The organism is Pseudomonadota bacterium (assembly GCA_013285445.1).
Lineage (GTDB): Bacteria > Pseudomonadota > Gammaproteobacteria > Xanthomonadales > Wenzhouxiangellaceae > Wenzhouxiangella.
Genome location: CP053448.1, coordinates 3,279,358 through 3,337,028, shown reverse-complemented (window position 1 = coordinate 3,337,028; position 57,671 = coordinate 3,279,358). Strand labels below are relative to the sequence as shown.

General features: G+C 64.3%; 47 protein-coding genes, 1 tRNA gene and 1 pseudogene (2 of these 49 only partly in view). 34 read left to right on the top strand and 15 right to left on the bottom strand.

The window, feature by feature from the left end; all coding sequences use genetic code 11:
- Together HND55_14785 and HND55_14780 are read left to right on the top strand one after the other, a co-directional pair.
- A protein-coding gene (locus HND55_14785) for a tetratricopeptide repeat protein (protein QKK03813.1) crosses the window boundary here: on the top strand, positions 1-348 show its 3' portion. 2,451 nt of this gene lie to the left of the window's left edge; the window shows 348 of its 2,799 coding nt (coding positions 2,452-2,799); its start codon lies off the left edge, out of view; its stop codon occupies positions 346-348.
- The gene (locus HND55_14780) at positions 345-2,213 is read left to right on the top strand and encodes a CRTAC1 family protein (protein QKK03812.1); all 1,869 of its coding nucleotides are present in this window, start codon (positions 345-347) and stop codon (positions 2,211-2,213) included. The genes HND55_14785 and HND55_14780 overlap by 4 nt, the downstream gene beginning before the upstream one ends.
- Positions 2,214-2,287: 74 nt before the next feature.
- On the opposite strand, the gene neuC is transcribed toward HND55_14780, so the two are convergent.
- Both neuC and HND55_14770 read right to left on the bottom strand, forming a co-directional pair.
- Positions 2,288-3,493, bottom strand: coding sequence for a UDP-N-acetylglucosamine 2-epimerase (hydrolyzing) (gene neuC / locus HND55_14775; GenBank protein ID QKK03811.1), 1,206 nt, complete (start codon positions 3,491-3,493; stop codon positions 2,288-2,290).
- Positions 3,494-3,721: 228 nt separating this feature from the next.
- A complete protein-coding gene (locus tag HND55_14770; GenBank protein QKK03810.1) occupies positions 3,722-4,222 on the bottom strand; it encodes a hypothetical protein in 501 nt (166 codons plus the stop codon).
- 262 nt (positions 4,223-4,484) lie between these two features.
- On the opposite strand from HND55_14770, the gene HND55_14765 reads away from it, so the two are divergent.
- Both HND55_14765 and HND55_14760 read left to right on the top strand, forming a co-directional pair.
- The gene (locus HND55_14765) at positions 4,485-6,179 is read left to right on the top strand and encodes a CRTAC1 family protein (GenBank protein QKK03809.1); all 1,695 of its coding nucleotides are present in this window, start codon (positions 4,485-4,487) and stop codon (positions 6,177-6,179) included.
- Positions 6,176-7,804, top strand: coding sequence for a tetratricopeptide repeat protein (locus HND55_14760; GenBank protein ID QKK03808.1), 1,629 nt, complete (start codon positions 6,176-6,178; stop codon positions 7,802-7,804). Before HND55_14765 ends, HND55_14760 begins: the two co-directional genes overlap by 4 nt.
- 192 nt (positions 7,805-7,996) lie before the next feature.
- On the opposite strand, the gene HND55_14755 is transcribed toward HND55_14760, so the two are convergent.
- Complete coding sequence (locus HND55_14755) at positions 7,997-9,214, bottom strand: Nramp family divalent metal transporter (protein QKK04139.1); 1,218 nt, start codon at positions 9,212-9,214, stop codon at positions 7,997-7,999.
- Between the two features lie 159 nt (positions 9,215-9,373).
- Between HND55_14755 and HND55_14750 the strand changes: the two genes are divergently transcribed.
- The 5 genes from HND55_14750 (at position 9,374) to HND55_14730 (ending at position 19,168) form a co-directional block, all read left to right on the top strand.
- The gene (locus tag HND55_14750) at positions 9,374-11,551 is read left to right on the top strand and encodes a lipase (protein ID QKK03807.1); all 2,178 of its coding nucleotides are present in this window, start codon (positions 9,374-9,376) and stop codon (positions 11,549-11,551) included.
- A gap of 16 nt (positions 11,552-11,567) precedes the next feature.
- On the top strand, positions 11,568-13,457 hold the full coding sequence (locus tag HND55_14745) for a DUF1302 domain-containing protein (GenBank protein QKK03806.1): 1,890 nt from the start codon (positions 11,568-11,570) through the stop codon (positions 13,455-13,457).
- 13 nt (positions 13,458-13,470) lie between these two features.
- The gene (locus tag HND55_14740; protein QKK03805.1) at positions 13,471-15,582 is read left to right on the top strand and encodes a DUF1329 domain-containing protein; all 2,112 of its coding nucleotides are present in this window, start codon (positions 13,471-13,473) and stop codon (positions 15,580-15,582) included.
- A gap of 63 nt (positions 15,583-15,645) precedes the next feature.
- Positions 15,646-16,710, top strand: a complete 1,065-nt coding sequence (locus tag HND55_14735) for a hypothetical protein (GenBank protein ID QKK03804.1) — start codon at positions 15,646-15,648, stop codon at positions 16,708-16,710.
- Positions 16,703-19,168 (top strand): MMPL family transporter, encoded by a 2,466-nt coding sequence (locus HND55_14730; GenBank protein QKK03803.1) that lies wholly within the window; start codon positions 16,703-16,705, stop codon positions 19,166-19,168. Before HND55_14735 ends, HND55_14730 begins: the two co-directional genes overlap by 8 nt.
- Positions 19,169-19,249: 81 nt before the next feature.
- On the opposite strand, the gene HND55_14725 is transcribed toward HND55_14730, so the two are convergent.
- Genes HND55_14725 through HND55_14715 form a run of 3 tightly spaced genes read right to left on the bottom strand, consistent with a single transcriptional unit; the run spans position 19,250 to position 24,012 of the window.
- On the bottom strand, positions 19,250-20,113 hold the full coding sequence (locus HND55_14725; GenBank protein QKK03802.1) for a cobalamin-binding protein: 864 nt from the start codon (positions 20,111-20,113) through the stop codon (positions 19,250-19,252).
- The gene (locus HND55_14720; protein ID QKK03801.1) at positions 20,097-21,926 is read right to left on the bottom strand and encodes an SLC13 family permease; all 1,830 of its coding nucleotides are present in this window, start codon (positions 21,924-21,926) and stop codon (positions 20,097-20,099) included. The genes HND55_14725 and HND55_14720 overlap by 17 nt, the downstream gene beginning before the upstream one ends.
- Positions 21,927-21,963: 37 nt before the next feature.
- Positions 21,964-24,012, bottom strand: a complete 2,049-nt coding sequence (locus HND55_14715; GenBank protein ID QKK03800.1) for a thioredoxin domain-containing protein — start codon at positions 24,010-24,012, stop codon at positions 21,964-21,966.
- A 107-nt stretch (positions 24,013-24,119) separates the two neighbouring features.
- Between HND55_14715 and HND55_14710 the strand changes: the two genes are divergently transcribed.
- Genes HND55_14710 through HND55_14690 form a run of 5 tightly spaced genes read left to right on the top strand, consistent with a single transcriptional unit; the run spans position 24,120 to position 28,063 of the window.
- On the top strand, positions 24,120-24,980 hold the full coding sequence (locus HND55_14710) for a prolipoprotein diacylglyceryl transferase (protein ID QKK03799.1): 861 nt from the start codon (positions 24,120-24,122) through the stop codon (positions 24,978-24,980).
- The gene (locus HND55_14705) at positions 24,977-25,810 is read left to right on the top strand and encodes a thymidylate synthase (GenBank protein QKK03798.1); all 834 of its coding nucleotides are present in this window, start codon (positions 24,977-24,979) and stop codon (positions 25,808-25,810) included. The genes HND55_14710 and HND55_14705 overlap by 4 nt, the downstream gene beginning before the upstream one ends.
- Positions 25,810-26,322, top strand: coding sequence for a dihydrofolate reductase (locus tag HND55_14700; GenBank protein ID QKK03797.1), 513 nt, complete (start codon positions 25,810-25,812; stop codon positions 26,320-26,322). Before HND55_14705 ends, HND55_14700 begins: the two co-directional genes overlap by 1 nt.
- Positions 26,322-27,245: a cation transporter gene (locus tag HND55_14695; protein QKK04138.1), complete on the top strand. Its 924-nt coding sequence runs from the start codon at positions 26,322-26,324 to the stop codon at positions 27,243-27,245. The genes HND55_14700 and HND55_14695 overlap by 1 nt, the downstream gene beginning before the upstream one ends.
- A gap of 8 nt (positions 27,246-27,253) precedes the next feature.
- Positions 27,254-28,063 (top strand): symmetrical bis(5'-nucleosyl)-tetraphosphatase, encoded by an 810-nt coding sequence (locus HND55_14690; GenBank protein ID QKK04137.1) that lies wholly within the window; start codon positions 27,254-27,256, stop codon positions 28,061-28,063.
- Position 28,064: 1 nt separating this feature from the next.
- Here HND55_14690 and aroE read toward each other — a convergent pair whose 3' ends face one another.
- A complete protein-coding gene (gene aroE, locus HND55_14685; GenBank protein ID QKK03796.1) occupies positions 28,065-28,883 on the bottom strand; it encodes a shikimate dehydrogenase in 819 nt (272 codons plus the stop codon).
- Positions 28,884-29,154: 271 nt separating this feature from the next.
- Between aroE and HND55_14680 the strand changes: the two genes are divergently transcribed.
- Positions 29,155-30,072 (top strand): hypothetical protein, encoded by a 918-nt coding sequence (locus HND55_14680; GenBank protein QKK03795.1) that lies wholly within the window; start codon positions 29,155-29,157, stop codon positions 30,070-30,072.
- A gap of 123 nt (positions 30,073-30,195) precedes the next feature.
- On the opposite strand, the gene hemB is transcribed toward HND55_14680, so the two are convergent.
- Positions 30,196-31,215 carry a porphobilinogen synthase gene (gene hemB / locus HND55_14675; protein ID QKK03794.1) on the bottom strand — a complete coding sequence of 340 codons (1,020 nt, stop codon included), beginning with the start codon at positions 31,213-31,215 and terminating at the stop codon, positions 30,196-30,198.
- Between the two features lie 25 nt (positions 31,216-31,240).
- Positions 31,241-32,302, bottom strand: coding sequence for a tRNA dihydrouridine synthase DusB (gene dusB / locus HND55_14670; protein ID QKK03793.1), 1,062 nt, complete (start codon positions 32,300-32,302; stop codon positions 31,241-31,243).
- 75 nt (positions 32,303-32,377) lie between these two features.
- Between dusB and HND55_14665 the strand changes: the two genes are divergently transcribed.
- The gene (locus HND55_14665) at positions 32,378-32,785 is read left to right on the top strand and encodes a PilZ domain-containing protein (GenBank protein ID QKK03792.1); all 408 of its coding nucleotides are present in this window, start codon (positions 32,378-32,380) and stop codon (positions 32,783-32,785) included.
- Here HND55_14665 and HND55_14660 read toward each other — a convergent pair.
- The gene (locus HND55_14660; GenBank protein QKK04136.1) at positions 32,746-33,366 is read right to left on the bottom strand and encodes a YihA family ribosome biogenesis GTP-binding protein; all 621 of its coding nucleotides are present in this window, start codon (positions 33,364-33,366) and stop codon (positions 32,746-32,748) included. The genes HND55_14665 and HND55_14660 overlap by 40 nt on opposite strands.
- Before the next feature lie 78 nt (positions 33,367-33,444).
- Here HND55_14660 and HND55_14655 point away from each other — a divergent pair, with 78 nt between their 5' ends.
- The 3 genes from HND55_14655 to HND55_14645 all read left to right on the top strand — a co-directional run bounded on the left by HND55_14655 (position 33,445) and on the right by HND55_14645 (position 35,671).
- Positions 33,445-34,062, top strand: a complete 618-nt coding sequence (locus HND55_14655; protein ID QKK03791.1) for a cytochrome c4 — start codon at positions 33,445-33,447, stop codon at positions 34,060-34,062.
- A gap of 86 nt (positions 34,063-34,148) precedes the next feature.
- Positions 34,149-34,859, top strand: a complete 711-nt coding sequence (locus HND55_14650) for a thiol:disulfide interchange protein DsbA/DsbL (protein QKK03790.1) — start codon at positions 34,149-34,151, stop codon at positions 34,857-34,859.
- Positions 34,860-34,894: 35 nt separating this feature from the next.
- Positions 34,895-35,671, top strand: a complete 777-nt coding sequence (locus HND55_14645) for an EEP domain-containing protein (GenBank protein ID QKK04135.1) — start codon at positions 34,895-34,897, stop codon at positions 35,669-35,671.
- Here the strand turns inward: HND55_14645 and HND55_14640 are convergent.
- Entirely contained in the window at positions 35,624-36,469 is an 846-nt protein-coding gene (locus HND55_14640) for a sulfite exporter TauE/SafE family protein (GenBank protein ID QKK03789.1), read from the bottom strand. The two genes, HND55_14645 and HND55_14640, sit on opposite strands and share 48 nt — an antisense overlap.
- Between HND55_14640 and HND55_14635 the strand changes: the two genes are divergently transcribed.
- The 12 genes from HND55_14635 to HND55_14580 all read left to right on the top strand — a co-directional run bounded on the left by HND55_14635 (position 36,468) and on the right by HND55_14580 (position 51,265).
- Entirely contained in the window at positions 36,468-38,432 is a 1,965-nt protein-coding gene (locus HND55_14635) for a transglycosylase SLT domain-containing protein (GenBank protein QKK03788.1), read from the top strand. The two genes, HND55_14640 and HND55_14635, sit on opposite strands and share 2 nt — an antisense overlap.
- A gap of 39 nt (positions 38,433-38,471) precedes the next feature.
- Positions 38,472-39,428, top strand: a complete 957-nt coding sequence (locus HND55_14630) for a complex I NDUFA9 subunit family protein (GenBank protein ID QKK03787.1) — start codon at positions 38,472-38,474, stop codon at positions 39,426-39,428.
- A 31-nt stretch (positions 39,429-39,459) separates the two neighbouring features.
- Complete coding sequence (locus HND55_14625; protein ID QKK04134.1) at positions 39,460-40,680, top strand: multifunctional CCA addition/repair protein; 1,221 nt, start codon at positions 39,460-39,462, stop codon at positions 40,678-40,680.
- Between the two features lie 103 nt (positions 40,681-40,783).
- Positions 40,784-43,855 carry an efflux RND transporter permease subunit gene (locus tag HND55_14620; GenBank protein ID QKK03786.1) on the top strand — a complete coding sequence of 1,024 codons (3,072 nt, stop codon included), beginning with the start codon at positions 40,784-40,786 and terminating at the stop codon, positions 43,853-43,855.
- Positions 43,856-43,860: 5 nt separating this feature from the next.
- The gene (locus HND55_14615; protein ID QKK03785.1) at positions 43,861-44,892 is read left to right on the top strand and encodes an efflux RND transporter periplasmic adaptor subunit; all 1,032 of its coding nucleotides are present in this window, start codon (positions 43,861-43,863) and stop codon (positions 44,890-44,892) included.
- 344 nt (positions 44,893-45,236) lie between these two features.
- Positions 45,237-46,802 (top strand): type I restriction-modification system subunit M, encoded by a 1,566-nt coding sequence (locus HND55_14610; GenBank protein ID QKK04133.1) that lies wholly within the window; start codon positions 45,237-45,239, stop codon positions 46,800-46,802.
- Complete coding sequence (locus tag HND55_14605; protein ID QKK03784.1) at positions 46,795-48,117, top strand: restriction endonuclease subunit S; 1,323 nt, start codon at positions 46,795-46,797, stop codon at positions 48,115-48,117. The genes HND55_14610 and HND55_14605 overlap by 8 nt, the downstream gene beginning before the upstream one ends.
- A complete protein-coding gene (locus tag HND55_14600) occupies positions 48,086-48,844 on the top strand; it encodes a hypothetical protein (GenBank protein QKK04132.1) in 759 nt (252 codons plus the stop codon). Before HND55_14605 ends, HND55_14600 begins: the two co-directional genes overlap by 32 nt.
- Positions 48,841-49,674 (top strand): DUF3037 domain-containing protein, encoded by an 834-nt coding sequence (locus HND55_14595; protein ID QKK03783.1) that lies wholly within the window; start codon positions 48,841-48,843, stop codon positions 49,672-49,674. Before HND55_14600 ends, HND55_14595 begins: the two co-directional genes overlap by 4 nt.
- Positions 49,675-49,771: 97 nt before the next feature.
- Positions 49,772-50,575: a GIY-YIG nuclease family protein gene (locus tag HND55_14590; GenBank protein ID QKK04131.1), complete on the top strand. Its 804-nt coding sequence runs from the start codon at positions 49,772-49,774 to the stop codon at positions 50,573-50,575.
- A 93-nt stretch (positions 50,576-50,668) separates the two neighbouring features.
- Positions 50,669-50,950, top strand: coding sequence for a type II toxin-antitoxin system RelE/ParE family toxin (locus HND55_14585; GenBank protein QKK03782.1), 282 nt, complete (start codon positions 50,669-50,671; stop codon positions 50,948-50,950).
- An 18-nt stretch (positions 50,951-50,968) separates the two neighbouring features.
- A complete protein-coding gene (locus HND55_14580; protein QKK03781.1) occupies positions 50,969-51,265 on the top strand; it encodes a HigA family addiction module antidote protein in 297 nt (98 codons plus the stop codon).
- Positions 51,266-51,326: 61 nt separating this feature from the next.
- Here HND55_14580 and HND55_14575 read toward each other — a convergent pair whose 3' ends face one another.
- Complete coding sequence (locus HND55_14575; GenBank protein QKK03780.1) at positions 51,327-51,779, bottom strand: helix-turn-helix domain-containing protein; 453 nt, start codon at positions 51,777-51,779, stop codon at positions 51,327-51,329.
- A gap of 267 nt (positions 51,780-52,046) precedes the next feature.
- Here HND55_14575 and HND55_14570 point away from each other — a divergent pair, with 267 nt between their 5' ends.
- The 3 genes and pseudogenes from HND55_14570 to HND55_14560 all read left to right on the top strand — a co-directional run bounded on the left by HND55_14570 (position 52,047) and on the right by HND55_14560 (position 56,182).
- Entirely contained in the window at positions 52,047-52,613 is a 567-nt protein-coding gene (locus HND55_14570; protein ID QKK03779.1) for a transcriptional regulator, read from the top strand.
- Positions 52,610-53,036 (top strand): annotated as a pseudogene (locus HND55_14565) (hypothetical protein). The gene HND55_14570 and the pseudogene HND55_14565 overlap by 4 nt, the downstream one beginning before the upstream one ends.
- Before the next feature lie 17 nt (positions 53,037-53,053).
- Positions 53,054-56,182: a type I restriction endonuclease subunit R gene (locus tag HND55_14560; GenBank protein ID QKK03778.1), complete on the top strand. Its 3,129-nt coding sequence runs from the start codon at positions 53,054-53,056 to the stop codon at positions 56,180-56,182.
- Positions 56,183-56,197: 15 nt separating this feature from the next.
- On the opposite strand, the gene HND55_14555 is transcribed toward HND55_14560, so the two are convergent.
- The 3 genes from HND55_14555 to HND55_14545 form a co-directional block, all read right to left on the bottom strand.
- A tRNA-Met gene (locus HND55_14555) sits at positions 56,198-56,274 on the bottom strand.
- Between the two features lie 66 nt (positions 56,275-56,340).
- Positions 56,341-56,934, bottom strand: coding sequence for a cytochrome B (locus HND55_14550; GenBank protein QKK03777.1), 594 nt, complete (start codon positions 56,932-56,934; stop codon positions 56,341-56,343).
- Positions 56,931-57,671, bottom strand: partial view of a tetrathionate reductase family octaheme c-type cytochrome gene (locus HND55_14545; protein ID QKK04130.1) — the 3' portion only. It continues 870 nt past the right edge of the window; the window shows 741 of its 1,611 coding nt (coding positions 871-1,611); its start codon lies off the right edge, out of view; the stop codon is at positions 56,931-56,933. The genes HND55_14550 and HND55_14545 overlap by 4 nt, the downstream gene beginning before the upstream one ends.

The window sequence follows — 57,671 nt, the reverse complement described above, 5'->3', positions numbered from 1 at the left end:
GCGCGGACGGCCGCGCTACGCACGGCGCACGACTGGTTCGACCGCGCCCTGGTTCAGGATCCGGAAAACGTCACCGCCCACTACAACCTCTGGCAGGTCGAAATCGCGCTCGGCAACGCCGAAGACGCGGCCTGGCACTCGAGCGAGTACCAGCGCTACCGCGTCGACGACAACGCGCGCGACCGTGCCGTGGCCGCGGCCCGTCGCCGCGATCCGGCCGCTGATCATGCCGCCGAGCCGGTGGTCATCTACGACCTGCACCGCGAGGGCGCCGAGGCCTACGACCTGTCGGTCCCCGAAGTCATCGAGCGCATCTCAAGCCCCGTATCGATGGTCCGCAGACCATGAACGACGCCCGCAGAGACGGCGCCTTCGAGACCGAAGCGCTCGAGCAGGACGACGCCATTATCGGACGGGTCTTTCGCTGGTCGCTGGCGTTCATCGCCGTGGCGACGCTGGTCCTTGGTGCCTGGTTTGGGTTGGGCCAGTGGCTCGACAGCGCGAGCGAAGCGCCCGTGACCGAGGCCGAGATCGAACTCGACGCCCTGCTCGACTCACCCGACATGCCCGAGGCGCCGGCGGCGCGCTTCGTCGACATCACCGAGGCGGCCGGCATCGACTTCGTGCATTTTAACGGCGCCTACGGCGAGCGCATGCTGCCCGAGACCATGGGCGGCGGGGTGGCTTTCTTCGACTACAACCGTGACGATCATCCCGACCTGCTGTTCGTCAACGGCGACCGCTGGCCGTTCGCACCCGAGAACGACACGCCGCGGCCGAATGCACTCAGGCTCTACGAGAACGACGGGACGGGACGCTTTCGCGAGGTCACGGCGGATGTCGGCCTCGATGGCGTCCACTTCCAGGGCATGGGGGTGGCCGTGGCCGACTACGACGGCGACGGCCGGCCTGATATCTTCGCTACGGCGGTCGGGCCCAACCGCCTGTTTCGCAACACGTCCGACGGTTTCTTGGAAGTAACCGACACCGCCGGCGTCGCCGGGGAGGCCGGTCGCTGGAGCACCAGCGCGGGCTTCTTCGACTTCGACAACGACGGGGACCTGGACTTGTATGTTGTCAACTACGTGCAGTGGTCGCGCGAGATCGACATGGAGGTCGACTATCGACTGACCGGCATCGGCCGAGCCTACGGGCCGCCGATGAACTTCGCCGGCACGCGCGACGACCTCTACCGCAACGACGGCGACGGCACCTTCACCGAAGTCGGCGAACAGGCCGGCATCGACGTGCGCAATCCCGCCACCGGCGAGCCGGTCGGCAAGGGCCTGGCGCTGGCGCCCATCGACATCGACGGCGATGGCTGGATGGACCTCGTTATCGCCAACGACACCGTGCAGAATTTCGTCTTTCACAACCAGGGTGACGGGACCTTCGCGGAAGTCGGTACCGAGTGGGGCCTGGGCTTCGATCGCAACGGGCACGCCACCGGCGCGATGGGTATCGACGTGGCCCGATACCGTAACGACCATGCACTCGCCGTGGCCATCGGCAACTTCGCCAACGAGATGAGCTCGTTTTACGTGACCGACGGGCCGCTGCCGCAGTTCGTCGACCAGACCATCGGCGAAGGACTCGGGCCGGCCACGCGGATGTCGCTGACCTTTGGCGTGTGTTTCCTCGACTACGACCTTGACGGACGGCTCGATTACCTGCAGGCCAATGGCCACGTCGAGAACGAGATCAACCAGGTCCAGGCCAGCCAGTACTACCGCCAGCCGGCGCAGCTTTTCTGGAACTGCGGCGCGGCCTGTCCCCAAACCTACCAGACTGTAGCCACCGACCGCATCGGCGACCTGGCCGAACCGATTGTCGGCCGCGGCGCGGCCTACGCCGACATCGACGCCGACGGCGACCTCGACGTGGTGCTGACCCAGGTCGGTGGACCGCCGCTGCTGCTGCGAAATGAAATGGAAAACGACCACCACTGGCTGCGCCTGCGCCTGGAAGGCCGCCCGCCCAACACCGGCGCGATCGGCGCAAGCCTGGTCCTGGAGGCCGGTGGCGTGACCCAGCACCGCACCGTCATGCCGACCCGCAGCTACCTCTCGCAGGTCGAACTCCCGGTCACCTTCGGCCTCGGCGAGACCGACCGCATCGAACAGGTCACCATCAGCTGGCCCGACGGCAGTGAACAGGTGCTCGGGGGTTTGACGGTCGATCGCTCGCACGTGATCGCTTACCCGGAAGGCTGAAGTCCGTTTTCGCAAATGGGGCTGGAAAGGGGGCTTTCGGTCCTGCCGACACGGGATCTTCTTTCGGCGAGTGCCTATTCGTGGTCGAAGGCCGCAGTATCGCCGGCGACCAGGGGCAGGGCGCGGCGGATCTTCAGGGTTTCGTCGAGCGGGGTTTCGCGCAGGACGCGGGCGATGAGGGCCGCGGCCTTGCCGTCGCCGTAGGGGTTTCGCATGCCTTCGAGCGAGCGGCGGAAGTCCTCGGACCCGGCGCGCTCGATGCCCTCGAGGATGGCGGCGGGTTCGGCCGGGACATCGATGACGTTGGCGGCGCGCTCGCGGCCGCGCTGGCGGATGCCCACGTTGACGAAGGGCAGGGCCAGCGAGGGGGTTTCCATGATGCCGCTGGAGGAATTGCCGATGAGCATGCTCGCGTGGTGCAGCAGGCCCCAGTAGTCGAGCGTGCCCAGGTTGACGAAGCGCTTCGCGTCGTCGTGGCGTCGGCAGTAGTCGCGCGCCATGCCGATGATGGGCCGGTGGCCGGCGTCGGCGTTGGGAAAGCAGAACACCGTCGGCGCCGGAGCGTTCTCGAGCGCCTCGAACAGGGCGCGGGCCTCGCTGGCGGTGTCTTTCAGCCAGGTCGTCGGGTGCATGCCGACGATCCGCGGCCGCGGCCGCAGCGTGATACCCAGCCGTGATTCGAGCAGCGTGCGCGACGGCAGCTCGCTCCTGACGAGATGATCCAGCGACGGGGCGCCGGCGCGGTGCACGCGCCAGCCAGGCACACCCATGGCCATCACGCGCCGCCGCGCCTCGACGGTCGAGACGAAGTGCAGGTGGCTCATCTGGGTCAGCGCGTTGCGCACCGCGTCGTCGATGGCGCCCTCGCTGATCTCGCCGCCCTCGATATGCGCCATCGGGATGCGAAGGGCCAGCGCGGTGGCCGCGGGCGCAAGCATTTCATAGCGATCGGCAATAACCAGCAGCAGGTCGGGTCGCAGCCGGCCGAGCAGGTCGGCCAGGCCCAGGGTGGTCAGGCCGATGGTCTTGGCCATGGCCACGTCGGTGTCGGCGTCGAGCAGGCTCTCGATGCAGGCCTCCACGGCGAAGCCGTCGGCGCGGATGCGCTCGACGGTGTGGCCGAACTTCGGCGAGAGGTGAGCGGCGGTGGCAATGATGCGCAGGTCGACGTCATCGGCGGCCTCGAGCTCCCGGAGGATCCAGTAGAGGTGACCGTAGTCGGCGCGTGAGGAGCTGACCACCGCGATACGCCGCGGTTTGCCGTTCTTGCTGGTTTGCAATCGATAATCTCCGACCGGCTTTTATCCGGATGTCTGGCCTGTATTGGGCAGTATCCCAGATCGGCGTTCGGCAAGGTGGAGCGCCGGCGGTTCAGGGCGTGGAGTCAATGGGCAGAGCCGGCCTGGCTGGCCTGCTTGTCTCGCTTGCAGGCCCGGATGCAGTTGCCGTATGGAGGGGGCTGCTGCGAACGCCGCGCGATCGCAGCAGGAGCGGCGATCAATGAACCGCTATCGTTCCTGGAGATGGTGTCTCATGCACGAACTGTAGGCGCTCTCGGCCTGCACATAGTGACTGTGGGCACTCGCGCATGTCGCCGCGTCATCACCGCTACAGGCAGCCTGCATGGCCTGGATTGCCGCGATCAGCGCATTGGCTTCCTGAGCGCAGGGTTCGCTCAGCGGCCCGGCGCCGGACGTGGATGACTGCAACTGATCGCCCTTGCCCCGCCTGTTCGGGGCCGAGCCGTGAATCCACATCGGTTCGTCGGTCAGGCTGAGCAATGCGTCGAAATCCGGTGAGTGGAGCGGTTGGTTCTGCCGGTAGACGGCGGATCCGTCCGAGTAGGTGATCAGGATCTCGCCGGTGCCGGGATCCGATCTGAGAATCGAGTCCTGTGAAACGCCATAAATGATCCCGTTGTCAATGAAGACCGTGGTTGGCGGCGTACCGGCCTGGGTCGTGGTCACACAAGCCACCAAAAAGACGATCACCAAGACATATCGCATCATGCGTGGTCCTCCGTCGCGGATTAAAGTGTGTCGATCGGTTTGACTGCCGCACTGACTCCCCCTAGCGAGACCGCTATTTAAGCTTATGCGCCCCCAACGTCAATGGAGCGTGTCAAATTCTAGCGAGGGTGGTTTTTTTTTCAAGCCGGCTGCGCGGGCCCGGCCGCATGGCGCGTTGCACGGGTTTGCGGCCGGTGGCAGAATAGGGGCGTCAGCACGCCTTTATCGGGGTGTTCCCCGACTTTCAAACAGGCACTCCCGGATGTCAAACGGTACGGTTCGCGTTTTCGATGCCGCGTGCGGGCTCGGTATGCTGGGCCTGGCCTTGTCGGTCCCGGCGGCATGGTTCGAGGATGTGGCACCGGCGGCCGGGGTCGATTTCGAGTACCGCAACGGCATGCGCGGTGAATTCTACTTTCCCGAGATCATGGGTGGCGGTGCCGCGCTGCTCGACTACAACCGCGATGGTTTGCTCGATCTCTACCTGGTCCAGGCCGGGCCGATCGGACCGGACATCGCGCCGGGCGACCGGCCCGCGGGCGACCGGCTCTACCGCAACGTCTCGGCCCGCAACGACGACGGCGAGTGGGTGGTTCGCTTCGAGGACGTCACCGAGGCCGCCGGCATCGACGCGCGTGGCTACGGCATGGGGGTCGCCGTCGGCGACTACACCGGCAACGGCTACCCCGATCTCTACGTGCTCAACTTCGGCGACAACCAGCTTTGGCGCAACAACGGTGACGGGACGTTCACCAACACCACCGGGGCGGCCGGGGTCAACGATCCGCGCTGGAGTGTGAGTGCCTCCTTCGAGGATTTCGATGGCGATGGCCGGGCCGACCTGCTGGTCGTCAACTATGCCGACTATACCTTCGAGGCTCACCGCGAATGCCGCTCGGCAGGCACCGGACGCCTGGACTACTGTTCGCCCTCGGCGTATCCGCCGGCTTTGGATCGTTTGCTGCACAATCAGGGCGATGGCCGTTTCCGGGACATCACTGATGCGGCCGGCCTCGGCAAGGCTCGCGGCCACGGACTGGGTGTCGTGGCGTCGGATCTTGACGGCGACGGCAGGGTGGATCTGTATGTGGCCAACGACGGCAGCGCCAACTTTTTCTGGGTCAATCAGACAGCCATGCGGTTTGTCGACGAGGCCATGCTGGCCGGCAATGCGGTCAATGCCGACGGCGTGGCGGAGGCCGGCATGGGCGTTGATTCGGCCGACTACGATCACTCCGGCGGTGAGGATCTGTTCGTCACTCACCTGCGGCGTGAAACGAACACGCTCTACCGCAACGACGGTGACGGCTGGTTCAGTGATGTCAGCATCGCGACCGGTCTGGCTACGCCCAGCCTGCCGTTTACGGGCTTCGGCACCGGCTGGCTGGATATCGACCTGGATGGCTGGCTGGACCTGGTCGTGGCCAACGGCGCGGTCACCGAGGAGGAACATCTGGCCCGGGCCGGGGATCCGTTTCCCTACCACCAGGCCAATCAGCTGTTCATCAATGGCGGCGACGGCCGTTTCGAGGATGCAAGCCGGCGCGGTGGGCCGGCTTTTGCCGCATCGCGCGTCAGTCGGGGCGTGGCCATTGGTGATATCAACAATGACGGGCAGCCTGATCTGGTGGTCATCAACCTCAATGCGCCCGTGGAGATTTTGATCAACCGGGCCGGCAGCGGCCGGCACTGGCTGGGTCTGGACGCGCGCATCGACGGCAAGCCGGTCAGCGGCGTTCGTGCCTGGCTGGTCGGTGAGGATGGCCCGGGGGCGATGCGCCGCTCGCGTCGGGACGGTTCCTACGCATCGGCCAGGGATCCGCGAATCCTGTTCGGCCTCGGCGATCGGATGAAAGCGCAGACCGTGCAGGTCCGCTGGCCCGACGGCGAGATGGAAACTTTCGCCGATCTGGCGGTCGGACGCTATCATCGAATCGAACGGGGAACCGGGCAATGACGACGATTTTGAAATGGCTTTGTGTCTTCGCCACACTGCTGTTGTGCGCGCCAGGCCAGGCACAGACGGCGACCGCCGGGCTCGAGCCGGTACCGGAGCTGCCGCTGGAACAGGTCGCCGCGCCGGTCCGACGGGCGCTTAGCGAGGCACGAGACCGGCTTGACCATGCGCTGTCCGGGGACGTGGCCGATGCGGTGCTGGCCGAGGCGTTCGGGCATCTGGCCGACGTCAGCTTTGCCCATGACCTGACCGCGCAGGCGCGTGCCGCCTATCGCAACGCCATCGAGCTGCGTCCGGAACGACAGGAGTGGCACTATTTGCTCGGGCTGGTTGAAATCAGCGAGGGCCGGCTGGATGCCGGCATTGCCGCGCTGGATCAGGCGATCGATCTCTATCCGCGCGATTTTGCTGCCCTGATTCATCGCGCCCGGGCCAGGCTGCAGCGCGGGGACCTGGATGCCGCCGCCGCCGATTTCGAGCGTGCCCGGGGGCTGGTGCCCGAAGCGCCTGCGGTCCTTGGCGGGCTTGGGCGTGTGGCGCTGGAGCGGCAGCAATACCAGCGCGCGATCGAGCTGCTCGAACAGGCGCTCGAGCGCGCGCCGGCCGCGAGTCGCTTGCATCACTTCCTCGGTCGCGCCTATCGGGCTGTTGGCGATCGGGAGCGTGCCCGCGATCATCTGGAGCAGGCCGGTGAGGCGGCCGAGCCGTTTCCCGATCCGGTGCTCGATCAGGTCCGCCAGCTCTCGCGCAGCCCGCAGTTCTATCTCGAAGCCGGGCTGTCCCAGGCCGGGCTCGGACAGCTCGAGGGCGCCGAGCGAATGCTGGCGCGCGCGCGCGAGCTGGCACCGGATGATCCGGACGTTGTGCGCAATCATGGCGATGTGCTGGCGCGTCTCGGGCGCCTTGATCAGGCGCGTGCCGCGTTTTCCGAGCTGGTCGAGCTGGATCCGGAATCGCCGCAGGCACACTTCTATCTTGGTCAGGCCGAGGAGCTTGGCGGACGCCTCGATGCGGCGCTTGCCGCCTATCAGCGGGCCATCGAGGTGGGAGCGACCGACCCGGCGGTCGAGGAATCCATCGCCCATATCATGCTCCGAAAAGGCGACACGACCGGGGCCGGGGCGCGTTTCGCCCGGCTGGCCGAGACTGCCGAAGAGGTTGCCGATGCCGCTCGCTTCAGGTACTGGCAGGGCCTGGTCGAGCTGGCGGCCGGGCGCTGCGGCACAGCCGCGGGGTGGCTGGAACAGGCGCACACCCTGACCGATGGCTACAGCGAGGCTGTCGTCACTGCCCTGGCCCGCATGCACGCAAGCTGCCTGCCGCCCGAAACGGTCGATCTGGACCAGGCGCTGGAGTGGGCGCAGCTGGTCTATGACGCCCGGCCCGGACTGCGTTCTGCAGCCACGCTGGCCATGGTGCACGCCGCCCGGGGCGAATTCGATGATGCCATCGACTACCAGGCCCAGGCGATGTTCGAGGCCGTCAAGCGCGGCATCCTCACCGAGCGCCCGGAGCTGGAACAGAACATGGCGCGCTATCGTGAAGGGCGCCCGGCCCCGGTGCCGTTCGGTGAAGATCACCCGGTGTTTGTCGCCGGGCTCGGCGCTAGTGGGCCATCCGGCTAATTAGCCGCATGGCCCACTAGCCCGCATTATTCATGAATCGCCGCGATGATTGCGCAGGGGATTGTTCGCACAGCGGATTTTCCGACCGAGCGGAATACCAGGCTGTATTTCCGAGGGAGAAAAATCCGCTGTGCGGACAAGGCGCAAGCAAGGGCGCGAGTGAATTCATGAATAATGCGGGCTAGCGACTGATCAGACCAGGCGCCATCCGATCCACACCAGGCAGAACGCCACCAGAAACCACAGCCCGACCCAGGCGAGCAGACGCAGGCCGCGACCGGGCCGGTGTTCGGCCGGCACGTGAGTGCTGGTCAGCAGCCGCAGGTTGAGCCAGGCCAGTAGCGGCGCGGCCAGGAACGAGACGGTCGTGGCAAAGTCGATGAGCACGGTGAAGCGGTGGCCGAAGAAATGAATGATGATCAGTGCGCCCGCCGCGACCACAAGCAGCGCGACCGGGTAGCGGGCCCGATGAGCCGCGCCTCGCGACAATGACGGTTCGACGCCGCGGGCGGCATCGAACAGGGCGTTGAGTACGCGCGGATAGGCGTCGGTGACGGCCAGCGTGGTCGAGAACATCGTGGTCAGAGCGGCGACGGCAATCAGGGGACGGGACCATTCGCCCAGGGCGAGTGCATAGCTGTCGACCAGGCGTGCCGAGAAGGCCACAGCGGCATCCGGCAAGGACTCCCCACCGTAGAGCACCAGCGCGCCGAGCATCAGAAACAGGGCGGCCAGCACGGTGGCACCGATATAGCCGACGCGGAAATCGAATGCCGCATCGGCAACGCTGGCAGCCCGGCCGGTCTGCCGGCCGCGCTCGAGCGTCCACAGCGAGTGCCATGCGGCGACGTCCAGCGGTATCGGCATCCAGCCCATCAGCGCCAGCAGGAACGCGACGCCGCCGGCGGTCCAGACCTGCGGCCAGCCGCTGCGCGGGTCGAGCGCCTGCCAGTCCGGACCGCTGCCCAGGGCCAGGACAACGGCCAGCAGCGTTGACAGGGCCAGAACCGCCATGATCAGCTTCATGATCCGATCAAGGCCGCGGTAGCGGCCAAGCGCCAGCACCACGAAACAGCCGACGAGGACGGCCGCTGAAAGGGTCGTGATCGAACGATCCAGCCCGAACACAACGCCGGCCAGCCCGGCGGCCACCACCGTCACGCTGGCCTGGATGATCAGCATCGTTCCCAGCGTGATGATGGCGAAAAGCCCCAGCGCCCAGCGTCCCAGGCGCCGGTATCCGGCAATCAGGCTTTCGCCGGTGGCGGCAGCGTAGCGGGGCCCGAATTCGAGAAACGGGTACTTCAACAGGCAGGCGGCAAGCACCAGCACCAACAGCGTGGTACCGTAGTCGGCGCCGGCCCGCGTCGACTGCACCAGATGGGAAACACCGACCGCTGCGCCGGCCATGATCAGGCCGGGACCGAGGGCCGCGAGCGCGCGTTGTCGCGAGCCGCTTGCAAAAGTAAAGAACATGTTCATATCATACGAGCGAAGTCTGATCGGCTGTTCAACATACCGGACAGTATCGATAAACCATAAATCATCTCTGCTTTGGGGAGAAAACTAATGAAGTCATGCCGATTTCTGGCCCTAGCATTCGCGCTCCTGTGGCTGGTTGGTTGCGGCGGCAGTTCGAGCGTGGATCGCACCGTACCGCAAGGCCCGGCCGAGAATCCCGAGGGTGATCCGATCGATGGGGTCATTACCGCACGCTTCGACCCGAGCGGCGGCGACATTCCGTTTCCGAACAGCCTGTTGTTGTCCGGGACAACTGATCTCACGCTGAATATTCCGGTGGCGGACCCAACCGACTTTTCCGACCCGGCCGTCGCCATGAACGCACTCGACGGGTTCAGTACCGTCGCGCCCTGGACCTTCTCGTTCAGCGCGCCGGTTGATCCCTCGACGGTGGTCCCCGGCAGCAGCGTGCGCTTTTTCGAGGTGCAGTTCGTGACCGGCACCGCCGCGGTTCAGGCGGTCAACCGCGAACTGGTTCCAGGACAGGATTACGTCGCGGTCGTTGCATCGTCGAGCGACGAGGAGAGCACCATCGCGATCGTGCCGCTCCGGCCGCTGCAGGAGATGACCGGCTACATGGCTGTGGTGACCAACGGCATTCGCGACAACAGCGATAATCCGGCCACGCCGGCCCAGACCTATTTTCTGGCCAAGCGTCCCGCACCGCTGGTCGACGCCAACGGCAACAGCACTGATCCGCTGCTCGACGACGCCACCGCGCGGGCGCTGGAGCCGCTGCGGCAGCTGATCAACACCCATCTGGCCGCGGCCGGATCGCAGGGCATCGCTCGCGACGACATCGTGCTGTCGTTTACCGCGACCACACAGTCGGTAACGCCGGTGCTCAGCGTGGTGCGATCACTGCTCGATACCACCGACACCCAGATTGCCCAGGCCTGTGTTGCTCCGGGTGCCTGTCTGACCACCGCCGATGTGCTGCCGCCGGGCGCGTCCCCGGGGATTGCCGATCTCTATATCGGGGTGATCGAGCTGCCCTACTACCTCGGTGTGCCATCAGCAGACAACCCGACGGCACCGCTGAATCGATTCTGGCAGGCCGAGCCCGGCGCCTACGTCCCGCCGTTCGACGGGTTCGGGCTCGATCCGACCTCGACCCACGTGACGGTGGCCAACCCGATTCCGGTCGAGACCGATCGCCAGGTCGTACCGATGCTGATGACAGTCCCCAATGCGGCGTCCGGACACGTTCGTCCGGCAGCCGGCTGGCCGGTGGTGATCTTCCAGCACGGGATTACCGGTAACCGAAGCCAGATGCTGGCGCTGGCCGATACCATGGCCTCGATCGGCTTTGCCGTGGTCGCCATCGATTTGCCGCTGCACGGCATCACCCAGACCGACCCGCTCGATCCGGAGCAGCCGCTGGCGGCCTTCTATGTCGGCAACACGCCGTTTGCGCCGATCGCCAATGAGCGCACTTTCGACGTTGATTTTCAGGATAACGCCACCGGTGCACCGGGACCCGACGGCGCCATCGACGGGTCAGGCGCCTGGTTTATCAATCTGCAAAGCCTGCTGACGGCGCGAGACAACCTGCGCCAGGCACAGGTCGATCTGTCCACGCTGGCGCTCAACATACCGCGGATGGATATCGACGGCGATGGCGTTGCCGATCTGGATGGCTCCAATATCAACTTCGTCGGTATTTCGCTTGGCGCCATCACCGGCACTGCCTTCCTGGCGGTTGAGCCGACGGTCGGAAACGGCGTCCTGTCGGTGCCGGGCGGTGGCATCGCCAACCTGCTGGCAGGATCGGATACTTTCGGCCCGGTGATTCGCGCCGGGCTGCAGGGTGCTGGCATCGAGCCCGGCTCGCCGGAGTTCGCCCAGTTCCTGCTGGCCGCACAGACCGTGATCGACTCGGCCGACCCGATCAACTGGGGCGCGACCGCGGCCGCGACCAACAGCATTCTGCTGCAGCAGGTTGCCGGCGACGCGGTGGTTCCCAATGCCGTTCCGGGCGCGCCGCTGTCGGGCACCGAACCGCTGATCGCGGTCATGGGCCTGGATGCGATCACCGATACCGTTCAGGACCCGATGGGCATCCGCGGTGCGGTTCGCATGATCCAGGGCGATCATGGCTCGTTGCTGAGTCCGGCCGCTTCGCCGGCGGCCACGGCCGAAATGCAGGGTCAGGCTGCCAGCATGGTGGCTTCCGGAGGCGCCATGGTCGTCATTGGCGATCCGTCACTCATCCAGACCGACTGACAGGGAGAATTCGAACATGAAACGGCAAGCATTCAACACACGCCGGCGCGGTGCCAATATCCGACCGCATGCACTGGCCTGTGCCATCGGTCTGGCCCTAACCGCCCAGCAGGCGCAGGCGCTCGATCTGAGCACCGAAAACGTCGCAATCAGGCTCGACACGACGGTGAGTTATGGCGTTGGTTTCCGAGTCGAGGACCGTGATAACGACCTGGTCGCCAAATCGCACTTCAACCCGCTGATCGTGCAGCAGCCGCTGGAAGACCAGATTGCCGCGACCGGCCGGTTTTCGGCCAACTCCGATGACGGTAATCTGAACTTCGACCAGTGGGATACGATTTTCAATCAGGCCCGCATCACCTCCGAGCTCGATATCAACGCCGGGCGCTGGGGCGCTTTCGTGCGCGGCAACTATTTCTACGACTTCAAGCTCAACCAGATGGATGAGCTGTCCGAGGGCGCCAAGGACTATGTCGGCGAGCGCGCTCGACTGCTCGACGCCTATCTCTGGACCGACTTTGACGTCGGTGACCACACAGCATCGGTGCGACTCGGTCGCCAGGTGGTTAGCTGGGGCGAAAGCACGTTTATCGCCGGGGGGATCAACACGATCAACCCGGTCGATGTGACCGCGCTGCGAACCGCCGGCGCCGAGCTGCGGGATGCCTTTCTGCCGCTCAACATGCTGTGGAGCACCTTTGACATAACCCCCAATCTGTCATTTGAGGGCGTGGCGATGTTCGAATGGGACGAGGTGGAAGCCGAGCCATCGGGCACGTTTTTTGCAACCAATGACTTTGCCACGGCCGGCGGTCGCTATGTCATGCTCAACTTCGGCCTGGTTGGCCAGCCGGTGCGCAATCCCGATCTCTACAACCGGACCTGCGTGGTGGGCGACCTGAGCGCCAGTGACCTGGACTTGCCGCCGGAACTGATCGCGATCGGCTGTTCAGCCGCTTTTCCGCGCGACCCCGACAACCGTCCTTCCGACAGCGGCCAGTTCGGACTGTCGTTCCGCTACTTCGCCCCCTGGCTGAACGACACCGAGTTCGGCCTGTACTATCTGCGTTATCACAGCCGTCTGCCGGTGCTTTCGGGTCGCGCTGTGTCGAACGCTGCGCCGTCCTCAGGTGCTGTGATTGTCGAGTACCCGGAGGATATCGACCTGTTCGGCGTGAGCTTCAACACGACCATTCCGGGCGGCTGGTCGCTGGCCGGCGAAGTCAGCTATCGTGACAATCTGCCCGTCCAGATTGATGATGTCGAATTGCTCTACGCCGGCTTGTCGCCGCTCAATCAGGCCATTCCGGAGCCCTACAACCGGTTTATCAGCCAGCTGGGTGATTTCGAGCCGGGCGAGTATATCCAGGGCTATGAGCGCCGCGAGGTCTCGCAGGCACAGTTCACCCTGGTCAATCTGTTCGGGCCCGGCAATTTCCTGCGTGCCAACCAGGTGGCCCTGGTCGGGGAGTTTGGTGCCACTCATGTCTGGGATTTGCCGCCCTGGAGCGAACTGCGGTTCGAAGGCCCGGGCACCGATACCTTCGGCGGGCCGTCACGACTGACGGGCGGTAACTCACGCAGTCCGATCACGACAACCGACGGCTACGTCACCTCGTTCAGCTGGGGCTACAGGCTGGTGGTTGCGCCGACCTACAACTCGATCTTCGGGACATCGTGGAACCTGACGCCGCGCCTGGCGTTCAACCATGACGTCAACGGTGTCGCGCCGGGACCGGGCGGGAACTTCATTGATGGTCGCAAGCAGCTGACCTTTGGTCTGGGCTTCGACTATCAGGCCAGATGGCGGGCGAGCCTGTCGTATACCAGCTTCTTCGGAGCCGGAATCAACAACCTTCTCGGTGACCGCGACTTCGTGGCGGCATCCCTGAGCTATTCATTCTGACGCGGAGGTCACAATGGTCGATCAAATCCCCAACAAGAAGATGAAGGTCTTCGCTGCGCTCGCTCTGGGCGCCATTCTGGCCGGCTGCGGAACAACACCCGACGCCGATCAGACCGACCGCTCGTCTGAACAAGCAGCAATGGCCGATCGTTTCGAAGCCGAAGAAGCGGCGCGTGCCGAGCGTGAGGCCGCCGAGCGCCAGGCGGCTGCCGAGGCCGAGCGCCGCGCGGCTGAACAGGCAGCAGCCCGTGCCGAGGCCGAGCGTCAGGCGGCCGAAGAAGCAGCCCGCGCCGAGGCCGAGCGTCAGGCAGCCGAGGAAGCCGCCCGCGCCGAAGCCGAACGTCAGGCAGCCGAGGCAGCAGCCCGCGCCGAGGCCGAAGCTGAACGTCAGGCAGCCGAGGCAGCAGCCCGTGCCGAAGCCGAGCGTCAGGCAGCCGAGGAAGCAGCCGGCGCCGAAGCCGAGCGTCAGGCAGCCGAGGAAGCGGCCCGTGCCGAGGCTGAGCGTCAGGCAGCCGAGGAAGCAGCCCGTGCCGAAGCCGAGCGTCAGGCGGCCGAGGAAGCGGCCCGCGCCGAAGCCGAACGTCAGGCGACCGAAGAAGCGGCCCGTGCCGAGGCTGAGCGTCAGGCGGCCGAGGAAGCAGCCCGCGCCGAAGCCGAACCTCAGGCGGCCGAAGAAGCGGCTCAGGCCGCAGCTGCGACCGAAGACGAAGATGAACCGGCCCTGGCCGATGAAGCGAGCGAGGAGATGGCTGCCACGGCGCAGGGTGAAGTCGTCGATGCGGCTTCACAGCCGGTCGTTGCCCAGACCGACCTGGAGGTTATCATCCCGCGCACGCCGGAGAACATTGCGAGGCTGGGCCGCGACCTGACCCCGATGGGATCCATCCGCGCCGGCAATGCCGAAGGAACGATTCCGGCCTGGGATGGTGGCATCAGCCGCGATGACTGGCCCGAGGGTTACCAGCCCGGGGACCGTCACCCTGACCCGTTCCCGAATGACGAGCCGCTGTTCACCATTACCGGCGAGAACTATCAGGAGTACGCCGATCGTCTCTCGGCCGGGCAGATGGCGGTATTCGAGCGCTACCCCGACACCTACTACATGAAGGTGTATCCCACTCGCCGCAGTGCGTCGTTTCCCGAGCGCATCTACGAGGCGACCATCGACAACGCCACGACCGGTCGGCTGGTGGCCAACGGTGAGGGCGTTGAGGATGTCTACGAGGGCTTCCCGTTTCCGCTGCCGCAGAACGCCTATCACCTGATCTGGAACCACAAGCTCAAGTTCAAGGGCATCGGTGGAGCGCGCTACAACAATCAGGTCGTCCCCACGGCCAGCGGCAATTTCCAGCTGATTCGTCTGCGCGAGGAAATCCTTGGCCTGTACTATCGGGAAGGAATGACGATCGAGGATACTGACAACATCCTGCTTTACTTCTTCCAGGAAGTGCTGTCGCCCGCGCGCCTGGCCGGCAACATTCTGCTGGTTCACGAGACGCTCAATCAGCTCAAGCAGCCGCGCCAGGCCTGGATCTACAATCCCGGCCAGCGCCGCGTGCGTCGTGCCCCCAATGTGGCCTATGACAATCCCGGTACCGCCTCTGACGGCTTGCGCACCAACGACATGACCGACATGTTCAACGGTGCCATGGACCGCTACAACTGGGAGATCGTCGGCAAGAAGGAAATGTATATTCCCTACAATTCCTACGGCGTGCACAGCGGTGAGCTGACGGCCGATGATCTGGTCATGCCCGGCCACCTCGATCCCCAGTATATGCGCTATGAGCTGCACCGGGTCTGGATTGTCGAGGCCACCCTCAGGGAGGGCACGCGTCATATTCATCCGCGCCGCACCTTCTATCTGGATGAAGACAGCTACCAGATTGCCCTGCTTGACCACTACGACCAGCGCGGCGATCTGTGGCGTGTGTCCGAGGCACATACGATCAACTACTATGAGCTGCCGACCTACTGGTCGTCGGTGCTTTCGCACATGGACCTGCAGTCCGGACGTTACCTTGCCGACGGCATCGATAACCAGGATCCGGTACCGACATTCAACGTCGAGCTCAGCCCGAGCAACTACACGCCGCAGGCGCTTCGCACCCGCGGCCGCCGCTGATCGGCGGGCAGTCCAACCAGGGGCCGACCGCGGGTCGGCCCCGTTGTTCGGGAGAGAGGCCTGATGAGATTCCACCTGTCGCTTGCGCTGGCTGTCGGCCTGCTGCCGCTGCTGGCTGCAGCCCAGTCCGTCGAACCGAAGCCGGCTGAACCCGCCGCCCTGGCTGCCCAGTCCCTGATCCTGGACGTGGAGCGGGCCGGTGAGCGCTACGTGGCCGTGGGTGAACGGGGGCACGTGCTGATTTCACGCAACGGTCAGGACTGGGAACAGGCCGAGTCCGTCCCGGTACGGTCAACGCTCACCCGGGTTGCCTTTGTCGGCGGGCGTTTGTGGGCGGTCGGTCACGATACAACCATCATTCACAGTTCCGATCTCGGACGCACCTGGCAGCTGCAGCACTTCGCGCCCGACTGGGAAAAGCCGCTGCTCGACGTGCATTTCTTTACCGCTAACGAAGGTCTTGCGGTGGGTGCATACGGGCTGGTGATGACAACCACCGACGGTGGTCGCACCTGGACGGCCAAAGACATGGCCGATCTGCTGGTTTCCGAAGCGATCGACTGGGAAGAAGCGGCTGCTGCCGAAGCAGAGCACGCCGAGACCGATGAGGACACCCTGGCGGACTGGGAAGACGAACTCTATGACGCCTCAGAGGATTTCGATCGTGGCTGCTACGAATTCCTGGAGTGTCACTTGAACGCGATCCTGGCGATGAACGGGCGGCTCATGGTTGCCGGCGAGCGCGGCTACGGATTTCGCAGCAGCGATCAGGGCGAGAGCTTCGAGAGTTTTCGTTTTCCATACCCCGGATCGATGTTCGGCCTGCTGCCGATCTTCGATGGCGTGCTGGCATTCGGACTGCGCGGCAACGTGCAGCTGACGCGCAATTTCGGCGACGACTGGCAGTTGCTCGACAGCGGTGTGCAGTCGAATCTGATGGGCGGCGCGCTCGACCCGGACGGACGCCCGGTGATGGTGGGGGCGGCGGCCACCGTGCTTACTTACGATCCGCAGAGCGGGCGTTTCTCGGTCAGTGAGGACCGTCTGGGCAGCGACTATGCCGCGATTGCCTATACCAGTGACGGCAGCATGATACTGGCCGGAGAGGATGGACTGAAACATGAGTGAAGCCAGCACGCTGACGCGCCGAATCAGCAATTTCGTCTTCAGTATTCGACCCCTGATCCTGCTGCTTTTTGTTGTCGGAACGGCGGTGATGGTGTACTCCACGCTGCAGCTGCGTGTCGATGCGGGCTTCAAGAAGCAGTTGCCGCTCGAGCATCCCTACATGCAGACCTTCCTGGACTATGAGCGGGAATTCGGCGGCGCCAACCGCATCATGGTTGCGCTGATGGCAGAAGACGGCGACATGTTCACGCCGGCGTTTTTCTCCGCCTTCGAGCAGGTCAGCAACCGGGTGTTCTTTGTGCCGGGTGTCGATCGTGCCAGCGTTCGCTCCATCTTTACCCCCAACGTTCGATTCGTCGAGGTCGTCGAGGACGGGTTTGCCGGCGGCAACGTCATCCCGGCCGATTTCTCGCCGACGCCCGAGATGCTCGATACGGTGCGCTCGAACATCATCAAGTCCGGTGAAGTCGGTCGTCTCGTGGCCGAGGATTTTTCGGGCGCCATGGTCTGGGCCAATCTGCTCGAGGAAGATCCGTCGACCGGCGAGACCCTGGACTACCAGGATGTCGCCAAGCGCCTGGAAGCCATTCGCACGGAATTCGAGAAAGACGGGCATACCGTACACATCATCGGCTTTGCCAAGATTGTCGGCGATGTGGCCGATGGCGCGCGTGGCGTCGTCGTTTACTTCGGCCTGGCGTTCCTGATTACCGCGATCCTGCTGCTGGCCTATTCTCACTCGCTCTGGCTGACCGTCCTGCCGCTGGTTTGCTCGGTCACCGCCGTCATCTGGCAGCTTGGCCTGCTGAGCCTGATGGGCTATGGCATCGACCCGATGAATATTCTGACGCCGTTTCTGGTGTTCGCCATCGGCGTCAGCCATGGCGTTCAGATGATCAGCGGGTGGAACGCCGAAAAGCTGTTCGGCGGTCATTCACCGATCGGCATGGTACAGGACGGCATCCCGCTCGAGGAGGTGAAACCGGTTTCCAGCCTCGATGCGTCCAAGGCGACGTTTGCACGCCTGCTGGCGCCCGGATCGATTGCCCTGCTCAGCGATACGATTGGCTTTCTGACCATCCTGCTGATCAATATCCAGATCATTCAGGAACTGGCCATTACCGCCAGTATCGGCGTCGCTGTCATCATTTTCACCAACCTGCTGCTGTTGCCGGTCCTGCTTTCCTACGTGCGCCTGCGCAACGAGGACAAGAAGCGGCGCAAGCAGTACGAGCACAGCCAGCGTCCCAGCCCGGTATGGGATCTGATCGCGCGCTTCACTCGCCGCGGCGTCGCGATATCGGCGCTGGTTGTCGGTGTGGTCCTTTTTGCGCTGGCCTGGGTCAAGGCTCAGGACATGAAGATCGGGGATTCCGAACCGGGCGTGCCGGAGCTGCGTGAAGACGCCCGCTACAATCAGGATGCGCGCCTGATTGCGGATCGGTTTTCGCTGGGAACGGACGTGATCAGCGTCATCGCTCAGACTGAAGCCGGCGCCTGCACCGAGTCTTTCGAGGTCATGAATGCGATTGATCGCTTCGCCTGGCACATTCGCAATGTCGAGGGCGTGCAGCAGGTCATTTCCCTGCCCATGGTCGCCAAGCTGATTACCGCTGGCTGGAACGAGGGCAATCTCCGCTGGCAGGTTTTACCGCGCAACAAGTTCGTGCTCCGGCAAAGCCTGCAGAACATCGAAACGGACTCCGGCCTGCTCAATCGGGACTGCAGCGCGATGCCGGTGATGGTGTTTACCGAAGATCATCGCGCCGAGACGATCGACCGCGTGGTCAAGCGCGCCCACGAGCTGCAAGACGAGATCACCATAGAGCGACTGGGCTATGAGCCGCCGGCTGAGACGGCGCACGGTCACTGGCCGGAAGACGGCGATCATCCGCCACTGCTGTTTCGACTGGCCACGGGTAACGTCGGCGTGATGGCCGCGACCAACCAGGAAGTGGCGGCTGCCCAGACCCCGATGCTGATCTACGTCTATGCCGCGATCATCGTGCTGTGCCTGATTACCTTCCGCACCGTGCTGGGCACGCTTTGCATTGTGCTCCCGCTGGTACTGGTCAGCTACCTGGCCTACTCGCTGATGGCTTATCTGGGGATCGGCCTGAAGGTCAATACCCTGCCCGTTGTCGCGCTCGGCGTTGGCATCGGTGTTGACTACGGCATCTATATCTTCAGCCGCATGCGCGCCTTCATGGCCGACGGTCTGAGCCTGGATGATGCCTATTTCCGCACTTTGCGCCTGACCGGCAGAGCGGTGTTCTTTACCGCCATTACCCTGGCGGTCGGTGTCGGAACCTGGCTGTTTTCCGAACTGAAGTTCCAGGCCGACATGGGCATCCTGCTCGGCTTCATGTTCATCTTCAACATGATCGGCGCAATGCTGCTGCTGCCCGCCCTGGCCCGCGTGCTGCTTGGCTGGCGCGAAGGCCGCGAAACAGCTTGAGCGAATACCGGCACCGTCGAAGGGACCGAATGCACCGCCCGGCGGTGTCATGAGCAGGCTGGAGCCGCAGGCAGCCTGAACTCAGCGCGCGGTCGGAATGGCCCGAGTCAGCGCACAGACCTGCTCGATACCCTCGAGAATGCGCGGTGTCGGGCGCATCAGCCGGGTGGCATCAATGGTTGCCAGCCGAGGCGACCAGTCGTGCCGTGACGCCGCCTGCCGCCAGTGCTCCAGCGGGTCGCTGACCGGATTGTCGCGACCCTCGGTTCCAGCCAGCACCAGGTCCGGCCGGCCCGCCAGCACGACCTCACGGTCAACCACAGCCGCTTCGGTGTCGAGTTCCGCGAACAGATTGCGCGCCCCGCAGCGCTCGAAGATCTCGTTGATGAGGTGTCGGCCACCCAGGGTGTACAGCGGCCGGGCCGAGATCTGGTAGAACACGGTGACGCGCTGCTCATCGGTGCCCGCCTGCGGCACCAACCGCAAGCGATCGCGGAAGCTTGAGGCCGACTGGCGCGCAGCCACCGGTGTGCCGAGCCGGTTGCCGATCTGCTCGATGGCGTCGGCGATCTGGTCGAGCCGGCGGATGTCGATCCAGACCAGCTCGATACTGAACTGCTCCAGGTGATTCGCGGCGGCCAGCGCCGTGCCTCCTTGCCAGGCCAGGGCCAGATCCGGTTCGAGGGCGACGATGCGCTCCATGTCCAGGCGAAACGCGTCGCCGATTCGCGGCAGCTGCCCGGCTTCCGGCGGCCAGTCGCTGTGGGCGATCACGCCGACCAGTCGATCGCCGGCACCGGCGGCGAAAACCAGCTCGGTCAGATGGGGTGCCAGGCTGATCACTCGCGGGCCGGAGTCGCTGTATGTGGTTCTTGCGCCGGTCAACAGCAGTGCGACCAGTACGGGCACCAGCAGGGGCCGGAAGCGACTAAATCCGGTAGGCATAGGTCAGCGTCAGGGTCAGCACGGCCCACAGCAGCATCATCAGCGGCAGCCCGACACGGACGAAATCATTGAACTTGTAGCCGCCGGCGTTCATGACCAGCAGATTGGTCTGATAGGCCATCGGTGTGGCAAAACTGAGGTTGGCGCCGAACAGCACCGCCAGAACGAACGGTTCTGCCGGCAGCATCAGCTGCTGCGCCAGACTGATGGCGATCGGCGTTCCGATGACGGCGGCGGCATTGTTGGATACGACGTTGGTCAAAGCCGCCATGGCCAGCATCAGGCCTCCGAGAATGGCCCAGGACGGAACCCCGAAGCTGGCGCTCAAAAACACCTGCGCCAGCCAGTCTGCGCCCCCGGTGCGCATCAGCGCAGCGCCCAGGGCCAGCGAGGCGACAATGATCATCACCACCTGGATCGACAGCGCGTTCATCGCTTCCTTCCAGTTCAGGCAGCGGGTAAGCAGCATCGCCAGTACGCCGCATACGGCGCTGAGGGCAATCGGCAGCACTCCGAAAGCGGCGATGATCACGACGCCGGACATGATCGACAGCGCCACAGGGGCCTTGCTGGTCTTGGGTAGATTGACCGAACCATCGAGCACCAGCAGGTCACCGCCGTCCTTGAGCTGATCCAGTCGCGAAGATGACGACTGCACCAGGAGCACGTCACCCGAGCGCAGCACGGTATTGTCCAGGCCCGTGCTGCGCGTTTGCTCTTCGCGGTTGAAGCGGTGCAGGGCCAGCAGGCGCAGACCATAGCGCGACAGCAACCTGGCTTCGCTGATACGTGAGCCGAGCAGCCGCGACTGTGGCGTCACCGCCACCTCGGCGATCTTCTGGTCACCGGGACCCAGCGGATGGGCGTCGTCGACCTCGACATCGCCGGAAAACAGCTTGCCGCCAAGCACATGCGCGAACTCGCGCAGATTGTCCTGGGTGTTGGTGGTTGTGATGCGGTCGCCGGCCTTGAGCTTGACGTCGGGCAGGGGCGTGACGAACACGCCGGGCCCGCGCTGTATCTTCTCGATCTTCAGCTCGCCGTTGCATCGCTCGATGGCCTCGGCCAGCGTCAGGCCGACCGCGTCGCTGCCGCGTGCAAGCCGGATCTGGGCGGTATAGAGACGCTTGACCGTCGACTGCATGGGAACCGGTCGTTGCGGCAGCAGCCGCGGCGCCAGCAGCCACAGGTAGAGTAGCGCCACGGTCCCCGCGATCGCGGCTGGAATGATGAAATCAAACATCCGAAAGGGCGCCACGCCCATATCCGCAGCAACGCTGACCACCAGCAGGTTGGTCGAGGTGCCGATAGTCGTGGCCATGCCGCCGACGATGCTGATCATGCCGACCGGCAGCAACATGCCTGAAGGCGAATGTCCGGTGCGCAGTGCAACCCCGAGCAGGATCGGCAGCAACATCACGACGATCGGCGTGTTATTGATGAATGCGCTGAGCACGGCGCACACCAGCAAAGTGGCCAGCAGCGACAAAGCAGGCGCCCTGCGCCAGGAAATCGCCAGCAGGCGCCCGACTGGCTCCAGCGCGCCGGAACGAATCAAGCCATGACCGAGGATCATCAGGGCGCACACGGCAATCAGCGCCTGGTGACCGAATCCGAGATAGAAATCGGTCGGGCTGAGTTCGCGTCCGTCCGGGCTGCTGTAGGGGAAGAGCTGGAATCCCACCGTCAGAATCACCAGCACGACCAGTGAGGTGGTCTCGAGCGGAATGCGGTCGCGCGAGAACAGCACCAGGGCCAGCAGCACCAGGATCAGTACGCCGAGTGCATGGTAATTGGGTAACGCCAGGCTCATAGACTGCGGATTCTACGCGGATTCCGACCGGTTGGCGTCAGTTGGTCGAATCAGCCAGACTGGCCTCGAGATCGGCGAATGTGTGAACCGGGCTCAGGCAGCGCCGGCCGAGGCAGGTCACGGCAGTGGCCTGGTCGCGCACTGCCAGCTCTGCCAGTTGCTCCGGCAGATCCTCGACCGGAAGACCCGGCGGCAGGCGGTAGACGTCAAGCCGCGGATCGGCGGTCAGTTGTCGATGCCAGTCGGCGACGGGATGGTCCGGGCCTGCGAGCAGGACCTGGGGTCTGGGCTGCTCGATGGCCTGCCAGGCACGCAGCAGGGTCGCGTGGGCCATGGGCGAACGGGCGATATCGCCGCTGGCGGCCTCGATGACGCCCCGCGCCGCGTCGACCAGGGCGATTCGACCGGACAGATGGCCCAGCCGGCTCAGCCCAAGCGCGGCCTGTCCGGCGCCGGCCGGGGTGGCATCGTCGGCGTGTGCCAGGGGCCGGGTCAGCAGCGGTTCGTAGTCGCGCGGCGTCAGGTAGAGCGCGCCGCGTTCCGGGTCAATGAACTGATCCATGATGCGTCCGGCGAGACGGCTGGCCAGGTTGAACCAGCGCATCTCGAAGCGCCAGGCGAGCATGTCCAGAATGGCGCACAATGCGTTGGCGTGGTCATCGAGCAACGCGGTCTGGGCGCTGCGCTCGTTGCGCCATACGGCCCGTGGCGGTTCGTGGCCGAACAACCTGACGGCGACGGCGTCGAGCGCGACAGCCGCCAGCTCGAGCCAGTCCTCGCGTCCAAGCAGCCGGCCAGCGACAGCCAGGGCCTCGATGACCAGACCGTTCCAGCCAGCCAGCAGTTTGTCGTCTCGGCCCGGTGCCGGGCGCTTGTTCCGGACCGCCAGCAGGCGCTTTCGCGCCGATTCCAGGCGGTGGTCCAGCTCATCTTCGTCCAGACCTTGCTCGACCAGCTCGCCGCGTGAGCGGGCGATGACCAGGTGCCAGTGCCGGCCTTCGAAGTTGGGCGGGCCGTCCAGACCGAAGCGCGCGCTGAACAGCGCCTCTTCGTCGCGGATCAGGCGTTCGCTGACCTCCTTGCGCGTCCACACATAATAGGCGCCCTCGCCATCGTGGCTGTCGGCATCCAGACTGGCCGCGAAACCGCCGCCCTCGAGCGCCATGTCGGCTTGCAGCCATTGGACCAGGCGTTTACAGACTTCGCGCAAGTCCGGACGGTTCCATCGCTGCGCGGCCTCGGCGTAGAGTCGCAGCAGCAAAGCGTTGTCGGAAAGCATCTTTTCGAAGTGCGGAATCTCCCATACAGCGTCGACACAGTAGCGGAAAAAGCCGCCGCCGAGATGGTCGTGCAGGCCGTTGCGGGCCATGGCATCGAGGGTGTCGCCCAGCATTTGTGCCGACTGCTCACCGCCGATTTCGGCCAACGCGGCCAGCAGCGGTGCCTGCGGGAATTTCGGACCGGCCCCGAAGCCACCGTTGTCGCGATCGAAGTGTGCATGGGCTTGGGCAGCGAGAGAGTCCAGGGCGGCCTGCAGGTCGTCACTGCCACCCGGTCGCGGCGCCGCGATCGCCTGCAATGCCTCCTGGACCTGGAGATGCTGGGCGCGCAGTTCGTCGCGCCGGGTCGACCAGATCTGGTGGATTCGCCCGAGCAGATCACCGAACGCGATCATGCCGTGACGCGGCTGCGGCGGAAAGTAGGTGCCGGCGAAAAACGGCGCCTGGCTGGCCGGGTCGAGAAACACCGTCAGCGGCCAGCCGCCGCCGCGACCGGTCAGCAGCTGGTGAGCCAGTTGGTAGATGCGATCGAGATCCGGCCGCTCTTCCCGGTCGACCTTGATATTGATGAAATGCGCGTTCATCAGTGCCGCGATGTCATCGTCCTCGAAGCATTCATGCGCCATGACGTGACACCAGTGGCAGGCGCTGTAGCCGATCGACAGCAGAATCGGCTTGTCGAGCGTGCGCGCCATGGCCAGGGCCTCGCGATCCCAGGGCTGCCAAGCCACCGGATTGCCGGCGTGCTGAAGCAGGTAGGGACTGAGCGCCTCGGACAGGCGGTTGACGACCGGGTTTTCGTTCATGGCTGCAGGGATGGTCAGAGTGCAGCGCCATGGTAAGGCATCGGGCGTTCAGCCGGTCGTGATCCCGGCGTCGCAGGAGCGCTGGGCATCTGCGATAATCCGGAACCATGAATCAGACCGCATCGAGTTACTACTTCCACCAGATCGATCCGGTGGCGTTCGAGATCTTCGGTTTTGCCGTGTACTGGTACAGCCTCATGTATCTCGTCGCTTTCGGCGCTTTCTGGCTGCTTGGGCGCCTGCGTGCCCGGCGTGAGGATGCGCCGCTGTCGCCGGATCGGGTTGGTGATCTCCTGTTCTGGGGCGTGCTCGGCGTGGTTGTCGGCGGTCGCCTCGGATACGTCCTGTTCTACGGCCTTGACCAACTGCTGGCCGATCCCCTGTTCGTGTTTCGCATCCGCGACGGCGGCATGAGTTTCCACGGCGGTCTGATCGGGGTTATCGTGGCGATCTGGGCCTATGGCCGCCACCTCGGCTGCGGGTTTCTGCGTCTGGCCGACTTCGTGGCGCCGCTGGTTCCGCTCGGTCTGGCCGCCGGTCGACTGGGCAACTTCATTGGCGGGGAACTGTGGGGCCGCAAGACCGATGTGCCCTGGGCGATGATCTTTCCATCATCGGTGCCGGCCGACAGCGGGGTCACCCAGACGCTCTACCAGCAGTATCTGTCCGGCGCGCTCGACGAGTTTGCCCGCCACCCCTCCCAGCTCTACCAGGCAGCGCTGGAAGGGCTGGCCCTGTTCATCATCCTGTGGCTGTTCTTGGCACGCCCGCGCCCGACCGGAGCGGTGGGCGGCGCATTTCTGGTGGGTTACGCGCTGTTTCGCAGTATCGCGGAGTTTTTCCGCGAACCCGACGCGCATCTGGGCTTCGTGGCCTTCGACTGGGTCACCATGGGTCAGGTGCTGTCGCTACCGATGCTGGTTGCCGGCGTTGCGCTGATGGTATGGGCCTATCGGGGACGGTCATGAACACCTACCTCGATCTGCTGCGCCACGTGCGCGACCACGGCCGGCGCCGCAGCGATCGTACCGGAACCGGCACACTGAGCGTTTTCGGCTACCAGATGCGTTTCGGCCTGGCCGACTCCTTTCCGCTGGTGACCACCAAGAAGCTGCACCTGAAGTCGATCATCCACGAACTGCTGTGGTTTATCCGCGGGGATACGCGGATCGATTACCTCCAGCGCCACGGGGTTACCATCTGGGATGAATGGGCCGACGATAGCGGCAGCCTGGGTCCGGTCTACGGCGCGCAGTGGCGGTCCTGGCCTGCACCGGACGGTCGCCGCATCGATCAGCTCAGTGCGGTCATCGAACAGATCCGCCAGCGTCCCTATTCCCGTCGCCATGTCGTGTCAGCCTGGAATCCGGCCGATCTTCCCGATGAATCGGTCTCGCCGCCGGACAATGCCCGGGCCGGCCGCATGGCGCTGGCGCCGTGTCACTGCCTGTTCCAGTTTTACGTGGCCGACGGCCGTCTCAGCTGTCAGCTCTACCAGCGCTCGGCCGACTGCTTTCTTGGCGTGCCGTTCAACATTGCGAGCTACGCGCTGCTGACGCTGATGGTGGCGCAGGTCACCGAACTGCTGCCCGGCGAGCTGGTCCACACGCTTGGGGACGCCCATGTTTATACCAACCATCTCGAGCAGGTCGATGAGCAGCTCTCGCGCGAGCCGTTTCCGCTACCGGCCATGCGTCTGAATCCGCAGCGCCGGCATATCGGGGATTTCGAGTTTGACGACTTCGAGCTGCTTGGCTACCGGGCGCACCCGCCGATCAGAGCGCCGATCGCGGTCTGATGGCTCAGCCTGAAGTTGTGCTTGTAGCCGCCATGGCGCGCAATCGCGTGATCGGGCGCGACGGGACCATGCCCTGGCACCTGCCGGCCGATCTCGGTCATTTCAAGGCGATTACGCTGGGTCATCCGGTGGTCATGGGTCGCCGCACCTTCGAGTCAATCGGCCGGCCGTTGTCCGGACGCCGCAACATCGTCATCAGCCGCAGCCAACCGCGATTGCCCGGAGGGGTGATCCTGGCCGGCAGCCTTGACCAGGCCCTGGCGACGGCCGGTGGTGAGTCGGTCATGGTGATCGGCGGGGGTGAGATCTACCGCCATGCAATCGTGCGAGCTGACCGCATGGAACTGACCCTGATCGATGCCGTGATCGATGGCGACGTGCGCTTCCCGAGCTGGTCAGACGACGACTGGCAGCTGGCGGCGATGACCGCCAGACCGGCTGACCGGTGCAATCCCCACCGGCTGGTCTTCTGCAGCCTGCGACGCAGCGCAACGGACAGTGAGCAGCGATGATGGAGGGCAGGGAAAGCCCGGCAGGCGAAACGCAGTCCGGCAGCGACTGGACCGCCAAGCGACGGGTCACGCTGGTTGGTGCCGTGATCAATCTGGCGCTGGCGCTCGGCAAGATCGTCGCCGGCGTGCTGGGGCATTCCCAGGCGCTGATTGTCGACGGCGTCCATTCGCTGTCCGACCTGGTCAGTGACGCGGTCGTGCTTGGCGCCGCACGCTGGGGCTCGATCGAGCCCGATGAGAACCATCCGTACGGTCATGAGCGGATTGAAACCGTTGCGACCGCCGTTGTCGGACTGCTGTTGCTCGGTGTCGCGGTGGTCTTTGTCGTGGATGCCATTTTGCGGCTGCTCTCTCCCGAGCGCTTGCTCAACCCCGGTTGGCTGGCCCTGTCGGCTGCCCTGCTGTCGGTTCTCGCCAAGGAGGTGCTTTATCACTACACGCGGGTCATCGCGCGCCAGACCCGCTCGATGCTGATCGCGGCGAACGCCTGGCACCATCGCTCCGACGCGCTGTCGTCGCTGATCGTGATTGCCGGGGTTGGCGGGGTGATGCTCGGGGTGACCAGCCTGGACGCAGTGGCCGCCATCGTGGTGGCGCTGATGGTTGGCTGGATGGGTGGGCGATTCGCGCTCTCGGCCCTGATCGAGCTGGTCGACACCGCCGCGCCGCCGCGCGAGCAGGCCGAGCTGGAAATCCGGATTCGCCAGGTCGATGGCGTATGCGACCTGGCCGACCTGCGCACCCGGCGCATGGGTGGCCGAATCGTCATGGACGTGCGCATCCTGCTCGACCCGGATCTGTCGCTGGCGCAGGCCGATCGCATTGCCGCGCGCGTGCGTCGCACCCTGCTCGACGAGTCGACCGAAGTCAGCGATGTGGTCGTCAGCGTGGCACCGTTTCGCCAGGACCGGACCGGCTCTTGAAGCGGCAGATCTTCATCGGTGATCTGCAGGGCTGCCTGGATCCGCTCAGGCGCCTGCTTGACCGGGTGAGATTCGACCCGTCAGCCGACCGGCTGCGCCTGGCCGGCGATCTGGTCAATCGCGGCGGTCAGTCGCTTGAAACCCTGCGCCTTGTCCATTCGCTGCGCGGCAGCGCGATGAGCGTGCTGGGCAACCATGATCTGCATCTGCTGGCCTATGCCTGCGGGCGCCCGCGCGGGGGTAAACGCAACAAGGAGTTTGACCGGGTACTGGACGCGCCCGATGCCGCCGAACTGCTGGGCTGGCTGCGACGGCAGCCGCTGATGTGGAAAAGCAACCGTCGCCGGCTGGTCCTGGTTCATGCCGGTGTCGATCCGCGCTGGGGTCCGAAAACCGCCCAAATCAGGGCGCGCGAGGTCGAGTACGCGCTGGCCCAGGATGCGATTCATTTCTTTGACCACATGTACGGTGACCGTCCGCGCCGATGGCGGCCCGGCCAGCCTCACCACAAGCGTCTGAGGTCGATCACCAACGTGTTCACGCGCATGCGCTTCTGCGACCGCGACGGGCGGCTGGATCTCGAATCCAAGGGCAGCCCGGACAACGTACCCCGTGGATTCCGCCCCTGGTTTGAGCACCTGCATGCCGACTGGACGGGCTGGCACATCATTTTCGGCCACTGGTCGCTGCTCGGCTTGTACCAGGATGAGCGGGTCACCTGTCTGGACAGCGGCTGCGTCTGGGGTGGCGCGCTGACCGCGCTGATTATCGACGGCCAGGCCCGCCGCATCGAATCCGTCGACTGCCGGTCGCGCTGAATCAGCCGGCCAGAGCAGTCATGACCGGCGTCGGGTCCGGACGATTTCCGGTCCAGATTTCGAATGCCAGTGCCGCCTGCCCGACCAGCATGCCCAGGCCGTCGTGGACCGTCAGGCCTTGAGCCCTGCACCACTCGGCGAAGGGCTGGTGAGCCGCACCGTAGTTGAGATCCCAGGCACAGGCTCGTGCTGACAGCCAGGATCGGCGCAGCGGCGGCAATGCCTGGCCATGACCGGCGCTGGTTGCCTGGATGACCAGGTCGAAGTTCTGCTGGCCGGGCATGTCAGGGCCGGCGGCGTGGACGGGTCCCAGATGGGCGTGGCGATCGGTCAATCGCTCGGCGCGCTCGATCGTGCGGTTGACAATGCACACTTCGGCCGGCCCGCGCTCCAGCAGCGAGCCGATAATGCCCGCCGCCGCCCCACCGGCACCGATGATCAGAATGCGCCGGCCGATCAGATCGATGTTGCAGCGGTCGAAGTCGTACAGCAGGCCGCCGCCGTCGGTGTTGAATCCGTGCCAGCGCTCGCTGCTTCGGCGCAGCGTGTTGACGGCCCGAGCGCGGCGTGCGTTGATATCGATCTCGGTGCACACACTCAGGCCGACCGCCTTGAGCGGCACGGTCAGGTTCACGCCGATGCCCCCGGAGGCGCGAAATGCGTCCAGCTCGGCCGGTAGCGCATCGATGCCGCACTCGATGGCGCGGTAGTCGATGCTCATGCCGAACTGTTCGCCAAACAGTTGATGAATGCGCGGCGACAGGCTGTGCGACACCGGGTTGCCAAACAGGGCCAGTTTGCAGATTGACGGCTTGATCATCGTTTGCTCTGATTGTCGATCTGGTCCGGGCAACGCCAATCGCCCTGCCCGCTGCCGGGCCGGCTCCCGCTGTCATCTCTCGCACCCATAGCGCCAGACCGGGTCATCCCGGCCCGGCATGATACGGGCAAAAGCCGCTTCCCGCTAGCGAGCATCAACACGAAGTATGCCGATGCGGCAGCATCTGAGAGAGTCTTGTAACCAGGCGTTTTCGGTCGTATTCTCATAGCCTCAACGAGGGAGAGAAAAGATGAAGAAAGTATTCCTGGCCATGCTTCTGGCGCTGTTGTTCCAGCCTGCGGTGGCGCAGAACCTTGTCACCAACGGCACATTCGACAGCGATATCAGTGGCTGGGAGCCGGACAGCTCGAACGATAACGAGGTGACATGGGTCGGTGACGACGGCAGCACGGCGCCGGGATCGCTCCAGGTCAGCGACAACTTCAACAACGGCGGTGTCAGTACCACCGCGCATGCTCCCGTACCGATTCAGGCAGGCGAAACCTATTCTATAACCGCCGCCGCCAAGGTGATCGGCGCTTCAGAGGCGCGGGCAGCCACGCTGGTGATCAGGTGGCTCGATGAGAATCAGTGGGCCACGGGATTCAGCAATTATGCGGGCACGTCTCCTGATGACCCCACCGACCAGTGGCATGACATCGAAGGACAGTTCACGGCGCCTGAGGATACGCACTTTGCCCAAGTGATGCTGGGTGTCGAGACTTCTGACAGTGGCTCGCAGAATGATTCGATTGCTCGCTGGGACGATGTGCGCTTTTCCCTGGCAGACAACGAGGGCTTTTCCGTGCTCGCCGCCCATACCGGCATGTGGTACTTGCCCGGTCAATCCGGCCATGGTGTGAGTGTAGAGATTCTCGACGGCAACCGGGCCCTCATCATCTGGTACACCTACGACAAGGACGGGAATCAGATGTGGGTGTTGGGCACGGGTGAGCACGATGGTCTGGTCATCTCAGTCGATGCGCTGGTGACTGCAGGTGCGAAGTTTCCACCGGATTTCGAAGAAGAGGATGTGGAGGCAACGCTCTGGGGTCAGTTGATCCTGTCATTCAGCGGCTGCGACGAGGGCCTGTTCAAATGGGTGCCGGTCGAAGGGAACGGGTTTGCGGCTGGAGAGATACCGGTCTTTCGCCTGACCGGCATCCAGGGTCTTAGTTGCGTCGAATAGACCGACCGGCTTGCCCGATCGCGATACGCCCACCCTCAAGGCCTGACCGTGTCTCGCTGCGCCCGGGTCATGACTGCTCCGGCCAGCGCGGCGCAGTCCGGCCTCTGGTTTTCGCGTCGGTTTTCAGTCTGTAAGCAGCGCTGCAGCTTCCAGAGCGGCGTAGGTGAGAATGCCGCTGGCGCCGGCGCGGCGGATCGATAGCAGCGTCTCGAGCAACGCTTTGTCGTGATCCAGCCAGCCGTTCGCGGCGGCCGCCTTGAGCATGGCGTACTCGCCGGAGACATGGTAGGCGAAGGTCGGCGCGCCGAAGGCGTCGTGTACCCGCCGGATGATGTCCAGGTACGGCAGGGCCGGTTTGATCATGATCCAGTCGGCGCCTTCCTCAAGGTCGAGCCGTGCTTCCCTGAGCGCCTCGTCGCTGTTGGCCGGGTCCATCTGAAAACTGTCCTTGCCCGCCTTGCCCAGACTGGCCGCCGAGCCAACGGCGTCGCGAAATGGACCGTAGTAGCTTGACGCGTACTTGGCCGCATAGCTGAGGATCAGAGTGTTGACATGCCCCTCTTTTTCGAGCCGGCTGCGGATGGCGCCGATCCGCCCGTCCATCATGTCGGACGGGGCGAGGACGTCCGCGCCGGCTTCGGCGTGGCTGAGCGCCTGGCGGACCAGAATCCCGACCGTTTCGTCGTTGACCACGTAGCCGTCATTGTCAACGACGCCATCGAGGCCGTGGCGAGTGTAGGGATCAAGCGCGATATCGGTGATGACGCCGAGTTCGGGAAAGCGCTGCTTGAGCGCGCGCACGCTGTTCTGGACCAGTCCGTCCTCGCGCCAGGCCTCGGCGGCATCGTCGGTCTTGCGATCGGGCGGTACCACGGGAAACAGCGCAATGGCCGGGACGCCCAGCATCAGACAGCGCTCGGCCGTGGCCAGCAGCTCGGCCCGGCCCAGGCGCTCGACGCCGGGCATCGATGGCACCGGTTCGCTGCCGGCGGCCTGGTCGAGCACGAAAACCGGCAGCACCAGATGGTCTGGATGCAGGCCTGTCTCGCGGACCAGTGCGCGCGAGAAGGCATGTGTTCGACTGCGTCGCAGGCGGGTCGAGGGAAAGGCCATGGCCGAAAAGCGTGTGGGCGCGCGAGCCATTATACGGTTGCGCTGTGTCTGAGCGTTACCGATCGTTGGCCGCGTACCCGGCTCCCCCGCCGCCGTCCCTGGCCAGCCAGGCGAAGTAGTCCCGTGTCGCAAGACGCTGTTCGGCCGCGCTTTGCGCGCGGTTGATGCTTGCGCGAAAGGTGGCGCTGTCCGGTTGACTGCCGGCATACCAGGCCAGGTGCTTGCGGGCAATGCGCACGCCGCGTGATTCGCCGTAGAAGGCGCACAGTGCTTCGAGATGCTCGAGCAGGATCGCGCAGACGGCCCCGGGCGTGGGTTCGGGCAGGCGCTGACCCGTGGCGAGAAAATGGGCAATGTCCCGGAAGATCCAGGGCCTGCCCTGTGCGGCCCGCCCGATCAGAACGCCGGCTGCGCCGGTATAGTCGAGCACGCGCCGGGCCTTCTCCGGGCTGTCGATATCACCGTTGGCCCAAACCGGAATCGAGACGTCGGCAGCAATCTCTGCGATGGTGTCGTATTCGGCCTGGCCGGTGTATTTCTGATCCCGGGTGCGGCCGTGTACGGCCAGCGCGGCGATACCGCAATCCTCCGCAATGCGGGCAATGGACAGGCCGTTGCGATGCGTCTGGTCCCAGCCGGTACGGATCTTGAGGGTGACCGGCACCTCGACGGCCGCGACAACGGCGGCAAGAATGCGCGCGACCAGCAGCTCGTCGCGCATCAGCGCCGAGCCGGCCCACAAGCGACAGACCTTCTTGGCCGGGCAGCCCATGTTGATATCGATGATGTCCGCGCCGCGCTCGACGTTGTAGCGTGCCGCCGCTGCCAGCTGCTGCGGCAACGCGCCGGCAATCTGAACGCTGATGGGTCCGGGTTCGCCGGCGTGACTGATGCGTTCGAGCGACTTGCGGGTATGACGCAGCGCCGGGTTGGCGGCGACCATTTCCGAGGTTGCCAGCCCCGCCCCCAGCGTGCGGCACAGTCGCCTGAACGGACTGTCGGTGACACCGGCCATCGGCGCCAGACCCAGTGCGGGCGCAACGCAATGGCGGCCAATCCTGACCGACGGCAGTGCCGCGCCGACGGATGGGCGGATGGATGCTGTTACCGAACGCATGACGCATTGTAGAATGGATATGGCTCGGTCAGGGGGACAGCCAACGGTCCACGCGCCTTGCCGGGAGGAAAGCGCATGAAGAAATACTCGGAGCGACGCCGTTTCCACCGCTTTCCTTTCGATGCGCGCTGTGAACTGGTCGTCGCTGGCCAACGCCATCTCTGTGACCTGCTTGACATCTCCATTAACGGGGCGCTGATCGAGCCGGTCGGTGACCTTGATTTGCCGACCGGCGACGGCCGTTTGCTGCTGGAAGTCCGCGGTGAACTGGCGGGCGACGAGATCGCGTTCAGCGTGGTGGTCGACGTGGTGCGACTGGAATCAATGCGCATGGCCTGTCGCTTCGTCGAAGTCGATGTCGACAGTTTCGAGTCGCTGAAAGACCTGGTGGCCGACAACCTGGGGGATTTGGAACTGCTCGATCGAGAGCTGACGCAGCTCGATTACTGGCCGGGACTGGCGCCGGCGCGGGCGGTTGGCTGAAGCAGCCAGCGCGCGAAGGCCTGTTCCAGCTCCTCGCGCCCCTGCCCGGTGGTGGCTGAAAACAGCTGAACGCCGACCGAGTCGTCGACGGTGTCGCGCAATCTGAGCAGCGCCTCCTTCTGCTTGCCCCGCCCAAGCTTGTCAGCCTTGGTCAGGACCAGGTGCAGGCCCAGCTCGCGAGCGGCTGCCCAGTTGATCAGATCGATGTCCCCGGGCTTGAGCGGATGCCGGATATCCATGACGATGATCAGTCCAATCAGGGCCTTGCGGCGTGACAGGTAGCCATGGATCAAGCCCTGCCAATGACGCTGCAGATCACCGCTGACGCGGGCGAATCCGTAGCCCGGCAGGTCGACCAGGTGGCGTTGTTCGTCGAGACGGAAGAACACCAGTTGGCGGGTGCGGCCAGGCGTGCGGCTGGTGCGGGCCAGGGATTTCTGTCGGCAAACGCGGTTGATCAGGCTCGATTTGCCGGCGTTCGAGCGGCCCGCGATGGCAATCTCGACGCCGCGATCAGGGGGCAGTTGCGCCTGCGTGTGCACACTGAGCAGGTATTCGGCTCGGTCGAGCAATGGACGAATTGGATTCACGGACTGGCACAGCCTTGATCAAGAGGCGATAATATCAGGTTCAAGTCATTGAGCAGGAGTAGCGTGGAGATGGTCCGTATCTTGGTGTTGCTGTCGGCCCTGGTGCCGCTAATCGCGGTGGCGGCCGGCGATCCCGAAGCCGGCGCGGAGAAGGCCGCCGTATGCGCCTCCTGTCACGGCATGGACGGGAACAGTCAGGTGACCATCTGGCCGAAGCTGGCCGGTCAGCACGCAGACTACGCGGCCCGCCAGTCCATCCTCATACGGGACGGCCGGCGCAACGTGCCCGAGATGTACCCGATCGTGCAGGGAATGAGCGACCAGGACCTGGCCGACATCGCGGCCTTCTACGAGCAGCAAAGTTTGTCTTCCGGCGTGGCCGACGAGTCGCTGGCCGAACTGGGTCGGTCGATCTACCAGGCCGGCAACGCCGAATCGGGCGTGCCCGCCTGCGGCGCCTGTCACGGTCCGGCCGGCAACGGCATTCCCGGTGCCGGATTTCCGGTGCTGCGCGCACAGCACGCCGACTACACCGCCAAACGCCTGCAGGCGTACCGCGGCGGCGAGCACAACGGCGAGGACGACCCCTACAGCCAGATCATGGTCGCGGTCAGCCGAAATCTGACCGATGAGGAAATCGAGGCCGTCAGCAGCTACATCGAGGGCCTGCACATGGACCGCTGGTGAAGCGGGCCCGTCAATACTCAATGGAACTTGCCATCGGACAAGCCGGTCTGACAGCCGCACAAGCCCCTAAAAATTCGGAGACTCGAATGCGCTACTACTCGACAGCCGTCTTTGCCGCCCTGGTGCTGGTATCGACATCGCTGGCTGCCCAGCCCTTCCAGGAAGGTCGGCACTTCGATCGTGTTGGCACGCCGACGGTCACGCCCGAGGATCGGGTGGTGGTCACCGATGCGTTCGCCTATCCCTGCCCGGCCTGCCGTCGTTTTCTGCCGGTCATGGAGGCCTGGAAGGCTGATCAGCCCGACTATGTCGAAGTGCAGCGGCTGCCGGTGGCGCTGCAGCCCGGATGGGACCTGTTCGCGCGTGCCTTCTACACCGCTGAAGTCATGGGCCTGCTGGATGACTCGCACGAGGCGCTGTTCAAGGCAGTGCACGACGAGCGCCGGTCGATGCGCAGTTTCGATGATATCGCCGGGTTCTACGAGCAGTACGGCGTGTCGGCCAGCTCGTTCAAGAATACCGCGCAGTCGTTTGCGGTTGATGCGAGCATGCGTCAGAACCGCAACGAGGTGCGTGGATTCGGTGTTCGAGGTACACCAACGGTTGTCGTTCAGGGCAAGTGGCGGGTCAGCCCCAGTGGTTTCAACAGCTACGACGAGATGATGGAGGTGGTTGATTACCTGGTCGCGCGTGAGGCCGAGGCGCTGGGACTGGGCGAAGGCGCCAACCAAGCGTCGGAGGCAGCCGAAGAGGCCGGACCAGCCGCTGACGAACAGTCCGCGACGGAATCCGGCTAGCCGCCGTGAGCGGCCGAGGCCGGCAGCTCAGGCTGCTGAGCTACAACATTCAGGCCGGCACCACGACCGGCAAGTACCGTGAGTATGTTACCCGCAGCTGGCGGCAGGTGTTGCCGAACAACCAGCGGGTGGCCAATCTTGACGCCATCGCCGAACTGGTTCGCGACTACGATATTGTTGCGCTGCAGGAGGTCGATTGCGGCAGCCTGCGGTCCGGGTTTCTCAATCAGGCCAAGTATCTGGCAACCCACGCGCGCTTTCCCTACTGGAATCACCAGGGCAATCGCAAGGTGGGCATCGTCGCCCACGCCGGCAACGGGCTGCTCAGCCGGATCGAGCCGGCGGCCATCGAAGAGCATCGGTTGCCGGGCGCGATTCCGGGTCGTGGCGCCATCGTTGCGCGCTTCGGTGAAAGCCAGCGCGCGCTCCATCTGGTCGTGCTGCACCTGGCGCTCGGGCGCCGCGCTCGCGGTCAACAACTGCGCTACGTAGCCGGGCTGGTACGCGAGTTTCCGCATGTGGTCGTGATGGGCGATCTCAACACGCCGCCGGGTTCACGCGAGCTGATGCGGTTCTGTGACGAGGCCGGGCTGATCAATCCCGATCGGCACGTGCTGACCTTTCCGTCCTGGCATCCGCAGCGCGCCATTGACCATATTCTGGTCTCCGCTGACATGAATATCGCCGAGCTGCGGGCATTGCCGGTGAGCTATTCGGATCACCGGCCGCTGGCAATGACCCTCAACCTTGGAGACGATGTGGTGCTACCAGGCCATTCGCAGCGCCACGATTACCAGCATCACACCGAATAGCCGGCGCAACCGAGAGGCCGGCAGACGATGGGCCAGGGCCGCGCCAAGCGGGGCGGCCAGCATGCCGCCGAGACCGATCGTGACCACGCCCGGCAGCCACAGGTAACCGACCGTCCAGCGATCCGGTGCGGTCTCCGGCGAGAGCAGCGCGAACATCGCCGCGCCGGCCAGCGCGATGGGCCAGGCGCAGACGCTGGCCATTGCCACCGCCTGCACCATGGGGTAGCCGTTTCGCGCCAGATAGGGGACGTTGAAGGTGCCGCCGCCAATACCGATCATGGCCGAAATGCCGCCGATGGCCGGGCCCATCAGGGGCCAGCCACGTGGCCAGGGCGATCGTGCCTCGACGACCGGACGGTCGGGATTGAAGGCCATGCGCAAGCCGATCACCGCGGCAATGACGGCAAACACGCGCGCCAGGAGGCTGCCCGGTACGGACGAGGCGAGCCAGGCACCGCCGCTTGCACCGACGGCCACGGCCAGCCCGAGGCGCCACGCGCCGCGCCAGTCGATGGCTGCGCGGCCGTGATGGAACCACACGGCACCGATGGTGGTCAGCAGCATGGTCCCCAGTGAAGTCGCAACCGCCATCGGCGCGGCCGTATCGAGGGCCATATCCTGAACCAGAAACAAGGCGGTCAATGCAGGTACGATGACCAGACCGCCGCCGATGCCCAGCAGGCCGGCGAGCAGGCCGGCCACCAGCCCGATGGCCAGCAAAATGAGCGTGATTGAGAGCAAGGGATGTCGACCGCTGATGACCGGATGGCGCAATGAGTGCTGGAACAGGACAACCATGATAGCGGGGTTCTGGTCGCGTGCGGCGCAGGCCGTGCTCGCGGTGCTGGGGGCTGTCATCAGCGTGGCCGCCTGGAGTGCGGGCGATTCAGTGCAGCGCGAACGTGAGCGCGAGATCTTCCTTGCCGGCTGGGCGGCTGCGGGGCAGGGTGATCAGTCCGGAATCGTTGAGGCCATCGGCCGCCTCGACGACTATCCGCTGACCCCCTACCTTCAGTTCGAGCTTTTCCGCCAGCGCATTGATCAGCTATCGGAAACGATGGTGGCGCGGTTTCTGGCCCGTTACCGCCATTGGTCGTTCGCCTCGCGTCTGCAGACAGCCTGGCTGCGCAGCCTCGGCGAACGCGGGGCTTACGATACGCTCCTGCGTTACGCCGATGGCGTCAGTGATACCCGCGTTCGGTGCCACCGTGCGCGTGCGCGGCTTGCCGCCGGCAGGCTCGACGGGCTCGAGCAGGAGGTGGCCGGTTTGTGGACCGTCGGTCGGTCACAGCCTGATGCCTGTGATGCCGTCTTTGCCTGGTGGCGGCGCCAGGGCAATCCGGCACCGGAAACCGCCTGGCGCCGCTTTCTGCTTGCCGTTGAGGCCGGCGAGCACCAGCTGGCCGGTTATCTCAAGCGTTATCTGCCGCCGACCGAACGCCCCTGGGCCGATCACTGGCTGACCATGTACAGCCGTCCGGACGCTACGCTGCGGCAGGCCAGGCGCTGGCGTGACCATGATCGTTCCCGGGCCCTGGTGGCGTGGGGCATCAAGCGGCTGGCTCGGGAAGACTGGGCGCGCGCCGAGGCGCGCTGGCATTCACTGCGCGATCGATTCGGGCTGGACCCGGCCAGGCGCGAACGCATCGAGCGCGAGATCGCCCTGTTTCGCGCCGTGGCGCTGGACGCCGGCGCGATCGACGCGATCGATGCCTTGCCCGAAACGATGCGCGATGCGCAGATGATGGCCTGGCGGGCGCGGGCTGCACTGGCCCAGGGTGACTGGCCGGATGTGCTGTCGAGTATCCAGGCCATGCCGCTGCGGGATCAGGCCCGCTCGCGCTGGCGCTACTGGCGCGGCCGGGCGCTGGCCGAAATGAGTCGCCCGGAAGCGCTCGTGGCGTTTGCCTCGCTGGCCGCCGAGAGCAGCTATTACGGATTCCTGGCCGCTGCCCGCCTGGGTCAGCCATTGAATCTGTGCGAGCAGGACGTGGCCGCCGACGCGGCCATACAGCGGCGCCTGATGCGTGACGCGGAATTCGAGCGCGCGCTGGAGCTGTTCCATGTCGGACTGATCAACCACGCGCGGCAGACCTGGGCACGCGTGGCCCGACGTCTGGTGGCCGCCGAACTGGAGCAGGCGGCGCTGCTGGCGGCCGGCCATGGCTGGCACGATCTGGCCATTCGCGCGTTCAACGATGCCGGCACCACGCGCGCCTATCCGTGGCGGTTTCCGCTGGCCGAAAAAGGCCGCGTGCTGGAGGCCGCCCGCCGCTGGGGTATCGACCCCGCGCTGGCCTATGGCCTGATGCGGGCCGAGTCGGCCATGCAGCCTGATGCACGCTCCCCGGCCGGCGCCATTGGGCTGATGCAGCTCATGCCCTCGACCGCGCGCGCCGTGGCTGCGCGCAACGGCCTGAGTTACACCGGCCCCTCAGCGCTGCGCAATCCGGCCGTCAACGTGGCGCTGGGCGTGGCACACCTGGCCGAACTCGAGCGCCGCTTTTCCGGTGACTGGGTGGCGGTGGCGGCCGCCTACAACGCCGGCATCGGCGCCGCGACGCGCTGGCTCGATGAGCGCCCGAATGGTCAGGCGGATGTCTGGATCGAAACGCTGCCGTATCATGAGACACGCGACTACGTGCCGCGCGTTCTGGCATTTGCCACGATCTACGAGTGGCAGCTGCAGCGGCCGCCCCGGCTGCTTGCGGCACAGATCGCGCCGCAGGCGGGGGCCGCTGCGTTCGCTTGTGCGCCGTAGAAGCAGCCACCACCCTGTCAACACGAGAGGATCAAGGTAATGAAGATACTGATGCTCGGGGGTTCCGGATTTGTCGGCGGTCACCTGGCCCGGCGCCTGAGCCGCGATGGTCATGCCGTGACCATTGCCACCCGCTACGCTCCGGGATGCCGGCAGCTTCGCGTGGTGCCCGGAGTCCGCATCCGGCAGTTCGACCCCCACGATGCGGCCGCGCTGGGCCAGGAGCTCAGCGGACACGACGCGGTGATCAACCTGGTCGGGATTCTCAACGAGCGCGGCTTCGGCGGCGCCGGGTTCCGGCGCGCCCATGTCGAGCTGGTCGAGACGGTCATCGAGTGCTGTGCACAGGCTGGCGTCGGGCGACTGCTGCAGATGAGCGCGCTCAATGCCGGACGCGGCGATAGCCACTACCTGCGCACGCGCGGCGGCGGCGAGGCGCGCGTGCGTGCGGCACAGCGCGACGGGCGGCTGATGACGACCCTCTTTCGGCCATCGACGATTTTCGGTCCCGACGACAGCTTCCTCAACCGCTTTGCCACCTTGCTGCGAATCTCTCCGGTGCTGCCGCTGGCCCGCCCGCGGGCCCGCTTCGCGCCGGTCTACGTGGGCGATGTCACCGAGGCCTTCGCGCTGGCGCTGGACGACGAGCGCAGTTACGGCAAGACCTACGAGCTTTGCGGCTCGGAGGCGTGGACCCTGATCGAGGTGGTTCGCTGGGTGCGGGACCGGCTCGGTCTGCGCCGGGCCGTGATCGGTCTGCCCGACTGGCTCGGCAGGCTCCAGGGACTGGCCTTCGATCTGGTGCCCGGCAAACCATTTTCCAGCGACAACTACAAGTCGCTCAAACTCGACAGCGTATGCGCCCGAAATGGTTTTGGCGAGCTGGGGATCAGTCCATGGGGGCTGGCTGAACTGGCCCCGACCTGGCTGGGCAATGGCGGCAAACAGCAGCGTTACCAGCGTTTCCGTCGTCAGGCGCGCCGTGGGCAGTCGTAGCGGCAATCCGGATGACGAGCGGCTGCGCGGGCTGGCCATCTACCAGGTCGGCGGGGCGGTGCGTGATGCTCTGCTAGGCCGCGAGCCGGCCGACCATGACTGGGTGGTGGTCGGTGCTTCGCCCGATGTCATGATCCAGCGCGGTTTTCGGCCGGTCGGCCGCGACTTCCCGGTCTTCGTTCACCCGGAAACCGGCGAGGAGTATGCCCTGGCCCGAACCGAGCGCAAGGTGGGTCCGGGCTATCGCGGTTTTACCTTTCACGCCGGCCCGGATGTGACCCTCGAAGATGACCTGCGGCGCCGCGACCTGACCATCAACGCCATGGCCCGCACGCCTGAAGGCGAACTGGTTGATCCCTGGGGCGGTCGTGCCGACCTGGCCGATAAGCGGTTGCGCCATGTCTCACCGGCCTTCGGCGAGGATCCGGTGCGTGTTCTGCGGCTGGCACGCTTTGCCGCCCGCTTTCCGACCTTCTCGGTGGCCGCGGAAACGCTTGCGCTGTGTCGCCGCATGGTTGCCGAAGGTGAAACCCGGCAGCTGGTTGCCGAGCGTGTCTGGCAGGAGCTTTCGGCTGCGCTCATGAGCGAGCGGCCGTCGCGTTTTTTCGAGCTCTTGCGAGAGACCGGGGCCCTGGCCGACATCCTGCCGGAGATCGACCGACTGTTCGGCGTGCCACAGGTGGCCGACTATCATCCCGAGATCGACGCGGGTGTGCATACCCTGATGGTCGTCGACCAGGCCGCGGTCCTGGCTGCCCCGCTGGCGGCGCGCTACGCAGCCCTGCTCCACGATCTCGGCAAGGCGCTGACGCCGCCGGCGTTGCTGCCGCGTCATCCCGGCCACGAAGAGGCCGGACTGGCGGCGATCGATGCGGTCAGTGAGCGCTTGCGGGTGCCGACCGACTGCCGTGATCTGGCCCGTCTGGTCGGTCACTATCATCTGATCGCGCATCGCGCACTGAAGCTGCGCCCGGCACGCGTTGTGCAGCTGCTCGAAGCGCTCGATGCCTTCCGGCGGCCGCAGCGTCTGGAACCGTTTCTGCTCGCCTGCGAGGCCGACCGGCGCGGCCGCAAGGGCCGGGAACACCTGTCCTATCCGCAGGCGGAATTTCTGCGTCGGGCGCATGAACGCGCGCAGTGTGTCAACGTGCGTGAGCTGATCGACCAGGGGCTTGCCGGCCCGGCGATTGCCGATGCGCTGCATGCGGCCCGGGTGCGCGCCGTGGCCGACCTGGAGCGCCCCGCTTCCTGATTTTCGGGCGGCACCAAACCGCTGTAGCGTTGTCAATTCATTCACTGCGGGAGTGAAATGATTCCCGGCTTGACGTTGCCCTGTCACGAGCGGAGACCCCAACTTGCCCCTGACCCGACTTGGACTGAGTAATCCGGTTGCTGTTGCTGTCGGCTGCATCCTGCTGGTCATTTTCGGTCTGCTCAGCATATCCCGTCTGCCGGTGCAGATGACGCCCAATATCGACCGGCCCAGCATTTCGATTTCGACCGGCTGGCGCGCAGCGGCACCGGCCGAGGTCGAGTCGGAGATTCTCGAGCCCCAGGAAAACCAGCTGCGCGACGTGCCCGGTCTGGAGCGAATGACGGCCACCGCCAGTCAGGGTCGGGGATCGATCAACCTGGAGTTTGGCGTCGGTGCCGATCTCAACCGGGCGCTGATCGAAGTCATCAACCGGCTCAACCAGGTGCCGCGCTACCCTGCCGATGTCACCGAACCGACGGTCCGGGTCGGTTCCGACCAGTTTGGCGACACCGTCGCCTGGTTCTCCATCCGTCCATTGCCCGGCAATGACCGCGACATCATCGAATACCAGGACTTTGTCGACGAGGTCGTCAAGGAGCGCCTGGAGCGCATCCCCGGCGTGTCGTCGGCCAACCCGCGCGGCGGTCGCCCGTTCGAGGTGCGCATCACTTTCGATCCCTATCGTGCGGCGGCGATCGACGTCGATCTGACCCGCGTTGGCCAGCGCCTGGGGCAGAACAGCGATGTGTCCGGTGGTTTTCAGGAAGTCGGTCGGCGCCAGTACACGCTGCGTTTTGCCGGGCAGTACGCCATTGAGGATCTGCAAAACCTGGTGCTGGACTGGCGCGAGGGCAGTCCCGTTTTCTTGAGTGATGTGGCCAGTGTCGAGCGCGTCATGCGCGACTCGAGCGGGGTCATGACCCAGAACGGCGGACCTTCGATCGCCATGAACGTGATCGCCGAGCCAGGGGTCAATGTGCTGACCGTCATGGCCGACATTCAGGCGGTGATCAGCGAGCTGCAGCAGTCGCACCTGACGCCGGCGGGCCTGCAGATCGAGCAGGTCAGCGACGATACCATCTACATCCGGCAGTCGGTGAGCATGGTGGCAACCAATCTGCTGCTCGGCATGAGTCTGGCGGTACTGGTGCTGTGGTGGTTTTTCCGCAGACTGCGCGCCACGCTGATGGTCGCGCTGGCCATACCGCTGTGCCTGTGTTTCTCTTTTCTGGTGCTCGATGGCGTCGGGCGCACCCTCAACGTGATTTCCATGGCCGGACTGGCCTTTGCCACCGGCATGGTGCTCGATGCCGCGATTGTCGTGCTCGAAAACATCGTGCGTCAGCGAGAGCAGGGGCGCGCCCCGCTCGAAGCGGCCGATCGTGGCACCGGGCAAGTCTGGGGTGCGCTGCTGGCCTCGACCGCCACCACGGTGGCCATCTTCCTGCCGGTCATCTTTCTGCAGGACGAGGCCGGCCAGCTGTTTGCCGATCTGGCCGTCGTCATATCGGCCGCGATCATCTGTTCGTTGCTGGTTGCCATCGTTGTCCTGCCGACGGCCAGCTACCGCCTGCTCGGCGACGCCCCGCTGAATGACCGCCACGCGCACTGGTGGCAAGCCTCCACCGATTTCATCATGCGTCTGACCGACACACCGAAGCAGCGACGGGCCTGGATCGCCGGCCTGACGCTGGGGCCGCTGGTTGTCGGCGCGCTGCTTCTGCCTCCGGCCGATTACCTGCCCGAGGGCCAGCGGAACTTCATCTTCGGCTTTCTGCAGACGCCATCGGGAATGGGGCCGGATACGGCCGAGCGCGAACTGATCGACCCGATCAACGAGCGGCTGATTCCCCATCTCGAGGGCGAACGCGAACCGGCCATTGCCAACACCTTTCTGGGTTTCTTCGGAACCGGCGCTTTTCTGGGCATGCGTGCAGCCGATGACGCCGAGGTGGATGCCCTGCTTGAGGTGGTCAACTCCGAGATCCTCACCGGATATCCCGACACCTTCGGTCGCGCCGGCCGCTCGCCGATCTTCGGCGGGCGCGGCAGCCGTCAGATCGAGATCAACCTGCAGGCGGCGAACTTCGAGGATCTGCTCGAGGCGGGCCAGGTCGGCTTTGCCCGCATCCAGGCACTGATGCCGGAGGCCACGATTCGCCCGCAGCCCGGCCTGGAGCTGGCCGAGCCGGAGCTGCGTCTGATTCCGGACGATCGGCGCATCGCCGAGCTGGGCTGGACGCGCAGTGACGTGGCGACGCTGATCCGGGCGCTGGGTAACGGCGCCTTTCTGGGCGATTACTTTGACGGCGACCGGCGCCTGGACGTGATCCTGCGCGCCGAGGAATGGCTGACCCCGGAGGAGCTGATGTCACTGCCGCTGGCCACGCCCTCGGGGCGCATTGCCACGCTCGGCGAGGTGGTGCGACTGGAGCGCACCGCCGGGCCCAACCAGATCCGTCGCGTCGACCGGCGCCGAACGCTGTCACTGCAGGTCACTCCGCCATCAGGCATGCCCATGGAAACAGCTCTGGAGCAGCTGCGCTTGGAAGCCGAACCCGCCATTCGGGCCGCACTGCCGCCCGACGGCACGGTGACCTACCAGGGCACGGCTGAAGCGCTTGGCGAGACGCTGACCAATCTGGCCGGCAGCTTCGTGCTGGCCGTGGTGATCCTCTACCTGCTGATTTCGGCCCTGTTCCGCTCGTTTCGCGATTCGCTGCTGGTGCTGATGACCATACCGATGGCGACAGTCGGCGGTATCCTGGCGCTGCGCATCACCGGCTGGCTGACCGGTCAGGCGATGGACATGCTGACCATGATCGGTTTCGTGATCCTGCTCGGCCTGGTCGTCAACAACGCCATCCTGCTCGTCTACCGTGCCCGCGACGGCGAGCGTGAGGGCCTCGGCCGGCGCGACGCGGTGCACAGCGCCGTGCGTTTGCGCCTGCGGCCGATCCTGATGAGCACCCTGACCAGCATGTTCGGCATGTTGCCGCTGCTGCTGCTGCCGGGAGCCGGTACCGAACTCTATCGCGGCCTTGCTGCCGTCATCGTCGGCGGCATGGCGGTCAGTGCACTGTTTACCCTGGTGCTCCTGCCCAGTCTGCTGCGAACCAACGAACAACGGCAGCCGTCGGCCGCACACGCGCCGCTGCCGATACAAGGATGATATCGATGCTGATCAGAATGCCCCTGCTTGTCCTGCTGCTTGCTGCCTTGCCGGCAGCAGCCCAGTTCGGTCAGTCCGCGCCGGTCACGATCGGCGAGGCGCGGTTGATCACGATGGCGCCGACCATGCAGGTGGCCGGTACCGTCGTCTCCCGCGCCGACGCCGTATTGTCGGCCGAGGTCGAGGGTCGTCTGATCGAGATCGCCGACGTCGGTACCCGGGTCGAGGCCGGTGCTGTGCTGGCGCGCATCGAAGACACCAACCTGCGGTTGAGGCTGGTCGAGCTGCAAGCCGAGATGCGTCGTGCGCAGGCCCGGCTGCGCTTTCTCGACGCCGAGCTCGTGCGCTTCGAGCGGCTGGCCGAGACCAACCTGGCCGCTGCCAGTCAGATCGACCAGACCCGGTCCGAGCGTGATATCGCGCGCGGCGACCAGGCGGTGATTCAGGCGCGAATCGATCAGATCGAGGACCAGGTACAACGCACTGAACTGCGGGCGCCATTTCCCGGCGTGGTGGTCGAGCGCATAGCCCGGGCCGGCGAGCGGCTGGGCATCGGCGAGGGCGTGCTCCGCCTGGTGGACGCCAATGATCTGGAAGTCGTGGCGCGGGCGCCACTGGCCTTTTACCGTTACGTGCGTCCCGGTGACGAGCTGGCGGTCAGCGCCGGCGAGCAGATGCTGCACGCGGTGCTCAGAGCGCTGGTCAGCGTCGGCGACGAGTCGCGTCATGTCTTCGAGCTGCGTCTCGACCTCGATGAGTCGCTGCCGGTCGGGCAGACCGTGCGCGTGACCATCCCGACCGCGGACGTGCGCGAGGTGCTGGCGGTGCCCCGCGATGCCCTGGTGCTGCGTGGCGACGGTGCGGCGGTCTTCGTCGTTGACGCCGACAACACCGCGCGGCGAATCCGGGTCACGACCGGTATCGGTGACGGCGACCTGATCGAGGTGTTCGGGTCGATCCAGCCGGGCGATCGCGTGGTCACACGCGGTAACGAACGACTGCGCCCCGGTCAGGCGGTCAGCGAACTCGACAGCTGAGCGACGCCTTGTTTACCGCGTGGCCCACTAGCCCGCATTATTCATGAATCGCCGCGATGATTGCGCAGGGGATTGTTCGCACAGCGGATTATCCGACCGAGCGGAATACCAGGCTGTATTTCCGAGGGAGGAAAATCCGCTGTGCGGACAAGGCTCAAGCAAGGGCGCGAGTGAATTCATGAATAATGCGGGCTAGCATGGGCGGGCTGCCGCTGGCAGTGCGGCTTTGATTAACGGTCTGGTCATGGCGTTTCGCACAGCCAGAGCAAGGCGAGGGTCAGGCCGAGTATGATCAGATCGTCTGATGCCGGGGAGCAAACGCCTTGAACGACGACATTCGCCGGATGCTGTGGGAAGCAGCCGACAACCTGCGCATACACCTGGATGCCGCTACCTACAAGCACCCGGTACTGGGGCTGATCTTTCTCAAGTACGTTTCCGACCGCTTCGAGCTGCGGCGCCGGAACCTCGACCGCTGGGCGCGCGACCCCGAGAGCGAGTATTTCGTCGGCGAGGATCAGGCCGAGTACATCGTCGAGGATCGTGACGCCTACGACGAGGCCAACGTCTTCTGGGTGCCGCACGAGGCGCGCTGGCAGCAGATTCGCGACAACGCCAAGTCGCCCCAGATCGCCAAATTGCTCGATGAGGCCATGCGCGCCATCGAGCGCGAGAACGACTCGCTCAAGGGCGTGCTCTACAAGGACTTCGCCAAGCTCGAGGTCGAGCCGCACGTCTTCGGCAAGCTCATCGACATCTTCTCCGGGCTGAGCTTCGACGCCGACGAGCACCACGCCCAGGACGTCTTTGGGGAGGTCTATGAGTATTTCCTCGGCCAATTCGCCCTGAAAGAAGGCCAGAAAGCCGGCCAGTTCTACACCCCGCGCTCGGTCGTGCGCCTGATGGTCGAAATCCTGGCGCCCTGGAAAGGCCGCATCTACGACCCCTGCATGGGCTCGGGCGGGATGTTCGTCTACTCGGAGAAGTTCGTCGGCGCCCACGAGGGCCAGATCGACAATCTCTCGGTCTACGGCCAGGAATCCAACCCGGCCACCTGGCGCCTGGCCTGCATGAACCTGGCCATCCGCGGCATCGATTACAGCTTCGGCAAGGCCGCCGACACCTTCCGCAACGACCAGCACCCGCACCTCAAGGTTGACTACATCCTCACCAATCCGCCGTTCAACGTGAAGGCCTGGGGCGCCGACGTGCTGGCCGACGACCCGCGCTGGCAGTACGGCCTGCCGCCAGCCAATAACGCCAACTACGCCTGGCTGCAGCACATGCTCTCCAAGCTCAACGCCAACGGTCGCATGGGCACGGTGCTGGCCAACGGCTCGATGACCTCCACCACCGGCGGCGAGAGCGATATCCGCAAGGCCCTGGTCGACGACGATCGGGTCGAATGCATGGTTGCCCTGCCGGGCCAACTGTTTACCAACACCCAGATCCCCGCCTGCCTGTGGTTCCTGGCCCGCAACAAGGCCCCGCATAGTGGCCAGGATGGCGAATTCACTGGCGACGTTACGGGCAAGGTGCTGTTCATCGACTGCCGCAAGATGGGCGGCCAGCAGCTCTCCCGCACCCAGATCGCTTTCACCGAGGAAGAGCTCGAGAAGATTGCGGGCACCTACCACAACTGGCGCGGCAGTCCCTGGGCGGACGGTGATTATGAAGATGTGGAAGGATTCTGCAGATCCGCCACGCTTGAGACGATCGCCGAGCACGGCTACGCACTGACGCCGGGGCGGTATGTCGGCGCTTCGCTGGACGAAGATCCGGATGCGGAGCCGTTTGAGAAAGCATTTCCCAGACTGATGCAAGAGGTTGAGCAACTTTTCGAGAGTGCTAGCCACATGCAAGATCAGATTTCCAGGAGGCTGAGACACCTGGAGCGGCATCGTGAGTAACTTGAAACTATGGGGCCAGATTCCAGAAGGATTTAATGCTCAACGAATCGGGCAAATTTCAAGAGTTCAGACTGGGCCTTTTGGCAGCCAGCTCCATAAAGAAGATTACGTGGATGTAGGGACTCCGATTGTCACGGTCGAGCATCTTGGCGAGAATTTTTTTACGCACCAAAATCTTCCCCGGGTCTCGGAGCAGGACGTTGAACGTCTTTCGAAGTACAAGCTTCGAGCTGGGGATATCGTATTCAGCAGAGTTGGCTCAGTAGACCGCAGATCCCTGGTTCGGCACTCAGAAGACGGTTGGCTCTTCTCTGGCCGTTGCCTCCGAATTCGCCCAAATCCAGAGCTCGTTTGCTCAAGATATCTATCTTACTTTCTAGGGCACCCGGGAGTTCGGGACTACATTCGTTCTATAGCTGTTGGCGCCACCATGCCTTCGCTCAATACGAAGTTGTTGAGCGATATCCCGGTATATCTGCCACCATTGCCTGAGCAGCGAAGAATCGGCGAGCTTCTGGGGATGCTTGATGAGAAGATCGAACTCAACCGCCAAACCGCCTGCACCCTGGAGGAACTGGCCCAGCGCCTGTTCAAGAGCTGGTTCGTGGACTTCGACCCCGTCCGCGCCAAAATGGCCGGCCGCCAGCCCTCCCACACACCCCCCGAAATCGCCGACCTCTTCCCCGACCGCCTCGTCGACTCCCCCCTCGGCCCGATTCCGGCGGGGTGGGATGTTGTCGGTTTCTCGGAGGAATTCGATTTCACAATGGGTCAAAGCCCGCCCGGTTCTACATACAACAAAACCGGCGAAGGCCAGCCATTCTTTCAGGGTAAAGCTGATTTTGGTGATTTCTTTCCTTCCAACCGAGTTTATTGTACGCAGCCAACTCGGCTCGCCAATGCCATGGATGTGCTCTTTAGCGTGCGCGCTCCAGTGGGCGCCATCAACCTGGCCTTTGAAGACTGTGCAATCGGGCGTGGAGTGTGTGCCATCCGGCACCGTCTCGGCTCGGTCGGGGTGTCCTGGTGCTGGGTAAAGGAGATCGCGAGTCACATTGAAGGACTGAGCGGTGAAGGCGCACTGTTCAAGAGCTTGAGCAAGAAGCAACTTACCTCGGTCCCCGTAATTCGCAAACCAGACGCCTTGCTTGCAGCCGCAGCGCCATTATTCGATGAATTCGTTGAAAAGCTTAGTCAGCTTGAGCTGGAGACCAGAACGCTGACCAAACTCCGCGACCGCCTCCTCCCCAAACTGATCAGCGGCGAGGTCCGCGTGCCCGACAATAGTTCCGGACGGGAATCGAGTTGTGGTTGAAATCATCGAAGTACTTGATCGCTCGCAACAAGGCATGACCAAGCCCTTCGTCTGTCGCGGGGATGACGGCCAGACTTATTACGTGAAAGGCATTGGTGCCGGCCGTCGCAGCCAGGTCTGTGAGTGGATCGGTGGATGCCTGGCTCGTCGATTCGGGCTTCCAGTACCTGAATTCACGGTTGTCGAGGTGCCAAGCGAGTTGATGATGCTTGAATCCGGCGTCGAGCTTCGTGAACTGGGGGCGGGTCCAGCATTCGGTTCACAAAGCGAACCTGGGCTCATCGAGCTCAAGCCATCGACCGTGCCACGCATTCCCGAGACCATCCGGCGCGACGTCCTGGTCTTCGACTGGTGGGTCAGAAATATGGATCGGACGCTGACGAGCAAGGGCGGTAATCCTAATCTGTTCTGGGCGGCGGGAGGACAGGAAATTGTTGTGCTCGATCATAATCAGATTTTTGATGAGGAATTCTATGAAAAGGAATTCTTTGAATATCATGCATTTACAGGCGCTGCCTCAGAAATCCGAACGGATCTGTTTCTTCCCGATCAATATGGAGGCAAAATGGAGAGGTGTCTGGCCGATTGGGACACCATCGTAGCCGGTATCCCGGAGGAGTGGCTCTTCCTGGATGAAGAGCAAATGGATCCGGCTAACGTCAATCTTGAACAAATCCATACCTTACTGAGAACCTGCGAGAACGAAGACTTCTGGAACTGGCCATGAAACGAATCGCCTGCCAATACGCCGTCATCCGGTTTCTGCCTTTTGTGGAGACCGGAGAGTTTGCGAATGTTGGTGTCGTGCTGATGGCGCCGGACGTAGCGTACTTTGATTTTCGGCTGGAGCTCAAAAAGACTCGTCGGGTGACGCAGTTCTTTCATGAACTCGATGCGCCGCTTTACCGAGCCGCCCTGAGGGAGTTTGATCAAGAACTGGCGCGGGTCCGGGATCTGGTTCACGATGCTAATGTGCCCGCGCAGCAGCGCCGGCAACTTGGTCAAACTCTCTTCAATGAGCTCACGCGCAAACGCGGCAACCTGGTCCAGTTCAGCAATGTTCGAGCCGTGCTTTCAAAGGACTTTATGCACGAGGTCGACCGGCTGTTTCAGTACTACGTAAAACGTAATTTCTCCAGCCAGCAGCAGCGCGAGCAGCAACTGGAGCAGCGGCTGCGCAGCATGCTGCAGTCGGCAAGTCTTGCGGATCGATTTCATGCCCGAAAGCTCGGCCCGGAAGATTTTTCCGTTCAGTTTCCGTTTGTGCAAAGCGAAGGCGATCATCATCTCAAGGCCATCAAGCCTCTGGATTTTACCCAGGAGCAGCCGAAGCTCATCCTCGAAAAAGCGGCGAAGTGGGAATTCCGCGTTCACCGCTTGCGGCATCTGGAAAGACTGCCAGAGCGATTGCTGTTTGCAACCAGGGGGCCTGCCCGGAAGGATCGGAGCCGCTTCAGCGCCTTTGCGGAAGCCCAGGAGATGCTTGCCGGCACGAACGCGGCGGTCATTTTGGCCGACGAACGCGAGAAACTTCTTGAATTCGCTCGTGCCGGCTGATCGGGTTTCCTGTTAGCCGGCTGATGGAGCTGTGGTGACTAGCCAGGCATTCTCGATCCGCATCTTCGTGCCCGACGGCGATCCGGACGGGTTGCGCATGGTCGAGCGCTCCAACTGGATCGGCAAGGCGCTGGTGTTCCCGCGGTCGCTGCTGCCGGAGATCAAGTCTCGCCCGGAGTTCCGGCAGACCGGTGTGTATGTGTTGCTTGGCCCGCGCGACGAAGGGGAAGGGGACGCGATCTACGTCGGGGAAGGCGATCCGGTCTTGCCCCGCCTGGAAAACCATTTCGCCAACAAGGATTTCTGGACGCGCGCGGCATTTTTCGTGACCACCGGAACCGGCCTGAACAAGGCGCAGGTTCAATACCTGGAATCGCGTCTGATCACCCTGGCCCACGAGGCCAAGCGGGTTCGGCTCGAGAACCGGACGCAGCCAACCCTGCCGACGCTGCATGAGGCCGATCTGGCCGATATGGACGTGTTTCTGGGCAACATGCTGCAGATCATGCCGCTGATCGGCATCTCGGCCTTCGAGCGGCCAAAGCGACCGACCCGGCGCAAGCGGCACCGCCTGTTCTGCAGCGGCAAGGGGATCCAGGCCGAAGGCTACGAAAGCAGCGAGGGCTTTGTCGTGATCGAAGGCTCGCAGGCCATGGCGGAAACCGCGCCGTCGATGGAACATCGCGTCGGCGGCTATTTCGATCTGCGCGCCGAGTTGATCGAATCGGGTGTTTTGCTGGAACAAGGTCCGGCACTGCGTTTCGCCCAGGACTACAGCTTCAAGTCACCCAGCGCAGCCGCGTCGGTCGTGCTGGGCCGCGCCGCCAACGGCCGGACCGAGTGGGCCGACGAGAAGGGCCGGACCTTGCGCGCCATTCAGGAAGCGGCGGTTGGGGGTTGAAGTCGTGCATTCACAGGCGGTCAGCCTGCGTCGAACTCGGAAAACTCTCCATAACGTCTTGCGTCATATAACGAGTCGCGTTATAGTTCTTGCATGATCCGCAGCTTCGCAGATCGTGAAACCCGAGTGATCTGGGAAGGTCAGCGGTCGCGCCGGTTGCCCGCCGACATCCAGTCGTCGGCCCGCCGGAAACTTCGCATGCTGAACAACGCCCGCGATCTGAATGATCTGCGCGTGCCGCCGGGGAACCGCCTGGAAGCGCTCAAGGGCGATCGTGCCGGCTGGCACAGCATTCGAATCAATGCCCAGTGGCGGATCTGTTTTCAATGGCGTGAGAACGCGGCCCAGAATGTCGAGATCGTGGATTACCATTAGAAGAGGCGAGATTTATTCATGAATACAAGTCGATTGCCCAATATTCATCCCGGAGAAATTCTGCTGGAGGAGTTTCTCGAGCCCATGGGGATCAGTCAGAATCGCCTGGCGCGAGTCATCGAGGTGCCGCCTCGTCGAATCAACGAGATTGTCCTTGGCAAGCGCCGGATCACCGCCGATACGGCCATGCGGCTTGCGCGCGCATTCGGAACCTCGGAGCATTTCTGGCTTGGCTTGCAGGCCGATTACGATCTCGAACAGGCGCGCCTTGATCATAGCGAAGACCTGGGGCGAATTCCGAACATCGCCGCTTGATCCGGTGGTCTATCCACCATCGCGGCTGAATGAAATCTATGGTGGTTGAAGTCCTCCTGACTCAAGCAGCACGCGTCGGCTGCCACCCGTCGTCGGTTTCTCGCAGTTCGATTCGCTGGTCGTCAATGCGGTTATCCAGTCGCGACATTTCGCAGAGGAATTCGTAGATTAGTCCGTGCTGATTGAGAAGTCGCTCGCGCGCCAGAGCGCGCATGAGGACATCAGCCATGCCCCTGACCTTCTTCGTCTGACCTTTCTCCCATTTGGCAACGGTCTGATCCTGAACGTCGAGCAAGTCGGCTAGCGCCTTTTGTGACAGATCAAGCTCCATGCGGAGAAAACGGAACTCATCGCCCGTCAGGGGGGCCGGTTTCTCGATCAACTGTTGAGCAATGGTGCGGTGAAGCCCGTCCTGGTCGTGGATGGATACCGCCTTCACGCCATCGATCACGCGCTCCTGGTAACCATTGAGCAGGTATACATTGTCGAGTCCGCAGCTTTTGTAGTGAAACATGATCAGAAAAGAAAAGCCGCTCCGTAGCGGACCTTGCAATCTCACGCAACTGCGCGACGGCATCATCGGGTTTGATGAGCGGGATGGGTGCCGGTTTGCCCATGCACTATATTTTATATAGGTTTCGCCCCGTGAATGCAATATGTTTAGCCGTTTCGCTTCGCGTAGTGGGTTTGACAAATACCCAATTCGGGTATCTAATTACCCAATATGGGTACTAATCCAGCAAGCGACCTCTCGAAAACTTCGGACGCCGGCGGCGTCAGTATGGCCGATGCGTTGTTTTCCGGTACGCGCCAGACCCTGCTCGGCCTGCTGTTCGGGCAGCCCGACCGCGGCTATACCCTGAGCGAGTTGATCGAGATGGCGCAGGCGGGCCGCGGGGCGGTTCAGCGCGAAATCGGCCGACTGGTGGGTGCCGGGTTGGTTCGCCAGCAAGGCAGAAGCCGGGGTCGCTTGTATCGCGCCAATCAAGAATCGCCAATTTATGAGGAGCTTTGCGGTATCGCCCGCAAGGTGCTTGGCCCTGCAGAGGTCATCAGAGAGGCGCTTTTGCCCTTGAAGGGTCAGATGCGGGCGGCAGTGTTGTACGGATCGGTGGCGCAAGGCATGGATCGGGCCGATAGCGATATCGACGTTCTGATCGTCGCCGATGATCTCCTGCTGGAAGATGTGTTCGAGGCCTTGTCGGGCGCTGAGTGTGCACTCGGGCGCGCCGTCAATCCGACCCTGTATACGTCCGAAGAATACGACCAACGGCGAGAGGGTAACAGCCCATTCCTGGCCGATGTGCTCCAGGGTGAGCATGAAATCCTGCTGGGGGCGCTGGATTGAGTCGGGAGAAGCTGGAAAATCTGGTGAAGATTGGAAGACTTAAGCCGCAGGCTCCCTCTCGGCAGGAATTTGAAGGCTTGGTGGCGTCGGGCCTGGCTCGGCTGGCTGATGCCCGGCGAGAGGACTTGAGCCTGGACAGCCGGTTTGACCTGGCTTACAACGCGGCACATGCCCTGACGCTTGCTGCGTTACGTTGGCATGGATTCCGATCCGAAAACCGTTATCTCGTATTCCAGTGCCTGCAGTACACCGTCGATCTGAGCGCGGCCCAATGGCGAGTTCTCGATGGGGCGCACCGGAAACGAAATCAGTCAGAATATGAGGGGGAGCCTGGAAGTCGACCTGAAGCTCGTGGAGGCGACCATCCGGGTCGCAGAACAAGTCCGTGAGCGGATCGAGGAACTCAGGCCGCCGTCCGATTAGAGGGTTGAGGGCACTGAATGCCGATTGTTACTGAAGACACCTATGAGCAGCACGCGCTGGCTACGCTGGCCGAGCTCGGCTACGAGGTTTTGCACGGACCGGATATTGCGCCGGACACCGATACGCCGCTGCGCGAAAGCTGGGACGGGCCATACCTGGATGCGGTGCTGATCGAGCAGGTCGCCCGGCTGAATCCCGATCTTCCCCGGCAGGCGATCGACGAGGCAATCGCAGTACTGAAGCAGGCGGATGCGATCGATCTGGTCTCGCGCAATCGCAAAGTCTACAAGTGGCTGCGGGACGGTCTGAAGGTCACGGTTCGGGACGGCGGCGAGGAGCGCACCGAGTTTGTTCGCCTGATCGACGTGCACGATTTCCGCGCCAATCGCTTCCACGCCGTCAACCAGTTCACCCTGCGCGGCAGCAAGCAGCCCAGGCGGCCGGATATCGTGCTGTTCGTCAACGGCATTCCGCTGCTGGTCTTCGAACTCAAGAACCCGGTCGACGTCAACGCCACGGTGGAGGCGGCCTGGCGGCAGATTCAGACCTACAAGGAAGAGATTGCGCAGCTGTTCGAGACGAACCTGGCCTGCGTGATTGCCGACGGGAACGAGGCCCGCCTGGGTTCGCTGACCGCGCCGCGCGAGTGGTTTCTCAACTGGCGCTTGATCGAGAACGAGCACGACCGGCCGAAGGGCATGCCGCCGCTGGAGATTCTGATTCGCGGCCTGTGCCGCCAGGACTACCTGATCGAGTATTTCCGGGATTTCGTGCTGTTCCAGGGCGACGGGCAGACGGCCAAGATCATTGCCCAGTACCACCAGTTCCACGGTGTGCGTGCGGCGGTAGCCCGGACGCTCGAGGCCGCGCAGCCGGCGGGCGACAAGAAGGGCGGGGTGTTCTGGCACACGCAGGGATCGGGCAAGTCGCTGTCGGCGACCTTCTACGCGGGCATCCTGATGGAGCACCCGCAGATGAAGAATCCGACGATTGTGGTGGTCACCGACCGCAACGATCTGGATGGACAACTGTTCCGGACCTTCGGTCAGGCCTCCGACCTGCTGGGCGAGGTGCCGGAGCAGGCTGAGTCACGCGAGGATCTCAAGCGCCTGCTGGATCAGCGCGCCTCGGGCGGGGTCGTTTTCACCACCATCCAGAAGTTCAGCCCGGACGAGCGCGGCGGCGATTACCCGGCGCTGACCGAGCGGCACAACGTCGTGGTGATATCCGACGAGGCGCATCGTTCGCAGTACGGCCTGAAGGCCCGGTTTGTGGAGAGCAAGGGTGATGCCCGTGGAAAGGTCGTGTGGGGCTACGCCAAGTACCTGCGCGATGCGCTCCCCAATGCCACCATGCTTGGCTTGACCGGCACGCCGATCAGCACCGAGGAGCGCGACACCCGGGCGGTATTCGGCGACGAGGTCTCGATCTACGACATCGAGGATGCCCAGACCGACGGCGCGACCGTCCCGATCTACTACGAATCGCGCATGATCCCGCTGGAGGGCGAGTTCGATCCGAAGGAGCTCGATGAGGAGGTCGACGAGGCCACTGAAGGCCTGGAGCTCGAGCGCGCCAATCGGGAGCGCTCGAAATGGGCGCAGCTTGAGGCGCTGGCGACGACGGAGCAGCGCCTCGATCGCCTGGCCGACGACCTGCTCGCGCACTTCGACCTGCGTCTCCGCGCTCTCGAGGGCAAGGCCATGGCCGTCTGCATGAGCCGGCACGCCTGCGTGGCCCTGTACGACAAGATCACCGAGCGCCGTCCCGAGTGGCACAGCGAGGATCCCGGTCACGGGGTGGTCAAGGTGATCATGACGGCCAGCGCTTCCGATCCGCCCGAGCTGCGCGCCCATCACACCAGCAAGCCGCAGAAAGATCAGATCGGCAAGCGCCTGCGCGACCCCGACGACGAACTCAAGCTGGTTCTGGTGCGCGATATGTGGCTGACCGGCTTCGACGCGCCACCGCTGCACACGCTCTACATCGACAAGCCCATGAAAGGCGCCAACCTGATGCAGGCCATCGCCCGGGTCAATCGCGTGTTCCGCGACAAGCCTTCGGGCCTGGTGGTCGACTACATCGGCATCGCGCCGGAACTCAAGAACGCCATCGGCGAGTACACGCGCTCGGCCGGCAAGGGCCAGCCAGTCATCGACGTCGAGCAGGCGGTGCTGCTGGTCACCGAGAAGCTCGAGATTCTGCGCAAGATGCTGCACGGCATCGACTACTCGGGTTTCCGCGACGAGCCGCTGCCGCGTATGCGAGAAGCGATGGAGCATATTTGTGAACTGGGCCAGCGCCAGGGCGCCGAGCGCGACGACCTCAAGCACAATGCCGCCATCAAGGACTTCGTGACCCACGCGACCGTGCTGGCCAAGGCACAGGCCATGGCCGGCGCCGACGATCGCGTCGCCGAGCTGGCCGAGGAGATCGGTTTTCTGCTGGGCGTCAGAGCGCTGCTGGTCAAGCATACGGGCGCGAAAGCCAGCCAGAGCCGCGAAGACCGCGAGCTCGCGCTCCGGCAGCTGCTCAGCGAGGCCGTGGTTGCCGGGGAAGTCGTGGATGTGCAGAAGCTGGCCGGCATCGATCGGCCCGATATCAGTATTCTCTCCGACGAGTTTCTGGAGGACGTGCGCAAAATGCCCCAGCGCAACCTGGCCGCCGAACTGCTCGAGCGCCTGCTCGAAGACAAGATTCGCCTGCGCGGCAAGACGCACATCCAGCAGGAGAAGAAGTACAGCGAACTGCTCGACAACGCGCTGACCAGGTACCGAAACCGCTCGATCGAAACCGCACAGGTCATCGAGGAACTGATCGAAATCGCCCGCCAGATGCGTGAGGACGGCCCGCCGAAGGGCATGACCGACGAGGAATTCGCCTTCTACGGCGCCCTGCTGTGGAATGAGGACGAAATCCGCAAGGGCATGGCTGATGAGGCCCTGAGGGAACTGGCCGTCGAGCTGACCAAACAGATCCGCGATAGCGTCACGATCGACTGGACCCGGCGCAAGAGCGCCCGGGCAAGGATCATGCGCAAGGTCAAGGTACTGTTGCGGCGCTACAAGTATCCCCCGGAAGGGCAGGAAGAGGCCGTGGAATACGTGCTCAAACAGGCCGAACGCCTGGCTGATCAATGGGCTTAGGCCGGAAGGGACGAATGGTGGCTACGGGTGGACTCGAACCACCGACCCCAGCATTATGAGTGCTGTGCTCTAACCGGCTGAGCTACGTAGCCACTGGCAAGCCGGGTATTCTCGAATGGCGTCAGGGGAAAGTCAAGCGCGCCTGGCGCCCGCCGTGCTCATCGCTTCTCCCAGCCCGTGATCATGGCCCGGATATGGGCCGTGGGCGTGTGGCCGGTGGTGGCCAGGTAGACGTGGGCGATCAGGAAGATGAGCATCATGAAGGCGGCGGCCGTGTGGGTGTAGGCCACGGCCGAGATCGTCGCGGCGCTGGCGGCCTCGCGCCAGGCCGAGTAGTAGAGCAGGGCCAGGCCGCTGATCCACACCAGGGGGTTGATGACGACCTTGAGCAGCAGGTAGGCCAGCCGCTGCAGCGGGTTGTGCTTTTTCAGCCGGGTCGGGCGAAACGGATGCGGCTCGCCGGTGAAGATGCCGCGCACGTAGTAGCAGAACATCGCATCGAGGTTTTTCAGGGTCGGAATGTACTGGCGCCATTCGCCGGTGGTGAAGTGCCAGAAGATGGCGAAGACCCACAGCGCGATCAGTGCCCAGGCGGCGGCGACATGCAGGTTGACCGCGGCCTCGAAGCCGAGCAGCCGGTAGCTGCCGTGTATTTCGAAGCCGGTGGCCAGCATGGTGATGATCAGCACCGCCTGGGTCCAGTGCCAGAAGCGCTCGAAGCGCTTGAAGACGTAAATTCGTTCGTTGCTCATGCTGCTTCCTTCCGACGGCGCCGACGCCACAGCGCGACACGCAGGGAGCCGTGTCCGATGACGCCCACCAGGGCCAGCGCCGCTAGCCCGAAACCGGCGCGGTCGAGCCAGACGAGCCGGTCGCGACCCGGCAGGTAGATGCCCTCGACGGCGTCGAAACGGCCCTGGCGCGCGTGGCACTGGCCGCAGGCGACGGCGTCGTGTTCGGGCGCGACCATGTGCGTGATCGGCCACAGCATTTCGGTGTCGACGAAATCATACTGGCCGCTGAACGGCTGTCCGGCGGCCCGGGCGCCTTCGGCCAGCGCCGCGTCCCAGTCGAAGTTGTGCCACAGCGCGGTGTCGTCGGGGATGGCGGTATGCGGCACCAGCAGGATTTCGTGCTCGGTGTCGTAGGGCTGGCGGCCGCGGAAGCGCTTGACCGGCCAGATGCGGGCGTCGGGGTCGCGCGGCTGGCCCAGGAAGCGGTTGACGGGGACGACGCCGCTCGGGTCGATCCTGTCCGTGGCCAGGGTGTAGACGACCCGGCCGTCGAACCAGACGTAGTCCGGAATCACGTTTTCGGCGAGCTCGAAGTTGCCCTTCTTGCTGTCGAAAACGGCATGGCCGTCGTCGTCGCGGATGACGAAGGGTTGCCCGTTGTCATCCAGCGTGCCGGCGCTCGACCAGTCCCAGACCATCTTGGTGGGCACGCCGCCGCGCGCGAAGCGTGGAATGTGGCAGCTCTGACAGGCCAG

Excerpts from the sequence above, each read along its gene's own strand:
- HND55_14780 (QKK03812.1), top strand. The coding sequence starts at position 345 with ATGAACGACGCCCGCAGAGACGGCGCCTTCGAGACCGAAGCGCTCGAG.
- HND55_14770 (QKK03810.1), bottom strand. The coding sequence starts at position 4,222 with ATGATGCGATATGTCTTGGTGATCGTCTTTTTGGTGGCTTGTGTGACC.
- HND55_14765 (QKK03809.1), top strand. The coding sequence starts at position 4,485 with ATGTCAAACGGTACGGTTCGCGTTTTCGATGCCGCGTGCGGGCTCGGT.
- HND55_14760 (QKK03808.1), top strand. The coding sequence starts at position 6,176 with ATGACGACGATTTTGAAATGGCTTTGTGTCTTCGCCACACTGCTGTTG.
- HND55_14755 (QKK04139.1), bottom strand. The coding sequence starts at position 9,214 with ATGGCCGGCGCAGCGGTCGGTGTTTCCCATCTGGTGCAGTCGACGCGG.
- HND55_14750 (QKK03807.1), top strand. The coding sequence starts at position 9,374 with ATGAAGTCATGCCGATTTCTGGCCCTAGCATTCGCGCTCCTGTGGCTG.
- HND55_14745 (QKK03806.1), top strand. The coding sequence starts at position 11,568 with ATGAAACGGCAAGCATTCAACACACGCCGGCGCGGTGCCAATATCCGA.
- HND55_14740 (QKK03805.1), top strand. The coding sequence starts at position 13,471 with ATGGTCGATCAAATCCCCAACAAGAAGATGAAGGTCTTCGCTGCGCTC.
- HND55_14735 (QKK03804.1), top strand. The coding sequence starts at position 15,646 with ATGAGATTCCACCTGTCGCTTGCGCTGGCTGTCGGCCTGCTGCCGCTG.
- HND55_14730 (QKK03803.1), top strand. The coding sequence starts at position 16,703 with ATGAGTGAAGCCAGCACGCTGACGCGCCGAATCAGCAATTTCGTCTTC.
- HND55_14725 (QKK03802.1), bottom strand. The coding sequence starts at position 20,113 with ATGCCTACCGGATTTAGTCGCTTCCGGCCCCTGCTGGTGCCCGTACTG.
- HND55_14720 (QKK03801.1), bottom strand. The coding sequence starts at position 21,926 with ATGAGCCTGGCGTTACCCAATTACCATGCACTCGGCGTACTGATCCTG.
- HND55_14715 (QKK03800.1), bottom strand. The coding sequence starts at position 24,012 with ATGAACGAAAACCCGGTCGTCAACCGCCTGTCCGAGGCGCTCAGTCCC.
- HND55_14710 (QKK03799.1), top strand. The coding sequence starts at position 24,120 with ATGAATCAGACCGCATCGAGTTACTACTTCCACCAGATCGATCCGGTG.
- HND55_14705 (QKK03798.1), top strand. The coding sequence starts at position 24,977 with ATGAACACCTACCTCGATCTGCTGCGCCACGTGCGCGACCACGGCCGG.
- HND55_14700 (QKK03797.1), top strand. The coding sequence starts at position 25,810 with ATGGCTCAGCCTGAAGTTGTGCTTGTAGCCGCCATGGCGCGCAATCGC.
- HND55_14695 (QKK04138.1), top strand. The coding sequence starts at position 26,322 with ATGGAGGGCAGGGAAAGCCCGGCAGGCGAAACGCAGTCCGGCAGCGAC.
- aroE (QKK03796.1), bottom strand. The coding sequence starts at position 28,883 with ATGATCAAGCCGTCAATCTGCAAACTGGCCCTGTTTGGCAACCCGGTG.
- HND55_14680 (QKK03795.1), top strand. The coding sequence starts at position 29,155 with ATGCTTCTGGCGCTGTTGTTCCAGCCTGCGGTGGCGCAGAACCTTGTC.
- hemB (QKK03794.1), bottom strand. The coding sequence starts at position 31,215 with ATGGCTCGCGCGCCCACACGCTTTTCGGCCATGGCCTTTCCCTCGACC.
- dusB (QKK03793.1), bottom strand. The coding sequence starts at position 32,302 with ATGCGTTCGGTAACAGCATCCATCCGCCCATCCGTCGGCGCGGCACTG.
- HND55_14665 (QKK03792.1), top strand. The coding sequence starts at position 32,378 with ATGAAGAAATACTCGGAGCGACGCCGTTTCCACCGCTTTCCTTTCGAT.
- HND55_14655 (QKK03791.1), top strand. The coding sequence starts at position 33,445 with ATGGTCCGTATCTTGGTGTTGCTGTCGGCCCTGGTGCCGCTAATCGCG.
- HND55_14650 (QKK03790.1), top strand. The coding sequence starts at position 34,149 with ATGCGCTACTACTCGACAGCCGTCTTTGCCGCCCTGGTGCTGGTATCG.
- HND55_14635 (QKK03788.1), top strand. The coding sequence starts at position 36,468 with ATGATAGCGGGGTTCTGGTCGCGTGCGGCGCAGGCCGTGCTCGCGGTG.
- HND55_14640 (QKK03789.1), bottom strand. The coding sequence starts at position 36,469 with ATGGTTGTCCTGTTCCAGCACTCATTGCGCCATCCGGTCATCAGCGGT.
- HND55_14630 (QKK03787.1), top strand. The coding sequence starts at position 38,472 with ATGAAGATACTGATGCTCGGGGGTTCCGGATTTGTCGGCGGTCACCTG.
- HND55_14615 (QKK03785.1), top strand. The coding sequence starts at position 43,861 with ATGCTGATCAGAATGCCCCTGCTTGTCCTGCTGCTTGCTGCCTTGCCG.
- HND55_14610 (QKK04133.1), top strand. The coding sequence starts at position 45,237 with ATGCTGTGGGAAGCAGCCGACAACCTGCGCATACACCTGGATGCCGCT.
- HND55_14595 (QKK03783.1), top strand. The coding sequence starts at position 48,841 with ATGAAACGAATCGCCTGCCAATACGCCGTCATCCGGTTTCTGCCTTTT.
- HND55_14590 (QKK04131.1), top strand. The coding sequence starts at position 49,772 with ATGGTCGAGCGCTCCAACTGGATCGGCAAGGCGCTGGTGTTCCCGCGG.
- HND55_14585 (QKK03782.1), top strand. The coding sequence starts at position 50,669 with ATGATCCGCAGCTTCGCAGATCGTGAAACCCGAGTGATCTGGGAAGGT.
- HND55_14580 (QKK03781.1), top strand. The coding sequence starts at position 50,969 with ATGAATACAAGTCGATTGCCCAATATTCATCCCGGAGAAATTCTGCTG.
- HND55_14575 (QKK03780.1), bottom strand. The coding sequence starts at position 51,779 with ATGTTTCACTACAAAAGCTGCGGACTCGACAATGTATACCTGCTCAAT.
- HND55_14570 (QKK03779.1), top strand. The coding sequence starts at position 52,047 with ATGGCCGATGCGTTGTTTTCCGGTACGCGCCAGACCCTGCTCGGCCTG.
- HND55_14560 (QKK03778.1), top strand. The coding sequence starts at position 53,054 with ATGCCGATTGTTACTGAAGACACCTATGAGCAGCACGCGCTGGCTACG.
- HND55_14550 (QKK03777.1), bottom strand. The coding sequence starts at position 56,934 with ATGAGCAACGAACGAATTTACGTCTTCAAGCGCTTCGAGCGCTTCTGG.